The 57340-nt window shown below is 62.2% G+C and carries 51 protein-coding genes and 1 tRNA gene; 45 read left to right on the top strand and 7 right to left on the bottom strand.

All coding sequences use genetic code 11. The features are described from left to right. The first annotated feature begins 772 nt into the window (after nucleotides 1-772). The 13 genes from EN874_RS08885 (at nucleotide 773) to EN874_RS08825 (ending at nucleotide 16360) form a co-directional block, all read left to right on the top strand. A complete protein-coding gene (locus EN874_RS08885) occupies nucleotides 773-4294 on the top strand; it encodes a Ulp1 family isopeptidase (RefSeq protein ID WP_245454737.1) in 3522 nt (1173 codons plus the stop codon). A 206-nt stretch (nucleotides 4295-4500) separates the two neighbouring features. Then, complete coding sequence (locus tag EN874_RS08880) at nucleotides 4501-6525, top strand: conjugal transfer protein TraG (RefSeq protein ID WP_024502848.1); 2025 nt, start codon at nucleotides 4501-4503, stop codon at nucleotides 6523-6525. A gap of 116 nt (nucleotides 6526-6641) precedes the next feature. Beyond that, a complete protein-coding gene (locus tag EN874_RS08875; RefSeq protein WP_095488561.1) occupies nucleotides 6642-7055 on the top strand; it encodes a CopG family transcriptional regulator in 414 nt (137 codons plus the stop codon). Beyond that, nucleotides 7052-8020: a P-type conjugative transfer ATPase TrbB gene (gene trbB / locus EN874_RS08870; RefSeq protein ID WP_024502850.1), complete on the top strand. Its 969-nt coding sequence runs from the start codon at nucleotides 7052-7054 to the stop codon at nucleotides 8018-8020. The genes EN874_RS08875 and trbB overlap by 4 nt, the downstream gene beginning before the upstream one ends. Before the next feature lie 12 nt (nucleotides 8021-8032). Next, on the top strand, nucleotides 8033-8341 hold the full coding sequence (locus EN874_RS08865; RefSeq protein ID WP_126057781.1) for a TrbC/VirB2 family protein: 309 nt from the start codon (nucleotides 8033-8035) through the stop codon (nucleotides 8339-8341). Then, nucleotides 8341-8613, top strand: a complete 273-nt coding sequence (locus EN874_RS08860) for a VirB3 family type IV secretion system protein (RefSeq protein ID WP_024502852.1) — start codon at nucleotides 8341-8343, stop codon at nucleotides 8611-8613. Before EN874_RS08865 ends, EN874_RS08860 begins: the two co-directional genes overlap by 1 nt. Next, nucleotides 8607-11057, top strand: a complete 2451-nt coding sequence (gene trbE, locus EN874_RS08855; RefSeq protein WP_126057782.1) for a conjugal transfer protein TrbE — start codon at nucleotides 8607-8609, stop codon at nucleotides 11055-11057. The genes EN874_RS08860 and trbE overlap by 7 nt, the downstream gene beginning before the upstream one ends. Further along, nucleotides 11054-11779, top strand: coding sequence for a P-type conjugative transfer protein TrbJ (gene trbJ / locus EN874_RS08850; RefSeq protein ID WP_024502854.1), 726 nt, complete (start codon nucleotides 11054-11056; stop codon nucleotides 11777-11779). Before trbE ends, trbJ begins: the two co-directional genes overlap by 4 nt. 33 nt (nucleotides 11780-11812) lie before the next feature. Beyond that, on the top strand, nucleotides 11813-13135 hold the full coding sequence (trbL, locus tag EN874_RS08845; protein ID WP_126057783.1) for a P-type conjugative transfer protein TrbL: 1323 nt from the start codon (nucleotides 11813-11815) through the stop codon (nucleotides 13133-13135). Further along, a complete protein-coding gene (trbF, locus tag EN874_RS08840; protein WP_126063930.1) occupies nucleotides 13136-13867 on the top strand; it encodes a conjugal transfer protein TrbF in 732 nt (243 codons plus the stop codon). 1 nt (nucleotide 13868) lies between these two features. Next, nucleotides 13869-14894, top strand: coding sequence for a P-type conjugative transfer protein TrbG (trbG, locus tag EN874_RS08835; RefSeq protein WP_127232321.1), 1026 nt, complete (start codon nucleotides 13869-13871; stop codon nucleotides 14892-14894). Next, entirely contained in the window at nucleotides 14891-16105 is a 1215-nt protein-coding gene (locus tag EN874_RS08830) for a TrbI/VirB10 family protein (RefSeq protein WP_126057785.1), read from the top strand. Before trbG ends, EN874_RS08830 begins: the two co-directional genes overlap by 4 nt. Nucleotides 16106-16117: 12 nt before the next feature. Continuing rightward, nucleotides 16118-16360, top strand: coding sequence for a DUF2274 domain-containing protein (locus tag EN874_RS08825; RefSeq protein ID WP_126057786.1), 243 nt, complete (start codon nucleotides 16118-16120; stop codon nucleotides 16358-16360). A gap of 235 nt (nucleotides 16361-16595) precedes the next feature. Here the strand turns inward: EN874_RS08825 and hemN are convergent, their stop codons facing one another. Then, on the bottom strand, nucleotides 16596-17945 hold the full coding sequence (gene hemN / locus EN874_RS08820; protein WP_126059321.1) for an oxygen-independent coproporphyrinogen III oxidase: 1350 nt from the start codon (nucleotides 17943-17945) through the stop codon (nucleotides 16596-16598). Between the two features lie 152 nt (nucleotides 17946-18097). Between hemN and EN874_RS08815 the strand changes: the two genes are divergently transcribed. The 13 genes from EN874_RS08815 (at nucleotide 18098) to EN874_RS34300 (ending at nucleotide 31862) form a co-directional block, all read left to right on the top strand. After that, nucleotides 18098-18841: a Crp/Fnr family transcriptional regulator gene (locus tag EN874_RS08815; protein ID WP_126057787.1), complete on the top strand. Its 744-nt coding sequence runs from the start codon at nucleotides 18098-18100 to the stop codon at nucleotides 18839-18841. Nucleotides 18842-19337: 496 nt separating this feature from the next. Beyond that, the gene (ccoN, locus tag EN874_RS08810; protein WP_126057788.1) at nucleotides 19338-20957 is read left to right on the top strand and encodes a cytochrome-c oxidase, cbb3-type subunit I; all 1620 of its coding nucleotides are present in this window, start codon (nucleotides 19338-19340) and stop codon (nucleotides 20955-20957) included. After that, complete coding sequence (gene ccoO / locus EN874_RS08805) at nucleotides 20957-21688, top strand: cytochrome-c oxidase, cbb3-type subunit II (RefSeq protein ID WP_126057789.1); 732 nt, start codon at nucleotides 20957-20959, stop codon at nucleotides 21686-21688. Before ccoN ends, ccoO begins: the two co-directional genes overlap by 1 nt. Before the next feature lie 11 nt (nucleotides 21689-21699). Next, entirely contained in the window at nucleotides 21700-21849 is a 150-nt protein-coding gene (locus EN874_RS08800; RefSeq protein ID WP_024502864.1) for a cbb3-type cytochrome c oxidase subunit 3, read from the top strand. Between the two features lie 2 nt (nucleotides 21850-21851). Further along, nucleotides 21852-22715, top strand: coding sequence for a cytochrome-c oxidase, cbb3-type subunit III (gene ccoP / locus EN874_RS08795; protein WP_126057790.1), 864 nt, complete (start codon nucleotides 21852-21854; stop codon nucleotides 22713-22715). 166 nt (nucleotides 22716-22881) lie between these two features. Then, a complete protein-coding gene (gene ccoG / locus EN874_RS08790; RefSeq protein ID WP_127427543.1) occupies nucleotides 22882-24441 on the top strand; it encodes a cytochrome c oxidase accessory protein CcoG in 1560 nt (519 codons plus the stop codon). Then, a complete protein-coding gene (locus tag EN874_RS08785; RefSeq protein ID WP_126057792.1) occupies nucleotides 24438-24935 on the top strand; it encodes a FixH family protein in 498 nt (165 codons plus the stop codon). Before ccoG ends, EN874_RS08785 begins: the two co-directional genes overlap by 4 nt. Further along, nucleotides 24932-27205, top strand: a complete 2274-nt coding sequence (locus EN874_RS08780; protein WP_126059322.1) for a cation-translocating P-type ATPase — start codon at nucleotides 24932-24934, stop codon at nucleotides 27203-27205. Before EN874_RS08785 ends, EN874_RS08780 begins: the two co-directional genes overlap by 4 nt. Before the next feature lie 5 nt (nucleotides 27206-27210). Continuing rightward, the gene (ccoS, locus tag EN874_RS08775) at nucleotides 27211-27366 is read left to right on the top strand and encodes a cbb3-type cytochrome oxidase assembly protein CcoS (protein ID WP_081714250.1); all 156 of its coding nucleotides are present in this window, start codon (nucleotides 27211-27213) and stop codon (nucleotides 27364-27366) included. Between the two features lie 612 nt (nucleotides 27367-27978). Continuing rightward, entirely contained in the window at nucleotides 27979-28323 is a 345-nt protein-coding gene (locus tag EN874_RS08770; protein WP_126057793.1) for a hypothetical protein, read from the top strand. A 280-nt stretch (nucleotides 28324-28603) separates the two neighbouring features. Further along, a complete protein-coding gene (gene ubiM, locus EN874_RS08765; RefSeq protein WP_185928959.1) occupies nucleotides 28604-29785 on the top strand; it encodes a 5-demethoxyubiquinol-8 5-hydroxylase UbiM in 1182 nt (393 codons plus the stop codon). Nucleotides 29786-30039: 254 nt separating this feature from the next. Further along, nucleotides 30040-31203, top strand: coding sequence for a GGDEF domain-containing protein (locus tag EN874_RS34305; RefSeq protein WP_245455339.1), 1164 nt, complete (start codon nucleotides 30040-30042; stop codon nucleotides 31201-31203). Then, nucleotides 31197-31862, top strand: coding sequence for an EAL domain-containing protein (locus EN874_RS34300; protein ID WP_245454739.1), 666 nt, complete (start codon nucleotides 31197-31199; stop codon nucleotides 31860-31862). The genes EN874_RS34305 and EN874_RS34300 overlap by 7 nt, the downstream gene beginning before the upstream one ends. Before the next feature lie 1454 nt (nucleotides 31863-33316). Here the strand turns inward: EN874_RS34300 and EN874_RS08755 are convergent. Next, the gene (locus EN874_RS08755; protein ID WP_126057794.1) at nucleotides 33317-34639 is read right to left on the bottom strand and encodes an integrase; all 1323 of its coding nucleotides are present in this window, start codon (nucleotides 34637-34639) and stop codon (nucleotides 33317-33319) included. 114 nt (nucleotides 34640-34753) lie between these two features. Next, a tRNA-Ser gene (locus EN874_RS08750) sits at nucleotides 34754-34843 on the bottom strand. A 326-nt stretch (nucleotides 34844-35169) separates the two neighbouring features. On the opposite strand from EN874_RS08750, the gene EN874_RS08745 reads away from it, so the two are divergent. From EN874_RS08745 to EN874_RS08735, 3 genes are all read left to right on the top strand, one after another. Continuing rightward, the gene (locus EN874_RS08745; RefSeq protein ID WP_127427544.1) at nucleotides 35170-35868 is read left to right on the top strand and encodes a 50S ribosomal protein L21; all 699 of its coding nucleotides are present in this window, start codon (nucleotides 35170-35172) and stop codon (nucleotides 35866-35868) included. 100 nt (nucleotides 35869-35968) lie between these two features. Next, on the top strand, nucleotides 35969-36238 hold the full coding sequence (rpmA, locus tag EN874_RS08740) for a 50S ribosomal protein L27 (protein WP_059189273.1): 270 nt from the start codon (nucleotides 35969-35971) through the stop codon (nucleotides 36236-36238). A gap of 122 nt (nucleotides 36239-36360) precedes the next feature. Continuing rightward, a complete protein-coding gene (locus EN874_RS08735) occupies nucleotides 36361-36948 on the top strand; it encodes a GNAT family protein (protein WP_126087049.1) in 588 nt (195 codons plus the stop codon). Here EN874_RS08735 and EN874_RS08730 read toward each other — a convergent pair. Continuing rightward, nucleotides 36945-37808 carry an endonuclease/exonuclease/phosphatase family protein gene (locus tag EN874_RS08730; RefSeq protein ID WP_126087050.1) on the bottom strand — a complete coding sequence of 288 codons (864 nt, stop codon included), beginning with the start codon at nucleotides 37806-37808 and terminating at the stop codon, nucleotides 36945-36947. The genes EN874_RS08735 and EN874_RS08730 overlap by 4 nt on opposite strands. 203 nt (nucleotides 37809-38011) lie before the next feature. On the opposite strand from EN874_RS08730, the gene obgE reads away from it, so the two are divergent. From obgE to EN874_RS08705, 5 genes are all read left to right on the top strand, one after another. Then, on the top strand, nucleotides 38012-39040 hold the full coding sequence (gene obgE / locus EN874_RS08725; RefSeq protein ID WP_127427545.1) for a GTPase ObgE: 1029 nt from the start codon (nucleotides 38012-38014) through the stop codon (nucleotides 39038-39040). A 5-nt stretch (nucleotides 39041-39045) separates the two neighbouring features. After that, entirely contained in the window at nucleotides 39046-40185 is a 1140-nt protein-coding gene (gene proB / locus EN874_RS08720) for a glutamate 5-kinase (RefSeq protein ID WP_126087052.1), read from the top strand. 76 nt (nucleotides 40186-40261) lie between these two features. Next, nucleotides 40262-41548 carry a glutamate-5-semialdehyde dehydrogenase gene (locus EN874_RS08715; RefSeq protein ID WP_127427546.1) on the top strand — a complete coding sequence of 429 codons (1287 nt, stop codon included), beginning with the start codon at nucleotides 40262-40264 and terminating at the stop codon, nucleotides 41546-41548. Nucleotides 41549-41630: 82 nt separating this feature from the next. Then, nucleotides 41631-42218 (top strand): nicotinate-nucleotide adenylyltransferase, encoded by a 588-nt coding sequence (locus EN874_RS08710; protein WP_127427570.1) that lies wholly within the window; start codon nucleotides 41631-41633, stop codon nucleotides 42216-42218. 240 nt (nucleotides 42219-42458) lie between these two features. Next, the gene (locus EN874_RS08705) at nucleotides 42459-43739 is read left to right on the top strand and encodes an MFS transporter (protein WP_127427571.1); all 1281 of its coding nucleotides are present in this window, start codon (nucleotides 42459-42461) and stop codon (nucleotides 43737-43739) included. A gap of 4 nt (nucleotides 43740-43743) precedes the next feature. Here EN874_RS08705 and EN874_RS08700 read toward each other — a convergent pair whose 3' ends face one another. Further along, nucleotides 43744-44595 carry a mechanosensitive ion channel domain-containing protein gene (locus tag EN874_RS08700; RefSeq protein ID WP_127427547.1) on the bottom strand — a complete coding sequence of 284 codons (852 nt, stop codon included), beginning with the start codon at nucleotides 44593-44595 and terminating at the stop codon, nucleotides 43744-43746. A 242-nt stretch (nucleotides 44596-44837) separates the two neighbouring features. Here EN874_RS08700 and rsfS point away from each other — a divergent pair, with 242 nt between their 5' ends. The 8 genes from rsfS to EN874_RS08660 all read left to right on the top strand — a co-directional run bounded on the left by rsfS (nucleotide 44838) and on the right by EN874_RS08660 (nucleotide 53074). Beyond that, complete coding sequence (rsfS, locus tag EN874_RS08695; protein ID WP_126087056.1) at nucleotides 44838-45215, top strand: ribosome silencing factor; 378 nt, start codon at nucleotides 44838-44840, stop codon at nucleotides 45213-45215. 61 nt (nucleotides 45216-45276) lie between these two features. Next, a complete protein-coding gene (rlmH, locus tag EN874_RS08690; protein ID WP_127427548.1) occupies nucleotides 45277-45759 on the top strand; it encodes a 23S rRNA (pseudouridine(1915)-N(3))-methyltransferase RlmH in 483 nt (160 codons plus the stop codon). A gap of 149 nt (nucleotides 45760-45908) precedes the next feature. After that, nucleotides 45909-47243, top strand: coding sequence for a murein hydrolase activator EnvC (locus EN874_RS08685; protein WP_127427549.1), 1335 nt, complete (start codon nucleotides 45909-45911; stop codon nucleotides 47241-47243). A gap of 1 nt (nucleotide 47244) precedes the next feature. Next, the gene (locus tag EN874_RS08680) at nucleotides 47245-48576 is read left to right on the top strand and encodes a S41 family peptidase (RefSeq protein ID WP_168247415.1); all 1332 of its coding nucleotides are present in this window, start codon (nucleotides 47245-47247) and stop codon (nucleotides 48574-48576) included. 175 nt (nucleotides 48577-48751) lie between these two features. Beyond that, nucleotides 48752-49951, top strand: a complete 1200-nt coding sequence (locus tag EN874_RS08675; RefSeq protein ID WP_127427550.1) for a divergent polysaccharide deacetylase family protein — start codon at nucleotides 48752-48754, stop codon at nucleotides 49949-49951. Nucleotides 49952-49984: 33 nt separating this feature from the next. Beyond that, nucleotides 49985-50503, top strand: a complete 519-nt coding sequence (locus EN874_RS08670) for an RNA pyrophosphohydrolase (protein WP_127427551.1) — start codon at nucleotides 49985-49987, stop codon at nucleotides 50501-50503. A gap of 72 nt (nucleotides 50504-50575) precedes the next feature. After that, entirely contained in the window at nucleotides 50576-51721 is a 1146-nt protein-coding gene (alr, locus tag EN874_RS08665; RefSeq protein ID WP_127427552.1) for an alanine racemase, read from the top strand. Nucleotides 51722-51814: 93 nt separating this feature from the next. Beyond that, nucleotides 51815-53074: a D-amino acid dehydrogenase gene (locus EN874_RS08660; protein ID WP_127427553.1), complete on the top strand. Its 1260-nt coding sequence runs from the start codon at nucleotides 51815-51817 to the stop codon at nucleotides 53072-53074. A 2-nt stretch (nucleotides 53075-53076) separates the two neighbouring features. Here EN874_RS08660 and EN874_RS08655 read toward each other — a convergent pair whose 3' ends face one another. Then, on the bottom strand, nucleotides 53077-53436 hold the full coding sequence (locus EN874_RS08655; RefSeq protein WP_245513517.1) for a phospholipase D-like domain-containing protein: 360 nt from the start codon (nucleotides 53434-53436) through the stop codon (nucleotides 53077-53079). A 78-nt stretch (nucleotides 53437-53514) separates the two neighbouring features. On the opposite strand from EN874_RS08655, the gene EN874_RS08650 reads away from it, so the two are divergent. Further along, entirely contained in the window at nucleotides 53515-54081 is a 567-nt protein-coding gene (locus EN874_RS08650) for a hypothetical protein (protein WP_127427554.1), read from the top strand. A gap of 9 nt (nucleotides 54082-54090) precedes the next feature. Here the strand turns inward: EN874_RS08650 and EN874_RS08645 are convergent, their stop codons facing one another. Continuing rightward, entirely contained in the window at nucleotides 54091-54972 is an 882-nt protein-coding gene (locus EN874_RS08645; protein ID WP_127427555.1) for a LysR family transcriptional regulator, read from the bottom strand. Nucleotides 54973-55168: 196 nt separating this feature from the next. Between EN874_RS08645 and EN874_RS08640 the strand changes: the two genes are divergently transcribed. Both EN874_RS08640 and EN874_RS08635 read left to right on the top strand, forming a co-directional pair. Continuing rightward, a complete protein-coding gene (locus EN874_RS08640) occupies nucleotides 55169-56665 on the top strand; it encodes a CoA-acylating methylmalonate-semialdehyde dehydrogenase (RefSeq protein WP_127427556.1) in 1497 nt (498 codons plus the stop codon). A gap of 355 nt (nucleotides 56666-57020) precedes the next feature. After that, entirely contained in the window at nucleotides 57021-57323 is a 303-nt protein-coding gene (locus EN874_RS08635; RefSeq protein WP_127427557.1) for a hypothetical protein, read from the top strand. Nucleotides 57324-57340 lie beyond the last annotated feature (17 nt).

Genomic DNA, 57340 nt, shown 5'->3' with positions numbered 1-57340 from the left:
AATCTGCACCGAAGGACGATCGTGGAGTCTAGGACTTGCGCTGCGTATTGAGGATAGGCTCGCCGCGACGTTGGTCTGAGCAAACTGCTTGATAGGCACGCCTGCAGACCGCGTGTGTGCGATTGCAAGATCCCCTATCAGCCTGGTGTGAAGCGTTCAGGGGAAAAGCCGCACCCAACGCCGCTTCCGCTCGCCGTAACGCTACGGCGGTGCGGCCCACCCGATCCGCTCGACGAGCATAGGAACACATAGGTCCCCGAACGGACGATTACCTTGGCAATAGAAGACCCTCGTCGGTCATCGCCGCTGTGGGTGGCAGCCCGTCGGTCTGGAGCTGCCACGATTCTCATCCTCGCGTCACATATGAGCTGAAGCTTTCCGGATCGGGTATCCAATCGGCATCCAGTTGCTCGGCGATATGGTTGAATTCTACCTCAGGACAAGAGTGAGTAGAGCAGCCCCGCTACGAAAATCCTATCCTGGTTCGTTTGACGCATCGACTATTCAGATTGATTGGCGTGATACCCGGCGCGGCCGCAACACGCTAGGCCGTCAACCGCTGAGCAGAAAACCAGCCTTCGCCTTCCGCGGCGGCGGACCTCGTCAGCCTTTCGAAAGCTTGCCTGAGTAGGTTGCTCATGTGATCTGTGGAAGTGAGGCTAGCGTGCACCCGTACAAACTGGACATTCATCGTAGCAGCTTGGCTGCAGGTGCAGCACGCCGTACCGCACGAGCAAGCGGACAAGCCGGCCAAGCCGGTTTTGAGCAGCACTTGGGCGAATTGCAGGCGGCGGATGAGTTGATGAGTGCACCAGGCGAGGATGTCCTCGTCAATGGCTCGCATGGCAAAGGTGAGTTGAGACCAACGAAGAGGCAGAGGATCCAAAGCAATCTGCAGCATGCTGTCACTGAGCGGCAACCAGGTCAGGTTGGTGACTCAGGCGCTCGCGCGATGATGCAACTCCCTGCCCATCAGGTGGGTACATCGGAACGGGAGGCGCAGCTCGCGATGCAGGGGGATGAGCACGAATACACCCCAGCGCCGCATCTCGATGGGTCGATGCCCTCGACAGTGCAGCCGGATCGTCCAATTGTGGCCCCCGACGGTGCCGACAAGCGTCCTGTTTATTCCAACGATGCCACCGCCATCGAAGGGCTGAAGTCTGCACTCCTTGCGGGTAAAGCCAGGCCGGACACGGTCACTCGCAGCGCAAATTCTCTTTTCGGCTTTAGTCGTTGGCTCTTTCAAAACAAAAAGCCAGGGTTTGCTGCTCGGCTTTACCATCCGTCGCTGAGCCAGGATCTCGAGGAGTACGAGAGTAGGGGTGGTTCCTCCACAGTGGCTGGCGCACTGCGTCAACTGATGAAGCCGATAGGCGGAGCCGCCCCGATTGTGGGTCGCGCTGTCCTGAACCCCCATCCTGACGACGCCGCGCTCACTAGACATTTCAGATCCGCGAGCGGCTACGCAACTGCTCTTAACCATTTCAGTCATTACCTACGTCAAAATGACAAGCTCGGGATTGCGGGCCGGATTTACGATGAATCGCTGGATAAAGATGTTGAGAGCTACAAGGCCGCCTCCTCTACTCGTGGAGCTCCGATCGAATCTGCACTGGTTTATATCCGCAAGCACCCGCCGCGCGTTATACTCGGGAGTCATCTGGAAAACGCGGTCAGCATGGAGGCTCGTCCCCGTGGCGACGCTGCTCAGCATACCGCACCACAGCAGGGATTCGATTGGCCAGAGGAGCTCCTGCCGGTAGGTTATAAGGAGGGCACCGATCTACCATTGTCTCTCGCCCCAACCGCGCACCAACACCAAGCACCCGACTTTGGAGAGGCCGTCCCTCACTTGAACTGGCGCCACGGCGACCAGGGCGCCCCGGAGGGGCTGGTAGCTGCACGGGACAGGAGCAGCCCGCTGCCAAGCGAGGCGGTGCCACATAAATCTGGACGGGGACTCGCTACGCAGCCCAGATTGTGGGCGGAGAAATCCGCCTCGCCAGAGCTCTTTCGACGGCGGGCGGAGCAGGCTCTGCCGGCGTCCGCCAGAGGTGTGGAGACATCCTCCGCGGTTGATGAAGCCGCCGCTCGCCAAGCTTTGGCTTGGTTGCAGCAGGAGATGGAGGGGATCGAACCGATGCAGGATCCTCATAAGGTGGCTACACCGGAATCTGAGGCGCAGCTCGTCAGGCAGAGGGATGAACACGAATCCACCCCAGCACCGCATCCCGGAGGTGGTGGTTCGATGTCCTCGACAGTGCAGCCGGATCGTCCAATTGTAGTCCCCAACGGTTCCGACAAGCGTCCTGTCTATTCCAACGATGCGACCGCTATCGAAGGGCTGAGGGCAGCATTCCACGCGGGTAAGGCCAGCGCGAACACGGTCACTTTCAATGTAAATTCTCTTTTCGGCTTTAGTCGGTGGCTCCTTCAAAACAACAAGCCAGGGTTTGCTGCTCGGCTTTACCATTCGTCGCTGGATCAGGATCTCAAGGAGTACGAGAGTACGGGTGGTTCCTCCACCGTGGCTGGCGCACTGCGTTACCTCAAGAAGTCGACAAGCGGAGCCCCGATTATGGGTCGCCCTCTCGTGATCCCCTATCCTGACGATGCCGAGCTCATTAGAGATTACAGAGCCGCTTCGACCAAGGAGTACCTGGCAGCGCCTGCGACCGGACGGAATCCAGATACCGTGGGCGGCTATACAAATTTTCTTAGACATTTTAGCCAGTATCTGCGTCAAAATAACAAGCCTGGGATTGCCGCTCGGATTCACGACAAATCGCTGGATAAAGATGTTGAGAGCTTCAAGGCTGTCTCCTATGGTAATAGACTAAGTATCGGTTCTGCATTGGCTCACCTCCGGGATATCCTGCCGCGCATTGTGCTCGGGCGCGAAACTGTCCTTGCTGCTCATCCGGCAGACGCAGTCACCAGGCGCGTTGGGGCCGCTGCTGAAGCTGGGCCAGCGGCACCGGCAAGAGCTCCCCAACCCGCCTCGCCAGCAACCGCTAAGCTGCCAGGCACCTACCGCGGCCTTCCACTGGTTGATGTGACCACACTGACGACCAGTTCCTCTGGGGCTCAGATCGGGGCGCTCGATCCGACAGCCCCGTCCAACGTTGCAACGGGGCGGGTGCTCGGCGCCGCCGAATGGCTGAGCGACGCCCATGTCCAGAGAGATTACAATTTGCTGGAGCGGCAACTGCAGGGGATCAATCCGGCGCTCGCTGCCCGGACTCGGCTGGTGGATCCTTCCGTATCCCATCTACTGCGACACACGTCGCCGCAAGACGCTCGAGGCATATTGCAGTCCATCTATAATCAAAACAACGCCACAGCCGACTTCCTGTTCTTGCCAGTGAATAATGGCACGGCTACTAGCCCCGGCACCCATTGGTCGCTGCTGCTCGTTGATCGCCGCGACCCCGAAAGGCGGTTCGCCTATCACTACGACTCCCTCCAGCGAGAGGGATATAACGACGTGCCTGCAAAACAGCTCGCAGGACTGCTGAATGCTACCTTGGCGCCAGCCCCCATGGCCAGACAGACGAACCATTATGATTGCGGCGTATTTGTCCTGGAGGGCACGTGGGCGCTGGTTGAACGATTGGTGAAAGGGCAGCGGCCAGACCACGAGCCGCTGCCCCTCGACAACCTCGTTGCCGATCGGCAGGCGCTGCAAGACCGGCTAAGGAGGCGCTTGCCGCACGAGGAAGAGCCGCGGCAGCTGCTGGAGGATGAACCCGCCTCCCCACCGATGATGGCATTCGAGCCAGGGGAACTGCGGCAACTGTTGGAAGACGAGCCTGACTCCCCACCAATGATGGCGTTCGAGTCAGGGGAACTGCGGCAACTGTTGGAAGACGAGCCTGCCTCCCCACCAATGATGGCGTTCGAGTCAGGGGAACTGCGGCAACTGTTGGAGGACGAGCCTGCCTCCCCACCAATGATGGCGTTCGAGCCAGGGGAACTGCGGCAGCTGTTGGAGGATGAACCCGCTTCCCCACCGATGATGGCGTTCGAGCCAGGGGAACTGCGGCAGCTGTTGGAGGATGAACCCGCTTCCCCACCGATGATGGCGTTCGAGCCAGGGGAACTGCGGCAACTGTTGGAAGACGAGCCTGCCTCCCCACCAATGATGGCGTTCGAGCCAGGGGAACTGCGGCAACTGTTGAATGATGAGCCTGCCTCCACTTGGGCACAAATCAATTCGACCCCACATGCGCGAGCGGACGGTGTTCATCAGCCAGCCCAGGCGCCCTGGCTCCCTGAACGCAGAAGATAACTTTGCGGAGGAGCGGTCACGCAACTGTCGGCGGCGCCGGGCCTCAGGGTGAATGGAGAGGATGGTGTCGCGTGAAGGCGCAACACGCGTGCTGACCGACCTGCATAGTAGGAAGTCGTTCATTGCTCCCAAATCGTATGTGAGGAACATTCCTGTCCCGGCTGCACCGCGCGATGCTAGGTCGCGTTGTTCAGCGGGCCAAGCCGATGACACCTACGAAGCTACTGATCGGGCAGATCGCCGTTGTGTGCGCAATTGTCATTATCGGCGTATGGACGGCAACCCAATGGTGCGCTCAAATGCTGACCTACCAGACGCCTCTCGGCGCACCATGGTTTCTCTTCGCCGGCTGGCCAATCTACAAGCCGTGGAAGCTGTTTGAATGGTGGTTCCACTTCGATGCTTATGCGCCGGAGGTCTTCGACAAAGCCGGTACGCTTGCAGGCGCCAGCGGATTCCTGGGCTGTGCCGCCGCAATCGCAGGCTCGCTTTTGCGCGCGCGACAGCGCGGGTCGGTTACGACCTATGGGTCTTCACGGTGGGCCACGACTCATGAGGTCGAGACGGCAGGGTTGTTACGGCCGGCGGGCGTTTTCCTCGGTAGGCTGAACGATCGCTATCTGCGCCATGACGGCCCGGAGCACGTCATGGCATTTGCGCCGACGCGTTCGGGCAAGGGCGTGGGGCTGGTTGTTCCAACGCTACTTTCCTGGACCGGGTCTGCCATCATTCATGATATAAAAGGCGAAAATTGGCAGTTGACCTCCGGCTGGCGGTCGAAATTCTCGTACTGCCTTCTGTTCAATCCGACCGACCCGAGATCGGCACGCTACAACCCGCTGCTGGAGGTGCGCAAAGGCCCAGATGAGATCCGGGACGTTCAAAACATCGCCGACATCCTCGTCGATCCCGAGGGCGCGCTGGAGCGACGGAATCACTGGGAGAAGACCAGCCATTCACTCCTAGTTGGCGCCATTTTGCACGTGCTCTACGCTGAAGAGGACAAGACGCTAGCCCGCGTCGCCACCTTCCTGTCGGACCCGCAACGCTCGTTTGCCGCAACGCTACGGCGGATGATGACGACAAACCATCTCGGGACGGGGCATAACCCTCAGGTCCATCCCGTAGTGGCCTCGGCGGCTCGCGAACTCCTGAACAAGTCGGAAAACGAGCGCTCAGGCGTCCTCTCGACCGCCATGTCCTTTCTTGGGCTTTATCGTGATCCAACGGTCGCGGCGGCCACTTCGTCCTGCGACTGGCGCATCGCTGACCTAGTGGATGGAGAGCGACCGCTGTCGCTCTATCTGGTCGTGCCGCCTTCGGATATCTCGCGCACCAAGCCTTTGGTGCGACTGATCTTGAACCAGATCGGCAGGCGGTTGACGGAGCGTCTGGAGGGGGACCCGAAGAAGAGCCGTAAGCATCAGCTGCTCATGATGCTGGACGAGTTTCCGGCGCTCGGTCGCCTCGACTTCTTCGAAACGGCGCTCGCCTTCATGGCAGGTTATGGCATTCGCTCCTATCTGATCGCACAATCTTTGAACCAGGTTTCAAAGGCCTATGGCGAGAACAATGCTATTCTCGACAATTGCCACGTGCGAATTGCCTTTTCCTCCAATGACGAACGCACGGCCAAGCGCATCTCGGATGCCCTCGGCACCGCAACCGAACTTAGGTCGATGCGCAACTATGCGGGCCATCGGCTTGCGCCCTGGCTTTCACATGTCATGGTGAGCCGCCAGGAAACCGCGCGCCCGCTCCTGACGCCAGGCGAGGTGATGCAATTGCCGCCGTCAGACGAATTGGTCCTGGTTTCTGGGTTGCCGCCGATCCGCGCCAAGAAGCTGCGCTATTATCAGGATCAGAATTTCACAGATCGGGTGCTGCCTGCGCCGGTGCTGCACGACGGACCCTATGCGGACTGCCCTGCATCACGCCCGGACGGCTGGACTGGACAAGTGTGCAGCGTCGATAGCCGACTTGCTGCGGACGAGGAAAGCGCCGACGCGCCAGTTGAAGACGAGGGAGGCGTTCAGCAGCAACGCCATCCAAGCCTGCCCGAAGAAGACGTTGTTGTCTCTCAAGAGCCCGATCAGGCCGATCTGTACAAGCCCGCAGACGATGACAGCGAAGCGCTCGCGGACAAGCGTGTCATGGATCGGATTTCCACTGCGGCCCGCGCCTACGGTATCAACGAGGGCAGGGGCGACGATGTCATTCCCGGCTTCTGAAGTCCGCTGAGTTGCAGAGCGCACCTCAGCGTAGATAACGGCCATAAGCAATTTTGAGCGTCTGGCCGATGCTTCTCCCGTCGCCGGCGCAACGCCGGGCCGTCGGAACGAGCCGCATGAAGCCGCACCGCATTCGCCATCAGTTTCTGCTTGAGCCGGAGCTCAGCGAGAAACTGGACAACCTCAGTCGCGATCCGTCAACGACCAAATCAGCGATCGTGGCGAAGGCGATCGAGGCGTTCATCGAGCGGCGTGGCGAGAGCGAGTTCGATCGGCGCTACGGCGTAAGGCTTGACCGGCTCTCCCGCGATCTTGCCCACGTCAGGCGCGATTCCGAGGTGATCCTGGAGAGCCTGGCGCTCTTCATCCGCTTTTCGATCACCCTTCACGCCCACACGCCGGTCCCGGATCGGGCAACGCAGGCTATTGCCCAAGAGCGTTTCGAGAAATTCGTTGAGAAGGTCGGCCGCCAGATCGCTTCCGGCAAAAAGTCGCTTAGCAAAGACAATGGTGGGGGAGGGGAAGGATGAGCTCTCATCCCGAGGCCGACCACCGGCGGCGTGTCATGCTGCGCACCGCCATGGGTCCGGCAATCACCGAAGCCCTGGCCGATCCGTCCGTCATCGAGGTGATGGTCAATCCCGACGGCGCGCTGCGACTCGACCGGTTAGGCGAAGGTCGGGTCGATACCGACGTTCACATGCACCCGTCCGAGGCAGAACGTATCATCCGCCTGGTTGCTTCGCACGTGCGCGCCGAGGCGCACGCCGACAACCCGATCGTCAGTGCCGAATTGCCGTCTGGCGAACGCTTCGAAGGCCTGCTGCCACCTGTGGTGTTGGCGCCATGTTTTGCCATCCGCAAGCCCGCCGCGAAAGTCTACACCCTGGCCGACTATGTTGCCGAACGCATCATGCTGCCGCTGCAGGCCGATGCGCTGAAAAAGGCCGTCCGCGAGCGGCGCAACATGCTGATCGCCGGCGGCACTTCCTCGGGGAAGACAACACTCGCCAACGCTCTGCTGGCTGAAGTCGCCGAATGCGACGATCGGGTGATCCTGATCGAGGACACACGCGAACTGCAGTGCGCGGCCAGGGACTGCGTTGCCCTGAGAACAAGGCGGGGCTCGGTCACCCTTGCCGATCTCGTGCGCTCGACGCTGAGGCTCAGGCCGGACCGCATCATCGTGGGCGAGGTGAGGGGCGCGGAAGCGCTCGACATGCTGAAGGCATGGAACACCGGGCACCCAGGCGGCATCGCTACCGTACACGCCAATTCCGCGCGCTCGGCTCTCTATCGCATTGAGCAACTCGCCCAGGAAGCGGTGGTCACCGTTCCCCGCCGGCTCATCGCTGAGGCGATAGATCTGATCGTCTTCATAGCGGGACGCGGCTCGTCGCGCCACATCGACGCAATCGCCGAGGTCACCGGTCTCGACGGCAGCGGCGATTACGCCGTTGCCCCGCTCACGCTTTCGCAACTCCAGCAGCTTTGAAAGGCCTTCCTCATGCGCAAGAAGCTTCGCTTTCTTTCGTCCACAGCGCTCGCGTTTCTTAACACGGCCCCGGTTTATGCCGCCGGCTCCGGCATGCCGTGGGAGCAGCCGCTGCAGCAGATCCTGGAGTCCGTGCAGGGACCGGTCGCCAAGATCGTTGCGGTGATCATCATTATCACCACCGGCCTGACGCTTGCCTTCGGCGACACCGCCGGTGGTTTTCGGCGCCTGATTCAGATCGTCTTCGGTCTGTCAATCGCCTTCGCGGCATCGAGCTTCTTCCTCTCCTTCTTCTCCTTCGGTGGTGGGGCGCTCGTCTGATGGCCGCCGGGGAGCAGCATATCGAGGGCTTCGCAGTACCGGTCCACCGGGCGCTGACCGAGCCGATCCTGCTCGGCGGGGCTCCGCGCGCGGTGGCGATCCTCAACGGTACAGTGGCCGCGGCCATTGGCTTCGGCTTGCAGCAATGGATTGCTGGTCTGGTGCTTTGGATCGCAGGCCACTCGTTAGCGGTGTTTGCCGCAAGACGCGATCCGGACTTCGCCAGCGTGCTTGTGCGCCACCTACGTCTGAAGGGGTGGCTTGCATGCTGAACCTTTCGGAATATCGAAGCAAAGCCGACCGGCTTGCCGACCATCTACCCTGGGCTGCCTTGGTGGCGCCCGGCATCGTGCTCAACAAGGACGGCAGCTTTCAGCGGACGTTGCGGTTCCGCGGCCCGGATCTCGAAAGTGCGACGGAGGCTGAACTCGTCGGCATTTGCGCCCGGGCGAACAATGCTCTCAGACGCCTTGGCTCTGGCTGGGCATTGTTCTTTGAGGCCGAGCGCACAGAAGCGCTGGGCTATCCGAACTCGCATTTTCCTGACGCCGCGTCGTGGCTGGTCGACGAAGAACGCCGCGCTGCTTTCGAGGGGAAGGTAGCGCACTACGAGAGCCGCTATCATCTGACCTTGGTGTTTATGCCACCGCCGGACGCCCAGGCGCGCGCAGAAAGCGCGCTCGTCGACTCTCATTATTCCCGAGGAGAAAGAGACTGGCGCCAGGATCTGGCGAGGTTCCGTGACGAGACCAACCGCGTGCTCGATCTCTTCTCGGGTTTCATGTCCGAAGTACGCGTCCTCGATGATGCTCAGACGTTGACCTACCTCCACGGCACGATTTCGCCTCGTCGCCATCCTATCATGGCCCCGGAAACGCCGATATATCTGGATGCAATCCTGGTCGATGCGCCGCTTACCGGTGGCCTGGAGCCGATGCTGGGTGAGCAGCATCTTCGCACACTGACCATCCTCGGCTTTCCGAACCTCACCCGGCCCGGAATCCTCGATACCCTCAATCATCAGGATTTCGCCTATCGCTGGATGACGCGCTTCATTCCGCTCGAGAAAACGGAAGCCACGAAGACGCTGACGCGATTGCGCCGGCAGTGGTTTGCCAAGCGCAAATCGATCGTGGCAATCCTACGCGAGGTCATTACCAACGAGCCGGTCCCGCTTGTCGATAACGATGCCGACAACAAGGCGCTCGATGCCGACGAAGCCCTTCAGGCATTGGGCGGTGATCATGTGAGTTTCGGCTATCTCACCACCACCGTGACGGTGTGGGGCGAGGATCGCCAAGCCGCTGCAGAGAAGCTTCGCGCGGTCGAGCGCATCATCAATGGGCTCGGCTTCACCACGATCCGAGAAGGCGTCAATGCGGTCGAGGCTTGGCTCGGCTCATTGCCTGGCCATGTCTACGCTAACGTTCGCCAACCGCTCGTTCATACATTGAACCTTGCCCATCTCATGCCGCTGTCGTCGGTTTGGGCCGGTCCTGCGACAAACGAGCATCTCGCGAAAGTCACCCAAACCGAAGCGCCACCGCTTTTCGTTGCCGAGACCAGTGGGTCGACACCGTTTCGGCTTTCCACCCACGTCGAAGATGTCGGCCACATGCTGGTTGTTGGTCCGACCGGCGCCGGCAAGTCGGTTCTGCTTGCTCTGATTGCTCTGCAGTTCAGGCGCTATGCCGGCGCCCAGGTTTATGTCTTCGACAAAGGCAATTCGGCCCGTGCTGCAACACTTGCCATGGGTGGAGAACACCACGCGCTAGGAGCGGACGGTTCCCTTGCCTTTCAGCCACTGCGCAGCATCAACGACCAGGCTAGCCGAAGCTGGGCGGCCGAATGGATCGCCAGCCTTGTTGCCCACGAGAACGTCACCGTCACGCCGGAGGTGAAGGAGGCTATTTGGTCAGCGCTGGCCAGCCTTGCCACCGCGCCGGCGCAGGAACGCACACTGACCGGTCTTTCGGTCCTGCTTCAATCCAATGCGCTGAAGACCGCATTGATGCCCTACACGCTCGACGGTCCCTTCGGCCGCCTGCTCGATGCCGATCATGATGGGCTGGCCTTGTCGGATGTGCAGTGTTTCGAGACCGAGGAGTTAATGCACAGCCAAGGCGCTTTGCTGCCGGTGCTTACCTATCTGTTCCAGCGACTTGAGGAACGGTTCGACGGACGGCCCACGCTGATCATGCTCGACGAGGCGTGGGTCTATCTCGACAATCCGCTGTTCGCCGCCCGCATCCGCGAATGGCTGAAGGTGCTGCGAAAGAAGAACGTGTCGGTTGTCTTCGCTACGCAGTCGCTGGCTGATATCGCGGGCTCTGGCATAGCGCCGGCAATCATCGAAAGCTGCCCGCAGCGCATTTTCCTTCCCAATGATCGTGCCGTGGAACCCCAGGCGCGCACAGCCTACGAGCGCTTCGGTTTAAGCGAGCGGCAGATCGAATTGATCGCCCGCGCCACGCCGAAGCGTCAGTATTATCTGCAATCGCGCCGCGGCAACCGTCTGTTCGAGCTCGAGCTTGGCCCCATCGCTCTTGCGCTTTGCGGTGCTTCCGATCCGGCCACGCAGACTCTGATCGACAGGATCATGTCCGAAGACGGGCAAGGCAGCTTTGCCTCGCAGTTCCTGATCGCGCGCGGCCTCGATTGGGCCGGCGAACTTCTCAAGCAATTCCCTCAACCAGACAAGGAGCAATTCTCATGATGCGGCGACGCCTTCTCTCCGGCCTGATCACCGTTTCCCTGATCGCCAAGCCTATGGCCGACTATGTGCAGCCCGCGTACGCCCTTATCGTGTTCGATCCGTCCAATTATGCGCAGAACGTGCTGACGGCCGCGCGCGCATTGGAGCAGATCAACAACCAAATCCAGTCGCTGCAGAATCAGGCGACCATGCTGCAGAACATGGCGCGCAATCTTCAGCGTCTGGATTTCTCTTCCGTTGGCCAACTCACCGGTTCGCTCCATCGCATCGACGGCTTGATGGACCAGGCGAGTGGCCTCAGCTTTGATCTGGGCAAGCTTCAAGACCAGTGGCGCAGCCAATATCCGGAAAGCTACGACGCCACGATCAAAGTCAGCGATGTGGCGAGTGCTGCGCGGGAGCGTTGGCAAACCGCCATGCAGGCGTTCCGCCAGACCATGGGTGTCCAGTCGCAAATCGTCGAGAACGTCCGCGCCGACGGCGATCTGCTCGCCGATCTCGTCAACCGCAGCCAAGGGGCGGCCGGTGCGCTTCAGGCAAGCCAGGCCACCAACCAGCTGATGGCGCTTTCGACAAAACAGCAGATGCAGATCCAGACGCTGCTCGCAACGCAGTTTCGAGCTGAGGCCGAGGATGCCGCCCGCAAGGCCCAGTCAGACGAAGCCGCCCGCGAGATGACGAAGCGGTTCTTGGGTACCGGCTCGGCTTATCCCGGCAATTAATCACGAGTTCATCACGACGAGAAAGGCAGCGGCATGAACGACCTTGGCGTCATCGATCGCTTCATGGAGACCTTCATCCGCTACATCGACAGCGGGTTCGGTCTGCTATCGGGCGACCTCGCCTTCCTCACTACCATTCTGATCGGCATTGACATCACACTTGCCGGCCTGGCGTGGGCGCTCGGCGACGAAACCAGCGTTCTCGGCCGGCTTGTCCGCAAGGTGCTCTATGTTGGCGTCTTCGCCTTCATTCTGAACAATTTCAAGAACCTCGCCGATATCGTTTATCGTTCTTTTGCCGGTCTCGGGATTAAGGCGTCGGCCGGCAATCTGTCGGCAGACAATCTCTTGCGCCCGGGCCGCATTGCCGCGACCGGTTTCGAAGGTGCTTGGCCAATGCTTGACCAAGCCAGTCAGCTCCTGGGCTTCCCGGAAATCTTCGGCAACGCACTGACCATCTTCGTGCTGCTGATGGCCTGGTTCCTGGTTATCATCGCCTTCTTCATCCTTTCCATCCAGCTTTTCATCACCATCCTAGAGTTCAAGCTCACCACGCTGGCAGGTTTTGTTTTGGTTCCATTCGCACTTTGGAACCGTTCAGCGTTCCTGGCCGAACGCGTGCTCGGCCATGTTATCTCGTCAGGCATCAAGGTGATGGTGCTCGCCGTCATTGTCGGTATCGGCTCCACGCTCTTCGGGGAGTTCGCTTCCGCATTGCAAGGCAAGGAGCCGGATCTTGCCGGTGCCATGTCCCAGGTACTGGGCGCACTGGCACTGCTTGGCCTTGGCATTTTTGGGCCGGGGATCGCGTCGGGTCTTGTCTCAGGCGCACCGCAGCTTGGGGCGGGCGCCGCCCTCGGCACGACCGCGGCGGCAGCGGGTGTATCACTCGTTGCTGGAGGCACAGCATTTGCTGGCGCGCGTATGGCAACCAGCGGCGGTCTCGCCGCCATCCGAGCCGGCACAACAATGGGATCGGCTGCTTCCACGTCATGGCAGATCGGGCGCGCAACCTCGCCCGACGCTGGCCTCTCCGGTGTGGCTGCTGGAATGCATGGTGTAACCAGTGCAGCTGGCGGCGCCGCTATACGCATAGCGCGATCCGCCACTGCAAGTGTTGGGCGCAACGCCGATGCCGGGCGCGATGCCGCGTGGACCGCGACCGGCGGCGCGCCGACAGCGTCAATGACCGAACGCTCTGCCGGTTCGGCCACTGTTTCGGCGCCGACGTGGGCAAGGCGCCTACGTTCTGAACAGACCGCCCGGGCAAATCGCCACGCTGCCATGCAAGCTGTCCGAGACGGAGACCGGCCGGGAGGCAGCGCCAACCCCTCTCTCAACGACAAGGATGACTAGATGCTCTTCAAGCGACCCGTGCACCGTTACGGCAAAACACCCGAACCGGTCACGCCGTATCAAAAAGCCGCCCAACTGTGGGACGAGCGCATCGGCTCATCTCGACTGCAGGCCAGGAACTGGCGGATCATGGCCCTTGGCTGCCTGGCCTTGGCGACCGGGCTTTCCGGCGGACTCGTATGGCAGTCGATGCAAAGCCGTGTCGTGCCTTATGTCGTCGAGGTCGATGGCTTCGGCGAGACGCGCGCCGTCGCGCCGGCGGTCCGGAATTATGAGCCCTCGGATGCTCAGATCGCCTGGCATCTCGGCCGCTTCATCCAGAATGTCCGTTCCGTTTCCACCGATCCGGTTTTGGTTCGGCAGAACTGGTTGGCAGCGTACGACTTTGCTAGCGATCGCGCAGCGCTCTTCCTCAACGAATACGCCAAGGCGAACGACCCCTTCGGTCAGATCGGAACGCGCAGTGTTTCGGTACAGGTCACCAGCGTGGTCAGAGCCTCCGAAAGTTCATTCCAGGTCAAATGGACCGAGCAGGTGTTTGAGCGCGGAAGCCTTGCCAGCACGATGCGCTGGACTGCGATCCTCACGATCGTGATCCGCTCGCCAAGCAATACGGATCAGCTGCGCAAGAATCCGCTCGGCGTCTTCATCAATGCCATTGACTGGTCACGCGAGCTCGACAGCGCCGTCCCAGCCCCCCTTTCTCCGACGGAGTCCACCAATGAAAGGTAAAATGTCACCGATTCGTGCCGTGCTGATCCTATCGGTGTCGGCAGCGGTCGTTTCCGCTTGTGCATCGAAGAAGGTGCCGCCGCCTGAGATTTCCTATGACGCTGCCGACTTCAAACCGGCCGCGATCGAAAAAGCGCCGGAGAGGCCGATTAGAATTGTCGAGGTGCCAAAACCACTGCCGCTGCCTGGCCAAATGCAGCCCGAGCCCGGCAAGGCCGAGGACAAGCGCCCTCCTGAAGAACGCGTCGCTGATGCCAACAAAGCCGCGACCCAGCAACCCACCAAGTACGGGTATGTTAATGCAGTGCAAGTCTACCCCTTCACCGATGGCGCGCTTTATCAACTCTATGCCGCGCCGGAGCGCGTGACCGACATCGCTCTGCAGCCGGGCGAGAAACTAACCGCCGTGTCGGCTGGCGACACCGTGCGCTGGGTCATTGGCGATACCGCAAGCGGCACCGGTGACAATCAGCGCACCCATGTTCTGGTAAAACCCTTCGCGCCGGGTCTTGCCACCAATGTCGTCATTACGACGGACCGGCGGACCTATCATTTGCAGCTTCAAAGCACCGAGAAGACCGCAATGGCGGCAATCTCCTGGACCTACAGCCAAGACCAGATCATCGCGCTTCGCCAGCGCAATGCTCAAGCCGAGGCAGTTACACCGGTCGCGTCGAACATCGCGCTCGAAAACCTTCGCTTTCGCTACTCAATCAGTGGCGACACACCGCCCTGGAGACCGACGCGAGCCTTCGACGACGGCAGCAAGGTCTATATTGAGTTCCCTCGTCGCATAGATCAGGGCGAGGCGCCACCACTCTTCATCGTCGGCGCAGATGGGAGCAGCGAGCTCGTCAACTATCGCGTGCGCGGCAACTATTACATCGTCGATCGGCTCTTCGCCGCGGCCGAACTTCGCCTCGGCACCAAGCGGCAGCAGGTGATCCGCATCAGCAGGATTGACGGCAGGCAACCGCAACGGCGGATCTCGCTCTTTCGCGGCAGCCGGCGAGGTGAGGGCTCATGATCGAAAATTCCCGCTCTGGCATCCCGCCGAAACTGGATCCCGAGGAACTGCAGCTTCGGGCCTCTCCCCGCCGCGTGGTGCGGTTCAGGCGCGGTGTGATCATCGCTATCGCAGCGCTCGGATCCGGCGCTGTCTTCGGCGTTACCATGATCGCCCTCCAGGGGCCGGCCCTTCGCATCAGGGATCAGGCGGAAGATCTCTACAACACTGAGCGCAAACCAACCGCCGAGGGACTCGATACGCTTCCCCATGACTATTCCGGCATGAAGCCAAAGCCTCCCGTCCTTGGGCTACCTTTGCCGGGCGACCTCGGCCGCCCCATCCTCGAGCGGCAGCGCCAGCTCGGCATCGTGCCGGGCCAAGACATCTCGGCCGAGGAGCAGCGTCTAGCGCAGCAGGCGATCGAAGCGCGTGAATCGCGGGTGCTTTTCCGCGTCGAAAATCGAGCTCAACAGACAGATGTCGGAGAGAGCGTGCAAACTGCTCAGCATCCATTTGAGGCGCTTCCCCAATCCGAAGCAGGACGCGCGTCAGCCTCGGTGGCGGCGGCGGAAGGCGACCAGAACAATCAGCAGCGAAAGCTTGATTTTCTCAGCCAGCGGAGCACTGGCGGGATCTACAATCCGCATGCGCTTCAGACGCCGATCTCGCCATATCAACTGATGGCTGGCAGCGTGATTGCCGCCAGCCTGATCACCGGCATCAATTCCGATTTGCCGGGCCTTGTCGTCGCGCAAGTCACCGAAAATGTGCACGACACGGTCACGGGCAACATATTGCTGATTCCGCAGGGCTCACGTCTTATCGGCGTCTACGACAGCGTCGTCGCGTTCGGGCAAAAGCGAGCGCTGCTGGTCTGGCAGCGCATTCTGCTGCCCGACGGCTCGTCGGCCGAAATCGACAATCTGCCCGCGAGCGACACCGCCGGCTACGCAGGGCTGGAAGACAAAGTCGATTTCCACACTTGGCAGATGATCAAGGGAGTGGCGCTTGCCACATTGCTCGGTGTCGGCACAGAATTCAGCCTCGGCGAAAACGAGAGCGATCTGGTCAAGGCGATCCGGGAATCAGCCCAGCAGAACGCCAGTCGAGCCGGCCAGCGCATCACCGAAAAAAACCTCAATATCCAGCCCACCATCGTCGTCCGCCCAGGTTGGCCACTGCGCGTCATCGTGCACAAGGACATCGTGCTGCGGCCATACGCCAGTTGAGCAGGAGTTATCATGGCTGACCTGAAACTTGGAAAACTTCCGGACCGAACAGCTTCGAAGATCACCATTACCGTCAGCGCGGAGCTGAGCCAAACACTCAAGGAGTATGCTGCACTTTACCGTCAGACCTATGGTCAGTCTGAAACCGTGGCAGAACTCATCCCTTTCATGCTGGCGGCGTTTCTGGAAGGCGACCGAGCCTTTGCCAGGGCCAGAAAAGAACGTCTGCCGACGGAGCTTGCCGGAAAATCGTGACTCCTCCGCTAGGGCAGCTGGAACATTGCCTAGCTGTCGCGACCTACCTGCTCCTCGCGAAGCATAGGATCAAACCCCTTGGAATGTAGGTATGCGCAAGAGAGGATGTGGAAGGAGATACCGCGCAACAGCCTAAGTTTGCATTTTCGATTTGATGCGGTAGTCGCCTATGAGCGGTCAAAACGAACGCAGCTGGTTCGCCGATCGACCAAACGGCGAGCGCACTGTGCTTTGCTCAGACCGCCACCGAGTGCCTCGCCGTTCCCCCTTTGAAATATGTATCGAACTTGGCCGCGATGGTTCGAATGAAGGGGCGACTTTCAGTCCGTACGAGGAAACTGTCACCATCGAATTCAAGCGCTCGGGCAGGATCGTGGAGTGCGATGGACCTCGAGCGATGAAGGAGCTGCTCGCCGGCTTTGCCGAACCGCTCCACCAGATCGACTGCCGAGAAGGCAAAATCACACATCAGCCGCTCGATGATCCAGCCACGGACGCGATCGTCGTCGGAAAGGGCAACGCCGCGGACGGCAGCCAACCCGCCATCCGCAACCATGCGCCCGTACCCGGCAGTCGAAGCCATGTTTTGCACGTAGCCTTGGCGAAAACGACCGATGGACGAAGGGCCAAGTCCGATCAGTGTCGGGCAGCGATCCTCAGTGTAGCCCTGAAAATTGCGATGCAAAACCCCTGCGCGGGCCGCTATGGCCAGCGCATCGTCGGGCTTCGCGAAATGATCGAGTCCTATTGCCTCATATCCCTTGGCGACAATTGCCCGCGCCGCGAGTTGAGATTGGGCGAAACGCTCAGTGGGACTCGGCAGCCATGCCTCGTCGATCATCGTCTGATGCTTCTTGAACCAGGGCACATGTGCGTAGCCGAACAGGGCCATCCGGTCTGGCTCCAAGGTCAGTGCCTGCGCCACCGTGGAACAGATCGTCTCGCGTGTCTGATTCGGGAGCCCGTAGAGCAGGTCCAGATTGACCGATTCGACGCCCCGCGAACGAACCCCGTCGACGACTGCCTTGGTCTGCAAAAAACTCTGCTCACGATTAATTGCTTTTTGCACTTGCGGATCGAAATCCTGCACGCCGAGGCTCGCCCGGGTTACGCCGATTTGAGCAAGTGCATCAAGGCGCGCCTTGTCCATGTCGTTGGTTTCGATTTCGATGCTGACCGTAGCATCCGGGAGAAAGTCGAAGCTGTCCCGCAAGGCCGCTCCAAGAGCAACCATATCATCGGGCCTCAGAATAGTTGGCGAACCGCCACCGAAGTGGATTGCACGGACATGTGCCTTGCCGCTCAGCAGACCGGCAATCGTGACGATTTCGGCATTCAGCGAGCGCAGATAAGCGGCCACCGGCTCATATTGGTGCGTCTGCTTGGTGTGGCAGGCGCAGAACCAGCAGAGCTTGTCGCAGTAAGGAATGTGCAGGTACAGCGAGATTTCGTCGCCGCTTTCCAGCGTCTCCAACCAGCCACGGTAAATGGCAGCATCGATCCCCGAATGGAAATGCGGCGCCGTCGGATAGCTGGTGTAGCGTGGGACGTTCTCGCTGAGTTTGACAGCTATTTCCGATTGCATCTCGCGTTCACCGTGTTGCCCGCCGGAACACTGCACGCATCGCTGAAGCAGACCCTGATCTCGATCAGCCGCGCTCATGGACAAACCGCCGCAGGATTTCTCTACCCTGGATGGGTATCCTGCCGGCAGTTAGGATCGGGTAAGGCGAACGCATGACCTTTCGGCAAGACATTCATAGTTCCGGCATTCCTGTTCTTTGCTTCCCTTGCGAGGCACGGCGTCGCGGTGTCTGCGGTGCGCTCGATCCAGACAATTTGGTTGGGCTCGCCAAGACTTGCTCGCGTCGCCGGATCGAGTCAGGAATGGAGTTGACCGGCGAGGCACAGAACGTCGACAGCTACTCCAACGTGCTTTCAGGCGTTGTAAAGCTATCAAAGAGCCTGTCGGATGGGCGCCAGCAGATCGTCGGTCTCCAGTTTGCACCGGATTTTCTGGGACGTCCTTTCAAGGTGGAAAGCTCGATCAATGCGGAAGCGGCAACAGCAGTCACGCTGTGTTCGTTTCCGCGAGCGGCCGTCGAACGGATGATGAAGGCGTCACGGGAATTCGAGCATCGCCTGCTCAAACAGACGCTGAATGAACTCGATGAGGCGCGCGAGTGGATGGTGACGCTGGGGCGCAAGACAGCTCCGGAAAAGGTAGCGACTTTTCTCCTCATGATGGCCCGGAATATCGATTCCAGTCTCGATGCGGCTTCCGGGTCGGCGTCCTTCGATCTGCCGCTGACGCGTGTCGAAATGTCTGATTTCCTTGGAATCACCAACGAGACCGTGAGCCGCCAACTGACGCGATTGCGGGCTGACGGGGTGATTCGGATTGAGAACGCACGCCATGTGACGGTGGACAGCATAAGCCGTCTGGAGAAGCGCTGTGGCGGCGGACGCGAGCGGCCCTAAGCGGCGAGGCCATGTCGCATGACTCCGGGGCGGGCCGTGTTTGCCTTTTAATGCGATGTTGCCGCGCCTTCGACGAAGCGGCGTCACGGTCGAGACAAACAGCTTTCGGGCTTTGATAGGAACGTGACCAATCGCCAGGTGTGTTTCGGCACATACCGGCGAAGCATGGTCCTTAATCTGCCACGGCTCGGCGGAACGATCGCGTTCGTTTCCAATGGGATCCGAACAACGTTTGGCAGGGCATCGGCAATAGCATCCAACGCGCGCAGGGCCTCAGCTTTCGCCTCAGCGATCGCGTCTGCGCCCGCCCAACCCAGGGAACGCCTTCCATGAGGGGGGTGAGCCCGCGCTGCGTTCCTCGTTCATTCGCCACCTGCTGATTGCGCCGCCGACACAAAATCTTGCGGCCTGACATAGATCAGGGCGAGGGGGCGGCGGCTGCGCGATTAGTGCGCTGCGGATTTGGCATCCACCAGATTCGAGATCGGGATCTGCAATGAAATTCGGCACAGAGATCGTCCTTCTAAGCGTGTTCGCTTTTGCGGCCCTGGTGGCCGCCGGCTTCGGCGTGGATGAACCTTTCCGCCGACACATGTGGGTGTTGTTCTTCGCAGTGGCTGGTTTCACTGCGATCCTGTTGCGCAACACGGAGTTCAAGCCAGCAGCTCCGATTGACCCATCCGCTTACATGGATGGTCCGATCCGCTACGGCGCGATCGCCACCGTGTTCTGGGGTGTCGTCGGCATGCTGGTCGGCGTGGTGATCGCGCTGCAGCTCGCCTACCCCGATCTCAACATCCAGCCCTGGTTCAATTTCGGTCGTTTGCGGCCGTTGCACACATCCGGTGTCGTCTTCGCCTTCGGCGGCAACGCGCTGCTTTGCACGTCTCTGTATGTCGTGCAGCGCACCTGCCGCGCCCGCCTCTTCGGCCGTGATCTGGCCTGGTTCGTCTTCTGGGGCTACCAGCTGTTCATCGTCATGGCCGCGACCGGCTACCTGCTCGGCATCACCGAGGGCCGCGAGTACGCCGAACCCGAATGGTATGTGGATGTCTGGCTGACCATCGTCTGGGTCGCCTACCTCATTCTGTTCCTTGGCACGATCCTGAAGCGCAAGGAACCGCATATCTACGTGGCCAACTGGTTCTACCTGTCGTTCATCGTCACCATCGCGATGCTGCATGTGGTCAACAACCTGTCCATACCAGTCTCGTTCCTGGGCTCCAAGAGCTACTCCGCCTTTTCAGGGGTCCAGGACGCCTTGACGCAATGGTGGTACGGCCACAACGCGGTCGGCTTCTTTCTCACCGCCGGCTTCCTCGGCATGATGTATTATTTCGTGCCCAAGCAGGCGAACCGGCCAGTCTATTCGTACCGGCTGTCGATCGTCCATTTCTGGGCGATCATCTTTCTCTACATCTGGGCCGGGCCGCATCACCTGCACTACACCGCCTTGCCCGATTGGGCGCAGACGCTCGGCATGGTGTTCTCGATCATGCTGTGGATGCCGTCCTGGGGCGGCATGATCAACGGCCTGATGACGCTGTCCGGCGCCTGGGACAAGCTGCGCACCGATCCGATCATACGCATGATGGTGATGGCCGTCGCCTTCTATGGCATGTCGACCTTCGAAGGCCCCATCATGGCGATCCGGGCGGTCAATTCGCTGTCGCATTATACCGACTGGACGATCGGCCACGTCCATTCGGGCGCGCTCGGCTGGGTTGGCATGATCTCGTTCGGCGCAATCTACTACATGGTGCCGAAGCTCTGGAACCGGCAACGGCTCTACTCGTTGCGGCTGGTCACCTGGCATTTCTGGCTGGCGACACTTGGTATCGTTGTCTACGCCGCGGTGATGTGGGTATCCGGCGTCATGCAGGGCCTGATGTGGCGCGAATACGACGAGCAGGGCTTCCTGGTCTACTCCTTCGCCGAGACCGTCGCCGCCATGCACCCCTACTATGTCATGCGCGCCATCGGTGGGGCCATGTACCTCTCCGGCGCGCTGATCATGGCCTGGAACATCACCAGGACCATCCTCGGCCACCAGCGCGAGGAGGAGCCGATGCCGAGCCCCGTCGCCATCCGACCTGCGCGATCAGGAGCCAGGTAATGGGCTTGATGGACAAACACGCAATCATCGAGAAGAACGCCACGCTTCTTCTCGTTGGCTCGCTGCTCGTGGTGACGGTCGGCGGCATCGTCGAGATCGCGCCTCTCTTCTATCTCGACAATACGATCGAGAAGGTGGAAGGCATGCGCCCCTATTCGCCGCTCGAACTTGTCGGGCGCAACATCTATATGCGCGAGGGCTGCTACCTCTGTCATAGCCAGATGATCAGGCCGTTCCGCGACGAAGTTGAGCGCTATGGCCACTACAGCCTAGCTGCCGAGTCCATGTACGATCACCCCTTCCAGTGGGGATCGAAGCGCACCGGGCCGGATCTCGCCAGAGTTGGCGACCGCTACTCGAATGCATGGCATGTCGCGCATCTTACCGACCCGCGCTCGGTGGTGCCGGAATCGATCATGCCGAGCTATGGGTTCCTGAAAGACACGCCGATCGACGTGAAGGATTTCTCAACGCATCTGGTCGCCAACAGGCTTGTAGCCGTCCCTTACACCGATGACATGATCGTCCACGCCAATGCGGATCTGGCGGCGCAGGCCGATCCCAATGCCGACACATCAGGCCTTGAGGCGCGTTACCCAAAAGCCAAGATCGGCGACTTCGACGGCAACCCGCAACAGGTCACCGAAATGGATGCCCTGCTCGCCTACCTGCAGATGCTTGGCACACTGGTCGACTTCAAAAATTACGACGAAGCCGCCGGCTACCGCTGAGGAGAACGCTGATGACCTACAATTTGATGCGGGCGTTTGCCGACAGCTGGGGCCTGGTTGCGATGGCGCTGTTCTTCGTGGGGTGCATCGCCTTTGCCCTACGCCCCGGCAGCCGAAGGCTGGCCGACGAAGCGGCCCGCATTCCGCTCGAGGACGAGTGATCATGAGCGACGAGCATATCGATGAAATCTCTGGCGTCTCGACCACCGGCCACGAATGGGATGGCATCCGGGAGCTGAACAACCCGCTTCCCAGATGGTGGGTTATCACCTTTTACGTCACCATTGTCTGGGCGATAGGCTACACCATCGCCTATCCAGCATGGCCTCTGTTGCACTCGGCGACGAAGGGTGTGCTCGGCTATTCCAGCCGCAACGAGGTCAGGAACGAGCTGACTGCGGCTGAGGCCGCCAAGGGCAAATATATCTCGGCGGTGGAGTCCAAGAGCGTCTCGGAGATCTCCGCGGACGACGGCCTGCGCGAATTCGCAATCGCCGCCGGTGGCGCCGCTTTCAAGGTCAATTGCGTACAATGTCACGGCTCCGGCGCCCAAGGTTCCAAGGGCTTTCCCAATCTCAACGACGACGACTGGCTATGGGGCGGCAAGGCCGAGCAGATCCAGCAGACGATTACGCACGGCATCCGCTTCGCATCCGATCCGGACACGCGCCTGTCGGAAATGCCGGCCTTCGGCGACATCATTACCGCCGACCAGATCGCACAAGTCAGCGCCTACGTGGCCAGCCTTTCCGGCAAGGTCCGCGATGCAAGTCTGATCCAACCCGGCGCCAAGGTCTTTGCCGAGAACTGCGTCGCCTGTCACGGCGACAATGCAAAAGGCAACAGGGAATTCGGCGCCCCCGACCTGACCGATGCGATCTGGCTCTATGGATCCGGTGAGACAGCCATCGCCGCACAGGTCCGTGCGCCAAAACAGGGCGTCATGCCGGCCTGGGTTGGCCGTCTCGGCGAGATCAAGGTCAAGGAACTTGCAGTTTATGTCCATTCGCTTGGCGGCGGAGAATAGGAATGGAAGTCCTATTCTTCGGTCCCCCCTGCCAAGCGGACGAGGCCCGGCGTGAGCCGGGCCTCGACACCATCCCTAATGCGATCTGCACAACCCGGCAAGGCTATCCTACCGCGAGGCTTTACGACAGGTGCCCCTGACATTGGCTGGGAAAGTGGAGTTGCACATGCGTGATAAGACGCAGTTGACACGGCTCGAAACAGAAACTGTCAATTCCGCCAAAACCCGCAAGCCGCTTTATGCCGCGCGTCAAAAGATCTTTCCGAAGCGCGCCTCGGGCAACTTTCGTCGCTTCAAATGGCTGGTGATGACGATCACACTTGGCATCTACTACCTGGCTGCGTGGCTGCCTTGGGCTCGCGGTCCATTTGCCCCGGACCAGGCAGTCCTGCTCGATCTCGCGAACCAGCGCTTCTACTTCTTCTTCATCGAGATATGGCCCCAGGAATTCTTCTATGTGGCCGGCCTCCTGGTCATGGCGGGCGTCGGTCTTTTCCTGATCACCTCGACTGTCGGCCGTGCCTGGTGCGGCTATGCATGCCCTCAGACGGTGTGGGTCGATCTGTTCCTCGTCGTCGAACGTGCGATCGAGGGGGACCGCAACGCCCGCATGAAACTTGACGCAGGTCCCTGGACCGCGCGCAAGCTCATGCTGCGTGTGTCCAAGCACACCATCTGGCTGGTCATAGGGGCGGCGACTGGCGGCGCCTGGATCTTCTACTTTGCCGATGCACCGACGCTGCTCGGCGAGCTCTTCACCGGCACTGCGGCGCCCGTCGCCTACATCACTGTCGCCGTCCTGACGGCTACCACCTACACGTTCGGCGGTCTGATGCGCGAACAGGTCTGCACCTATATGTGCCCGTGGCCCCGCATCCAGGCGGCCATGCTCGATGAAAATTCCCTCACTGTCACCTACAATGACTGGCGCGGCGAACCGCGTTCGCGCCACGCCAAGAAGGTGCTGGCCGCAGGCCAGCCCGTGGGCGACTGCGTCGACTGCAATGCCTGTGTCGCGGTCTGCCCGATGGGGATAGACATTCGCGACGGCCAGCAGCTCGAATGCATCACTTGCGCGCTCTGCATCGACGCCTGTGACGGCGTCATGGACAAGCTCGGCAAGGAGCGTGGGCTGATCGCCTATGCGACGCTCTCCGACTACAACGCCAACATGATGCTGGCGACTGCAGGCGGGTCCAGCTCAGTCAATCCATCGCTGATCAGGACCGCTGATGGCCTGTTCTCCGACAAGGTGGCGCATTTTCACATCCGCAAGATCTTTCGGCCGCGCACCTACGTCTACATGGGCTTGTGGTCGCTGATCGGCCTCGGCCTGCTCTATTCGCTGCTGACGCGCGATCGGCTCGAACTGAACGTATTGCATGATCGCAATCCCCAGTTCGTCACGCTGACCGACGGATCCATCCGCAATGGCTATACCGTCAAGCTGCTCAACATGATCCCCGAGCCGAGGACGATCGTCGTAACCATGCAGGGCCTTGAAGGCGCTGACATGGTCGTCGTCGGCGACGACATCCCCGCAGGCCGTTCCTTCGCCATTCCGGTCGAACCCGACCGCCTGAAAATGCTGAGGGTCTTCGTTCGCCAGCCGGCGGACCAGATCCGCGCTCCGGCACAGACCTTCAAGTTCCGCGTCGAGGACAGAGCCAGCTTTGAGTCGAACGAGTACACCGCCACCTTCAACGCGCCGGAGCCCCTCAGATGACTGCCAATGTACAAAAGCCTCGTGAATTCACCGGCAGGCACATGCTGGTCATCATCCTGGCCTTTTTCGGCGTGGTCATCGCAGTCAATCTGACCATGGCAACGCTCGCCAGCACAAGCTGGACTGGCCTCGTCGTCGAAAACACCTATGTGGCGAGCCAGCAATTCAACAAGAAGGCCGAGGAAGGACGGGCGCAGGCAGCACTTGGCTGGACCGGCAAGCTGACCATCGCATGGGGCGAAGTTCGCTATGGCCTCGCCGACGTCGCCGGCAAGCCGGTTCCCTTGCACGGCGTCAAGGTGCTGTTTCGCCATCCCGCGTACGAGAAGGAGGACAAGTCGGTCACCCTCGCACCCGCCTCGGGCCAGGAATTCGCAGCCCAGCACATGCCGAAGGACGGCGTCTGGATTGTCGAAGTCGACGCCGACGCCGGTCTGGACAAACCGTATCGCGACGTCCGCCGGATCATGATTTCCAATGGAGCGCTGCAATGAGTTGTTGTGCACCGGGCGCCGAAATGGCGCTTGATCTGGTCAACACCGGATCGGTCCTGCCGTCCAGCCAGGAGATCAGGCTGGCGAGCCGATCGCTTGGCGATGATCTTCACCAGACCGATCTTTCAGTACCGACGGTTCATTGCGCAGGCTGCATCCAGACGATCGAGACGGCGCTGGGAAAGCTCGATCGCGTCGAGAGCGCCCGCGTCAACCTGTCGACGAAACGGGTCTCTGTCCGGTGGCGTGGTGACGAGGTCCCACCGTTCGTCGTCGCGCTTGGGCGGCTAGGCTACCAGGCGCATCTCTTCCCTTCCGAGGTCGGCGACAAGGACAGGACGTTATCGGATTTGATCCGCGCGGTCGCGGTTGCCGGCTTTGCGGCGGGCAACATCATGCTGCTTTCGGTCTCGGTCTGGTCCGGCGCCGAAGGTGCTACCCGCGACCTGTTTCACTGGGTCTCGGCGCTGATCGCCATTCCTGCCCTCGCCTTCGCCGGCGGCATCTTCTTCCGTTCGGCCTGGAATGCTTTGCGCCATGGCCGCATGAATATGGACGTGCCGATCGCGGTCGGTGTTTCGCTCGCCTACGCCATGAGCCTCTACGAGACGATCAACCATGGCGATCACGCCTATTTTGACGCGTCGGTATCGCTGCTGTTCTTCCTGTTGATCGGCCGCACGTTGGATCACGTGATGCGCGAACGTGCCCGGACCGCTGTGAAAGGCCTGTCCCAGTTGGCCGCACATGGCGCCATGGTGCTGCGCAGCGACGGCGCGCGCGACTATTTGCCGGTCGGCGAGATCGAACCAGGCATGCGGTTGTTGATCGCAGCCGGTGAGAGGATCCCCGTCGACGGCAAGATCATCCAGGGAACGTCGGATCTCGACTGCTCGCTGGCCTCAGGCGAAAGCACGCCGAAAAACGTGGCGCCGGGCGAAGCAGTTCAGGCCGGCGTGCTCAATCTTACCGGCCCGCTGACGATTGAGGCGACAGCCGCCGCGAAGGATTCGTTTCTGGCGGAAATGGTTCGTCTTATGGAAGCCGCAGAGGGCGGCCGCGCGCATTATCGCCGGATCGCCGATCGCGTTTCAGCGCTCTATGCCCCGGTGGTTCATCTCACAGCCTTCGCGACGTTCCTTGGCTGGATGGCGGTGACCGGCGACTGGCACCGGGCGATAACCATCGCCATTGCCGTTCTGATCATCACCTGCCCGTGCGCGCTCGGCCTCGCCGTACCGATCGTTCAGGTGGTCGCCGCGCGGCGCCTGTTTGAGAACGGCATCATGGTAAAGGACGGTTCTGCCATGGAGCGCCTGGCGACGATTGATACAGCGGTGTTCGACAAGACCGGAACGCTCACGCTCGGCCAGCCCCGGCTGGTCAATGCATCGTCGATCGATCCGGCCATGCTGGCAGTCGCGGGAGACATGGCTACGCATTCCCGCCATCCTTTTTCAAAGGCCATAGCCGGTTTTGCCCATCCCGGCGGGCAGTACAAATTTGATGCCGTCACCGAGCATCCAGGGTTTGGAATCGAAGCCACTGGAGCCGGAAGCACCTGGCGGCTAGGCCGACGCGGATGGGCTGGATGGAGAGCCCGGACCGGTGGTGAAGGCAAACATGGCGGAACCGTGCTGACAAAAGACGGGTTCATTGTCGCGACCTTCGATTTTGAGGACGCGCTGCGCGCAGACGCCAAGGCGGCGATCGGGCAATTGAGCCATGCCGGGGTGTCAGTGGAAATGCTGTCGGGCGATACTGCGGGTGCCTGCGGTGAAGTCGCAGAAATGCTGGGTGTCAAGGACTTCGTTCCGTGCCTGCTGCCATCCGGCAAGGTCGAGCGCATCGAGACCCTGGCGAAAGACGGACACAAGGTTCTGATGGTTGGCGACGGCCTCAACGACACGCCGGCGCTCAGCGCGGCGCATGTCTCGATCGCTCCAGCTACCGCCGCCGACATTGGCCGCAATGCCGCCGACTTCGTATTCCTGCGCGAAAGCCTTCTGGCAGTGCCTCTCGCGCTGGACGTCTCGCGCAAGGCGGGACACCTGATCCGCCAGAACATCGCGATTGCGATCGTCTACAATGCGGTGGCAGTACCAATCGCCATCCTCGGGCACGCCACGCCTTTGTTAGCGGCGATTGCCATGTCTGCCTCATCGGTGCTTGTTATTGGAAACGCATTGCGCTTGCACGGCTTCGGGGCGAATGCGACGCTGCAAGTTATTCAAAAAGTCGGACGCTCCGCAGTCAGCTATTCGGCATAATCCTCGTGACGACGTTGCTCTATCTCATACCAGTGGCCCTTTTTCTGGGTGCACTGGGTGTGTCCGGCTTCGTCTGGGCATTGCGAAGCGGTCAATACGAAGATCTCGACGGAGCCGCCGAGCGGATACTAATTGATCGGGACGACAAACCGGAACGCTGATTTCAATCCGCTGTGCATAAGATGCGCGGATCGCGCTCGTCAGTCGAGCCGGCTCGGTCGGGAACAAGCTGTCCATGCTCCATGCTCCATGCTCCATGACCATCTTGACCTAAGCTGCACACTACATTTGTGAAAAGCCTCTGTCGTGCGAAGGACTGCCTCCCATTGCACCCAGTATGAGGCGGCTGATGCCACGAGAGTACCTCGCGTGGCCGGACGAGAGCTTGGCCATGTGCGCACGGGTTCCAAAGTGGAACGTCACGGTCGATCACCTGACCGTGAACCGCCAGTGCCGATTGGTCATGTCTGGCTGATCCAGATCAGGGTCATACTCATCGGTGTGTTCTATTGACCAGTCTTCGACGGAGAAATGCATGACTTACGGAAAGATTGGTCGTCATTATCAGCACCTTCACGGTTCTGGGTTTTCTGTCGTGTGGTCGGCCATGCCTTGTGCTTACGGCGCAGCCATTAGCTGACCGGCGTCGTGTGTATCTCGCTTGCTGGCTGACCATCCGCGTGGCTGCGCGGACACGGGGGCCGATCAACAGCTTTCGCCTTTGATGGGTTGTGTGCGTCGAAAGTGGCCTTCTTTGGGCTGACTTCGTAGAAATGTTCCAGGGCTCGCATCCAGCGCCGAAGATCCTCGTGATGTCAACGTGCTGCGGAGCATCATCGGGGTTGGGACGTGCGTTTTCGAGATCGATCAACCGTCCGAAGTTGATCATTGGTTCGAGTGACGCGCGCTATTTCGACGACTATGTCGCCGCGTGGGCTTTGCTCTATCGGCGACTGAATTGCAAGGACATCGACATCGAAGCCATGCAGCAGGTTCTTGATGAGATATGCGCGGTCGTGGATAAAAGTTTCCGCTACCTTGGCTGGGATGACGAGAGAGAGCGCTACGTTCGATACCCTCGCAAGAGAGCCCGCTTCGACGTCGTGGAGCGTGAGTAGTATGCGCAAGGGTTCCAGGTGGAATGTGGCGATCGATGCGGCGCGGCCGTGGCTGACCAGCGTCGCGAGTGTCTCGCTTGCTGGCGGCGATCTGCGCGGCTGCGCGGCCAAAGGGCGGGATCGGTTAGCCGCATCCACCTCTGAGCGCTTTGAGTGCTTCGTTGCCGATCGATGCGAATCTCCCGGCCCAGCGCCTTTAGGCAATGCGGCGGCCACGGAGCTCATGTCACTCGGCTCAGTTCCACCGTTACACGAGGATAGGCGACCGGATGGCGGCACGCTGATGGGCTCTGACGATAATTTTGACATCGTTGTCGTTGGAGCCGGCCCGGTCGGCCTTTCGTTCGCTGCGTCGCTTGCCCAAAGCGAACTCAAGGTGGCAGTTGTTGAACAGAACACATTCGATAGTCTGGCGAATCCGGCTTTCGATGGTCGCGAAATCGCGCTGACCAACGCTTCGATCAGAACCCTTCGCGAGCTCGGCGCCTGGGATGTCATCCCGGCTTCGGACAAATCAGCACTTCAAGGCGCGCGCGTGCTCAACGGCTCGAGCGCATTCGCTCTTCGTTTCGATCCTCCCAGCAACTCTGGAGAACCGCTGGGGGTTTTGGTTCCAAATTGCCGGATCCGCGAGGCGCTGTTCAAAATCGTCCGCTTGCAGGATCGCGCCCGGCTGTTGTGCGGCCACTCGGTCGTCGATGCAACAAACAGCCAAGAAGGAGCAGTCGTAACGCTCTCTAATGGCGCGCGTTTAACTGCTCGGCTGGTTGTTGCCGCGGATTCGCGTTTGTCCGCCACGCGTGATCTGCTAGGCATCGGCGCCGATATCAACCGGCTTGGCCACTCGATGCTGATTTGCCGAGTGAGGCACGAGCGCGCCCACCACCAGATCGCCATCGAATGGTTCGATCACCATCAGACGATAGCGATGTTGCCCCTCGCGGAGGGCATGTCGTCGCTGCTGCTCACATTGCGCTCAAACGAGGCCTATAGACTGCTTGCCTTCGATGATGATTTGTTCCTGTCGGAGTTGACGAAACGGTGTCGAGGGCGCCTTGGAAAAATGACCTTGGCAAGCAAGCGCCACACCTATCCGCTGGTCACGACCTGGGCGCACAAATTCCGGGCGCCGAGCGCCGCACTCATCGGCGACGCTGCCATCGGCATGCACCCGGTGACCGCTCACGGATTCAACATCGGTCTCAGCAGCCAGAAGCAACTCGCCCGTGGAATCATGACTGCGTGCCGCGACGGCCGCAATGTTGGCGACCCCGACATGCTGCATATATACGAAAGGCGGCTGCGCCTGTCGGCGGCGCCGCTCTACCATGCAACGAACATATTGATTGGACTCTACTCCAGAGACCACCTGGCGGCACGGCTTGCAAGGCATCTGGGGCTTCGCTTTGCCCAACATGTTCCCCTTGTCCGGCATGGGATATCGGCGGAGCTCCAGCGGTGATACTGCACCAGCAGTCGCATTTTTGCGCGTGCTGGGCGAGCGATGGGAGAGAGTGCATGATGCACCGGAGTAATCCTGCTCCCCGACGCTGATCTCCGATTGAAGAATTAACCCGTCCTTCAGGGGGGCTGCATAGGCTGCGGACAAGCAGGAGTAAGCAAGCTGACCCGTCCAGCCTTGGAAAAGAAGATCCGCTGGAGGCGAGAATCCTTCAGGACCAGCTCGCTGATCTGAGGGCAGGCCTTTTCGTCTCAATGCCGATAAGCATTGTGCTGTCCGGGCTGATTTTGACCGTGCAGGCCCTTTCCGGGAACGGTCTTGCTGGCGCGGCCTGGTTTTCGGTCGTTAATGCGATAAATGCCGCCCGCCTTGCACTCGCCCGTCATCAGCTGAAGGAACCCGGAGTCCAGGATGATCTGACACGGGTTTGGCTGCGGCTTCGCTGGTTTGGCAGGCTTGCTCTTCTGGCGGGATTCACCTGGTCATTCCTTGCCATCCTAACGGCTGGATACACGACGTCTCAAGCATCGCTGCATCTAATAATTCTGGCGGGCATTTCAGCTGGCGCGGTCACGTACGGCAGCTCATATGCTGCGGCAGCGATATGCTTCATCACACCGCCACTCCTCATTGCCGCCGCATGTTTGCTGACGAAGGGAGCCCCGGAAAACTACATTCTGGCTTTTGCCGTCCTGCTTTTCGAGGGCGGCCTGGTTCGATCCTCGTTCGTTGGACAAGCGCGCTTCCGTGACGCGAGCCGCCTGAGACATCAAGCCGAGCGGCTTGCCGCGGAAATGGAGCGCAATTCCAGGGAGGACCATCTTACCGCGCTCCTCAACAGGCGGGGCCTCGAACATGCAATCGATCAGTTTGAGAACACCGATGGACCCTTTGTGGCCATGCTGATTGATCTGGACGGGTTCAAATCTGTCAACGGTACCTACGGTCACAGAACGGGTGACGAGCTGCTTGCCAGGATCGCCCGCCGAATAGAGGAAGAAGCACCGGAGGGCTCAACGCTCGCCCGCATCGGTGGGGATGAATTCGTGCTGGTTTTTTCTTCGCGAAAGAATTCTCCTTCTCCCACCAATCTCGCGTCCAATCTCATAGCCAAGCTTGCTCGCCCCTATCCTGGGATCGCATCCGTCCGCATTGGAGCGTCTATAGGAATCTACTTGGCTGAAAACCCCGGACTGACGGAAATGTTGTTGCGGGCCGACATCGCCCTTTACACAGCTAAGCGCCGCGGCAGGAATGAATTTTGTCTGTTCGGTGCCGAGCTAGCCCGGGAACTGCAACGCCGCCAGTCAATCGAACGCGATCTTCATTCGGCGATAACGATGAGAAGCTTGGTCGCTTGGTTTCAGCCAATCGTAAGACTCGAAACTGAAGCGTCGTCGGTTTTGAAGCCTTGCTAAGATGGTCTCACCCGCTTCACGGTCCCATTTCTCCGCCCGAGATCATGACAGCGGCACGCGAAACTGGAATGCTTCAGCTGCTAACTCAAACGGTATTCGCCGACTGTTGCGCTCTTATCGAGGGCTTGGTCAAAGCTGACCGTCGTGATGTTCGTGTGGCGATGAATGTTTCACCGCGCGAGTTGGAAGCTGGCGATATTGACGAGATGATTCTTAATGGTCTGGCGGCAAAAGACCTCCCTGCAACGATGTTCGACATCGAGATTACCGAAGAAGCCCCAGTGGATCCGGACAGAGTGGATGAAAAGCTCGGCCAGCTTTCACATGCTGGCATTTCTATCGCGCTCGAGGACTTCGGCACCGGTTTTTCGACGTTGGCATCGCTCAAGGACAGTCGGATCAGGAAAGTGAAAATAGATCAGGGCTTCATTCGCGGCTTAGCCAAGTCCCGGGAGAATCGGCTGCTTGTCAAAGCGGTGATTGACCTTGGTAGGACGCTCGGGATCGAGGTCATGGCCGAGGGCGTTGAAACAGAGGCAGATCGGCAAACTCTGTACAAGCTTGGCTGCAGAACCGCGCAGGGCTTCCTGTTCTCTAAGGCAGTGCCTCTCCATTTGGCACTTGATTCGGTAGTAAAAGAGCACGCGAAGGAGTTGTGACCGGCCTCTCCGTCCGTGCTGCTCGCGGAACTTTCATGTGGGGTGGACCTGACGCGCGAAAGCCGTTTCGGACGGTAGAGTTATTACGGGGGCGAAACTGAGCACGTGGTTTGGATAGCAGCAATCCGGTCCACCGGCGCACATGCAGCGGCTTCATACAAGCGTTCAAGTTGCGAGATGAGCTTGAGTGAACGACGTCGGAGAATTGCGTCCCTTGGACGCTGGTTTCGCGGTTCCCGTAGGATTCGATTACGGGAAGCGTTCTTGGCTGCTTCTCGGCTCAGCGCTCATCTGGATGAACAACGTACCCGCGGTCAAGGTTTTCGCGACCTCAACCCAGTCACCATCCCGCAACAGCAGCGGTCGGGTCCTGATCAAGCGCTCAGCCTCAGCACAGGTGCTGGAGCAACGGTAGAGCGCGGAAAACGTGTATCGGAATGCGCTGGCTCACCATAGGAAGCTGCCACGGCATGTCGAATGTCCCCAGGGGGCGGGACCGTTCCCTTGCATTTGTCTCGATGACGGGCTCTCAAAGCTAAAGCCAAGAGAGCTTTATAAAAATCGCACCCGATCGGCTGCGCAACGACGACCAGCTGAGGCCCGATCGGGTGCTAAGGTCGTGCCAAAAAAGGCGCGTCACTGTCGCATTTCTAGCCGGCTTGCGATCGGACGTCATCTCTTGGCGATCGTTGCCCCTTCTCTCAAATGCGCTTAGCGGCGCCGACGGCGAATAGCGCAAGCTTTTCCACCCGTTTCTACTCCACTACCGAGACTCGTCACCAACCTCCTTTTATTCGCTTCCATATGGCCCATCCTGTCTCCAATCGAGGAGGAGCGCGAACATGGGCCAAGCCGTAGAACGTCTCAGTCTCGGGAATTCTTCTGCTCGCCAAACTGCCGTTGTCACCGGCACCATATTTGGCAGGGTGACAGTGAACGACAAGATATCAGGCGTTCTTGTCTGGGCTGAACTATGCTTGCAAGCCATAACCCAAAAATCGCCGATCCCTTTGAATTCGAGCCGGATGAATGGGTGTTTCAAAATTTTTGGCGGTTTTAGGCAGAACCCTCCGATGGCCCGCGTACCGGTCAAGCTTCGTGAGCACTTTAGGTTCGTCGATCAGGCATAGGTTTGTATCCCATGCCACATGCTGGCCGTTTGCCTAGTTCGGAAGCCCTCGAGAGGCGTTGCTCGTCTTGGTATGGCGTCGCCCCTTTTTCCGATCCATCGGCCACGGAGCTAGAATGCTGTCTAGCTGTTGCCGCCTACTTGGTCATCCGGCATGGAGATGCCTATATACCGACCTTCGAAAGGCTGGAATACGAGGTCGAACAAATGCGGCGGAAGCTCGGAAATCGCGAGCGAGCGCAGCGCGTGCTGGCCACGCTCAACCTAAATGGCTCGGACAGCTGGAGCCGTGAGGTTGGTTCTCAAGGCCTGGATGGCGCCGCAATCACATTCGCCCGGGCGGGGTAAAAGCGATTTTTTGAAGCCACTCGCGCTTTTGCGCTAACGAAGGTCCCGCGCCGTATTTGGGCCGGATCCATTTGTGGCCCATCAGAGAAGCAATTACCTTCTCCGGCGCCTCAACTGCCGTCAGCCGGTCCTCGAAAGTGTGTCGCAGGCTATAAAGACTATGCTCGGAAGTCGGCAGAAGTTCCTTGCTGGCGAGCACCTTGTTGACGAGCGCTGAAAGTGACGCGGCCTTGTCGCGATAACGAGGAAAGCCGTCCGGATGGAGCTTGATGGCTGCAAGTGCGCCGCCAACCAAGGGAATGTCACGGGCTGAATGACCGGTCTTCAAGCGACGGCCATTGGGGCGCACCCGCACATGCGGGATTTCTTGATCGAGGTGGATTGTTTCGGTGGTGAGGTTTGCCGCTTCAGAAAGCCTGAGTCCGGTATCGGCAATCACATAGATTAGATGGCGGGCTTCGTCATTGAGTCCGTCGAGCGCGCCTTCAGCGAGTATCTTCTCCTGAATGAACTCCGCTGTGAACGCAGCGCGTTGCCCGGGGACGGCGCCGGAAAGACGCAGGTTTCGAAAAACCGGCTCCAGCTTGAGCTGGTGAGTCAGATCGACGACGCGCAGCATTTTCGAAACATGGCCGATGTCCTTGTTGGCCGTACCGATATCAAGTCCATCCTCAACGATCCGCTTTTGCCACCACTCGCGGAACGCGATTGCGTCGTCCCGAGTGAGGCTTGCGATCTCCTTGTCGCCAATGACTCCAACCAGATTGGCAACTGCGCGCTTTTTGGGGTTACGCCATTTCTTGATTTGGTTAGGCGACATGGTCAGCAAGTTCTGTTGCTCGATCGTCTCGAATTCCTTGATAAGACCGCTCAGGCGGACCGCTGGCCGCTTCTCCCCACCCATGACGGCCGAGACGTCCTGCGCGTCCTCGATCGATTTTTTGTCGAGGAGCAGCTTGATACGGGCCATGAGTTCGTCGAGCGGCCCCGCTGCTAGTTCCTCGTTAGAGCGATAGGCCAATCCAAATGACCGCGCGCGCTTCCTCGCGGCTTCGAAACGCAGCCCCGCCTCGGCGGATTGGCCTTCCCGCAGTCTACGCCAATACGCCTCCAGCCCCGCGCCGAGGCTTTGCACTGCATCTCGCGCCCGTACACCGCGGGGATCGTCAGCCACGGCGACGCCCGTGGAAATGCGTACTAGGCAGCGGCGATCAAACGCCGCGAATTCCTTCGGCACCCTGCGGACGAGATACCAGATGCCTTCACGTTTATGCGGCTTTGGCGCTGCGGAACGTCGCATTATCTTTCTCTAATGTTACACAGTTTGTTACACAGTCTAAGATAAGTTTCGCTTCGCGCTGGTCAAGCGCAACAAGGAAGCTTTTGAAAGGAAACGATTATTATGGAAGCTAAATGGCGGAGAGGGAGGGATTCGAACCCCCGATACCCTTGCGAGTATGCCGCATTTCGAGTGCGGTGCATTCGACCACTCTGCCACCTCTCCGCGAGGTCATGGTCGGCCGTTGCCGGCGCGGCGCACTAGATAACGGCTGACCGCCGCAGTTACAAGGCCCTATTCGACCGATTTCCCGCTTCTTGAAAAAGCCTCGGCGGGGCGAGCGCGACCTTTGCCGGCAACGCGGGTCGCGGCCTCCTCCAGCAGCGCGGTCGGCTTGCCTTGACTTCCGCGCAACCTTCGGTTAGGGACAGCCCGCATTCGGCGTGGGGCTTTTCCGCGCCGCTTGTTTTTTGAACCCGCAGACTGACAAAAAGACGGCCGAACTGCTTGAGGCGGTTCATTGAGGCCGACCGAACAGCGAAAGGCAAAAAATGTTCGCAGTCATCAAAACGGGCGGCAAGCAGTATCGCGTCGCCGCCAACGATCTCCTGAAGATCGAGAAAGTCGAAGCCAAGGTCGGCGACCTTGTCGAGATCGGCAATGTGCTCGCGCATGGCGAGGGCGAGAATGTCACCTTCGGCGCGCCGTTCGTCGATGGCGCCATGGTCACGGCGGAAGTCGTCGAGCAGGGCAAGAACCGCACGGTCATCGCTTTCAAGAAGCGCCGCCGCCAGAATTCGCGCCGCAAGATCGGCCACCGCCAGCTTCTGACCACCGTCAGGATCTCCGAGATCCTGCTGGGTGGCGCCAAGCCGTCGAAGAAGGCCGCTGCCAAGCCGGAAGCCAAGGTGGAAGTCGCTGCCGAGGCGAAGGCGGAGGCCGCCCCGAAGGAGCCCAAGGCCAAGAAGGAAGCCAAGGCGGAAGTTCCTGCGAAGGAAGAGGCCAAGGCCGAAACCGCCGCCGCGCCGCTGTTCAAGGCGCCGAAGGGCGAGCCGGATGACCTCACCGTGATCAAGGGCATCGGCCCGGTCGCGGCGAAGGATCTCGCCGAACAGGGCATCGTCACCTTCGCCCAGCTCGCCAAGCTCACCGACAAGGATGTCGCCAAGATCGACGAGCACATGCCGTTCAGCACCGACCAGATCAAGGACTGGCGCGAGCAGGCCAAGGAACTGGCGAAGAAGAAGTAAGACGGGCCGGCGAGAATCGTCGCCGGTGCGGACTTGAAACGGAACGCGAACGCGTTCATAAGACAATTCAAGCGCCCTCGGGCGCATCGGAGTTAGTTAGATGGCACACAAGAAAGCTGGCGGTTCGTCGCGCAACGGTCGCGATTCGCACTCCAAGCGTCTCGGCGTGAAGAAGTTCGGCGGCGAAGCCGTCGTCGCCGGCAACATCATCATTCGTCAGCGCGGCACGCAATGGCATCCGGGCACCAACGTTGGCATGGGCACGGACCACACCCTTTTTGCGCTCGAAGCCGGCGCAGTCGCCTTCAACAAAAAAGCCAACGGCCGAACCTACGTCTCGGTAAACCCGATCACCAAAGCAGCGGAGTAGCCGGTTCCGCACCATAACACCGGCGCCCATCTCGGGAACCGGTGTCTGGCCAGGCCAGGAAAGGATCAGGAGAGATGGGCTTCCATCTCTCCTTTTCATTTTCCTATGCCCTGGAGGACTAAATGGTTGCCGAAGCGGAAGACACCGAAGACGAAAGTTACGCGATCGATTGCCCGGTGCTCGCCACCGAGCGTCTGGTCATGCGCGCCCCGCGCGAGAGCGATCTCGAGCAACTCGTTGCCTTGGCCGACAATCGCCACGTCGCCGAAATGCTGGCCCGCATGCCGCATCCCTATGGCGAAGCCGAGGCCAGAGCCTTCCTCGCCATGGCCTCGTCGCGCCGCGCCGGCATCGTCTATGCGCTGACGCTTGCCGGCACCGGCACCTTCGTCGGCTGCGCGGGGTTGAACACCACCGATCGCGGACTGGAGCTCGGTTACTGGATCGGCGAACCTTACTGGAAGCGCGGCTATGCGACGGAAGCCGCGCACGCGCTGGTCGACCTCGCCTTCCAGAAGACCTCGATCCAGGTGCTGCATGCCTCGACCAGGGTCATCAATCCGGCTTCGCGCCGCGTCATCCACAAATGCGGCTTCCAGTATGCCGGCCAGGGCATGCTGAATTCGATCGTCGCCGGCCAGGTGCCGGTCGAGCGCTACCGGCTGGATCGCAAGACCTGGACCAGCCTGCGCAACTGGGTGCATTTCTAGCCCAGCTCAACCCAGACCGGCAGGTGATCCGAGCCGCGAGCCTGCCGGTCGATCCAAAGGCGCTTCAGCGAGCCGGCGAGCGACGCGCTGGTGAAGACATAGTCGATGCATTTGTGGCGGCTTGCTTCTTCGGGGCGCTCGGGATCGACCCAGGTGACCAGGTCGGCAACGTCGAGGCGCTGGGCGACGTCGACGGCGAGATCGGCGGTCAGCGGCATGCCGAACTCATGGTCCGGGCGTCCGGCGAGTTCGACATATTCGGGCGATCCGGGCAGCATGTTGAAGTCGCCCATGACGATGAAGGCTTCCGGGTAGGGCAGGTCCGGCAGGCCGATCTCGGGAATGCCGGAAAGGCCTCCGCCTTCCAGCGCGTAATTCAGCAGACGCTGGCGCAGGAAACGGATCTGGCTTTGGCGCTCGACGGGGCTGCGATGATCGAGATGGGTGGAATAGAAGCGGATGAAACCGAGCGGTGTCTCGATCAGGGCCTCGAGCGCGCCGCGCTGAAAATTCATCCGCTCCAGGCTGCGGCTGCGCGGCAGAAGGAGATTGCGCGACAGATGAATGGGCGTCTTCGACAGTACCATGTTGCCGAGCTGGAAGGTCCTGGTGACGGCGCGGCCGGCATCCAGGCGCGAGCCGATATTGACCTCGAAATTGCTGCCAAAGGCGATGAAATAGTCCGGCAGCGCCTCGCCGATCTCGGCCACCATGTCGTGGTCGCCGTTGCGCGGGTTGTTGCGGGTCACTTCCTGAAGGGCAATGACATCGGCGCCGCGCACGGCGTCGGCGATGCGGCCGACATCGTATTTGCCGTCGAGGCCGATGCCGTACTGGATGTTGTAGGTGGCGAGCTGCATTCCGGTACTCCAACACCAACGCAGAACCGCGAAAACCGGCAACGATCGTCGCGCGGGATCATTCGCAATCGGCCGGCGCTAGCGTGTTCCCGGCGTGCGCAAAAGCATGTACCAGCGCTTTCGTCACAAAACAGCCTCGCCCTTGACCCCGCCTTGGTTTAGAGCAATCGCGCAAGGCAATCAGCAGAAACCTCGAAAATCAGATGAAATTCCTCGATCAAGCCAGGGTTTACATCCGTTCCGGTGACGGCGGCGCCGGATCGGTCTCGTTCCGCCGCGAAAAATTCATCGAGTTCGGCGGGCCGGACGGAGGCGACGGCGGCCGCGGCGGCGATGTCTGGGCGGAAGCGGTCGACGGGCTGAACACGCTGATCGACTACCGCTACCAGCAGCATTTCAAGGCCAAGACCGGCATGCACGGCATGGGCCGCAACATGACCGGCGCCAAGGGCGCCGACATCACGCTGAAGGTGCCGGCCGGCACCCAGGTCTTCGCCGAGGACAATGAGACGCTGATCTGCGACCTGACCGAGGTCGGCCAGCGCTTCCTGCTCGCCAAGGGCGGCAATGGCGGCTTCGGCAACCAGCATTTCAAGACCTCGACCAACCAGGCGCCGCGCCGCGCCAATCCCGGCCTGCCCGGAGAGGAGCTGAGCATCTGGCTCAGGCTCAAGCTGATCGCCGACGCCGGCCTTGTCGGCATGCCCAATGCCGGCAAATCGACCTTTTTGGCCGCCGTCACCGCGGCCAAGCCGAAGATCGCCGACTATCCGTTCACCACGCTCCATCCCGGCCTCGGCGTCGCCCGCATCGACGGCCGCGAATTCGTGCTGGCCGACATTCCCGGCCTGATCGAAGGCGCGCATGAGGGGGTCGGCATCGGCGACCGCTTCCTCGGCCATGTCGAGCGCACGCGCGTGCTGCTCCACCTGGTCTCGGCCCAGGAGGAAAATCCCGGCAAGGCCTATAAGGTCGTGCGGGCCGAGCTCGATGCCTATGGCCATGGGCTGGCCGAAAAGCCCGAGATCGTCGCGCTCAGCCAAGTCGACATCCTCGATGCGGACGCCCGCAAGAAGAAGGCGGCCTCGCTGAAGCGCGCCGCCGGCCGCGCGCCGATGCTGTTATCGGCCGTCACCGGCGAAGGCGTCGAGGCGGTTCTGCGCGCGCTGATGTCGGTGGTCGCCGAGGCGCGCGATGCGGTTCCCGCTCCCGTCGATATGCGCTGGCGGTAAGATCCATGAAATCGCTGACAAAATACCGGCGCATCACCGTCAAGATCGGCTCGGCGCTGCTCGTCGACCGTGCGACGGGGTTGAAGCGCGACTGGTTGGCCTCTTTGGCCGACGACATCGCGATGCTGGCCCATGCCGGCGCGGAAGTGCTCGTCGTCTCGTCGGGCGCGATCGCGCTCGGCCGCACCATCCTGGGTCTTGGCAAGCGTGCGCTGAAGCTCGAGGAGAGCCAGGCCGCGGCTGCTGTCGGCCAGATCGCGCTCGCCGGCGCCTGGTCGGACGCGCTCGGCAAGGACGGGCTGAAATCCGGCCAGATCCTGCTCACGCTTGGCGATACCGAGGAACGCCGCCGCTATCTCAATGCGCGGGCCACCATCTCGACCTTGCTCAAGATGAAGGCGGTGCCGGTCATCAACGAGAACGACACGGTGGCCACTTCCGAAATCCGCTATGGCGACAATGACCGCCTGGCCGCGCGCGTCGCCACCATGATGGGCGCCGATCTTCTGGTGCTGCTCTCCGACATCGATGGCCTTTACACGGCCCCGCCGGCGAAGGATCCGAAAGCGAAATTCATCCCGGTGGTCGACCGCATCACGCCCGACATCGAGGCGATGGCGGGTGCGGCTGCGTCCGAATTGTCGCGTGGCGGCATGCGCACGAAGCTCGATGCCGGCAAGATCGCCAACGCCGCCGGCACCGCCATGATCATCACCGCCGGCACCAGGCTTTCGCCGCTGATGGCGATCGAGCGCGGCGAACGCGCGACTTTCTTCCGTCCGAGCGCCAACCCGGTGAAGGGTTACAAGACCTGGATCGCCGGCCAGCTCGAGCCAGCCGGCCGTCTCACCGTCGATGCTGGCGCCGTCGGCGCGCTGAAGTCGGGCAAGTCGCTGCTGCCTGCGGGTGTGAAGCTGGTCAGCGGCAATTTTTCGCGCGGCGACACGGTGGCGATCCTGTCGCCCGAGGGCCGCGAGATCGCGCGCGGGCTGGTTGCCTATGATGCCGCCGATGCCGTAAGGATCGCGGGTCTGAAGACGGCCGAGATCGAAACTGTGCTCGGCTACGAGGCGCGCTCGGCGATGATCCATCGCGACGACCTTGTGGTAAGCGTCGCCGGCGACCACGTATTGGCCGACGACTAGAGCAATTCCAGGAAAAGTGTGACGCGGTTTTCCGTCCGGAATTGCGAAAAAACGAAGAGAGAGCGGAGGATGAACCATGCTGAAGCAGCATGAAAAATCCGGGGAAGACACGGTGGCGCTGATGGCCGATATCGGCCGCCGCGCCCGCGCCGCCGCCCGACCGTTGGCCGTCGCTTCCACCAAGGCCAAGAATGACGCGCTGCTCGCCATGGCCGATGCCATCCTGCGCAACGAGCAGGCGATCCTCGAGGCCAATGCCATCGACATGTCGAATGGCGGGGAAGCCGGGCTCTCCGCGTCCTTCATGGACCGGCTGAAGCTTAACCCGTCGCGCATCAAGGCAATGGCCGAGGGCACCCGCGAGATCGCAGCGCTCAAGGATCCCGTCGGCGACGTGATTGCCGAGTGGGACCGGCCGAACGGGCTGCATATCGAGCGCGTGCGCACGCCGCTCGGCGTCATCGGCGTCATCTATGAAAGCCGGCCGAACGTGACGGCCGATGCCGGCGCGCTCTGCCTGAAGGCGGGAAATCCGGTGATCCTGCGCGGCGGCTCGGATTCGCTCAATTCGTCGTCGGCTATCCATGCCTGCATGGTCGAAGGGCTGAAGGCCGCCGGCCTGCCCGAGGACGCCATCCAGCTGGTGCCGACCACCGACCGCGCCGCGGTCGGCGAGATGCTCAAAGGTCTCGACGGCAATCTCGATGTCATCATCCCGCGCGGCGGCAAAAGCCTGGTCGGGCGGGTGCAGAGCGAGGCGCGGGTGCCGGTCTTCGCCCATCTCGAAGGCATCTGCCATCTCTATGTCGACCGCTCGGCCAAGCTCGACATGGCGGTGAAGATCGCGGTCAACGCCAAGATGCGGCGCACCGGCGTCTGCGGCGCGGCCGAGACGCTGCTGGTCGACCGCGCGGTTGCCTCCACGCATCTGGTGCCGATCCTCGAGGCGCTGCGCGCCGCCGGCTGCGAGATCCATGCCGACGCCGAGGTGATGCAAGCTTTCTCGGATGCCAGCGCGGCGACCGATGCCGACTGGGTGACGGAATATCTCGACGCCATCATCGCGGTGAAGCTGGTCGACGGCGTCGCCGGCGCGATCGAGCATATCGAGACCTTCTCGTCGCACCACACCGAGGCGATCATCGCCGAGGATGCGCGCGCGGTCGAAAAATTCTTCAACGAGATCGATTCGGCGATCCTCCTGCACAACGCCTCGACGCAGTTCGCCGATGGCGGCGAGTTCGGCATGGGAGCCGAGATCGGCATCGCCACCGGCAAGATGCATGCCCGCGGACCGGTCGGCGTCGAGCAGCTGACCTCGTTCAAATACCGCGTGCGCGGGTCGGGGCAGGTGAGGCCTTGACCTTTTTCGCCACCAAGGCCTGAGGGAGGCCTGGCGAATGCTTTCCCAGCTTGAGCAGCCCGTTCCCACCCCCTACCTCCGCATGCCGCATGCCGGCAGGGGGCTGACCGTCGGCCTGTTCGGCGGTTCGTTCAACCCGCCGCATGCCGGTCATGCGCTGGTGGCCGAGATTGCGCTCCGGCGCCTGGCGCTCGACCAGCTGTGGTGGATCGTGACGCCCGGCAATCCGCTGAAAAGCGCGCGCGAACTGGCGCCGCTCGCCGAGCGCATCGTGCTGTCCGAAAAGATCGCCAGGAATCCGAAGATCAAGGTCACTGCCTTCGAGGCGACGCAGCATGTCCGCTATACCGCCGACACACTGGCCTTGGTCAAGGCGCGCAACCCGGGCGTCGACTTCGTCTGGATCATGGGCGCGGACAGCTTGCGCGATTTCCATCGCTGGCAGCGCTGGCGCGAGATCGTGCTGACCTTCCCGATCGCGGTCATCGACCGGCCGGGCGCCACGCTCTCCTTCCTGTCGTCGGTCGTCGCCAAGACCTTCGACTATGCCCGCATCGACGAGGGCGATGCGCCGCTGCTTGCCCGCATGCGGGCGCCGGCCTGGACCTTCATCCACGGCCCGCGCTCGTCACTCTCCTCCACAGCGATCCGCAACGCGGCCAGGGGTTGAACACCCCTTCTCCCCTTGCTTGCGGGAGAAGGTGGCCGAGCGAGGCTCGGTCGGATGAGGGGTGTTCCAGCTTGGCGATATCGTTTGTCCAGCGATGAGGTCACCAGCATCTCACTCTGCTGCAGCACCCGTAGTGCCATTTCGCGGCAATCCATCTTCCCCCACAAGGGGGGGAAGGGAAGTCGTGCCATGTCGCTTTTACGGCGGCTTTTTGCCTTCCGGCGAGCGATGTTGGCAGGCATGCTGGAGAAGAGCCGCACCACCACCGATCCGGGCGCGCAATCGGCGCCGCTGATCGCCATTGCCAGCGTCATCGTGTCGATGGCGCTGATCGCGATCGGCAACGGGCTGATGTTCGCCTTCATTCCGGTGCGGCTCGGCGCCGACGGCTTCGATCCGACCTGGGCCGGGCTGATCGTCACAGGACTTTCGGCCGGCGGACTCGCCGGCTGCATCCTGACCGGGCCTCTGGTCCGGCGCGTTGGCCATGCTCGCGCGTTCATGGTGCTTTCGGCGCTGATCGCGCTCTCCAACGTGGCGATCGGCGCCGGACCGATCCCGTTGCTGTGGATCGCGGCGCGGGCGCTCTACGGCTTTGCCATTTGCGGGTTGTTCATCGTTGCGCAGAGCTGGCTCAACGATGCCTTGCCGAACGCCATACGCGGCCGGGTCATGGCGGTGTTCTACGTCGCCTATATCGGCGGATTGGGCGTCGGCTATGCGACGCTTGCCGCGATCGACATTCAGACGGCGGCGGCGCCGCTGATCGGCATCGCCTTCACCGCGCTGTCCATCCTGCCGGTGGGCATGACGCGGCTTGCCCAGCCGCCCGCGCCGCAGGCGGCTTCGGTGGCGCTCGGGCAAGCCTGGAAGATCTCGCCGGTCGGCGTCGTCGGCATGCTCGCCGTCGGCGGCCTGTCGATGATAATTTCCGGTTTCGCGCCGATCCACGCCACCGCCAAGGGCTACAGCCAGGCGGATGTGGCGCTGCTTTTGTCGGCGATGCCGGTCGGCACGCTGATACTGCAGATCCCGCTCGGCTGGCTTTCGGACCGCACCGACCGGCGCTACGTGCTGGCGGGCGCGGCGGCGCTGGCGGTGGTGGCGAGCCTGCTCGCCATCGCCTTCGACGGCGGCGCGCTGATGGCGCTGGTGGTGATCTATCTGATCTGGGACGGCGCGTCGGAATCGATCTATTCGCTTTCCAGCGCCCACGCCGCCGACCGCGCCAGGAAGGACGAGATGCTGGCGCTCTCGAGCTCGCTGCTTTTTGCCTGGTCGCTGTCCGGCTTCATCGTGCCCGGCATCGTGACGGCGCTTTCGGCCGTCTTCGGCACCGCGACCTTCATCTATGTAGGCATCTTCATCGCTTCGGCGTTCTGCCTGTTCGTGCTGTGGCGCGTGTTTGCGGCGCGGCCGACACCCGCGGCCGCCACCGGCAACTTCGCGCCGATGTCGGCGCAGACGCCTCTGCCGGTGGAGCTGGCCTTCGCGCCGGACGAGCCGACGACCAGGAACTGAGAGGCTATTGCTTGCGAGCCTCCGCGGCCGGGGCCCCGGGCGGCGGCAAGGGGATCGAAATGCCCTCGTTGTCGAAGGCCTGCTTGGCGCGCTTGGTCATGTCGATCTGGGTGGCGAAGTAATCGGCCGCCGACGTCCAGTAGCGCAGCGTCAGCGAAACCGTGGTTTCGCCCAGGCCCGCCACGAAGGCGATCGGCGCCGGCTCGCGCCGGATGCGCTTCTCGGTGCCGGCGATGGCAAGCAGCGTCTTCTGCCCGCGGTCGATGTCGTTCCACGAGCCGATGCTCAAGCTGATATCGGTGCGCCTGACACCGTTGCGGGTGAAGTTGCGCACCGGCTGGTTCCACAGTGTCGAGTTGGGCGCCAATATGTAAACGCCTTCGACGGTGCGCAGCTTGGTCGCGAACAGGCCGATCTCCTCGACCGTGCCGGCAATCGAGCCGACCTCGATGGATTCGCCGATACGGAAAGGCCGCAGCGCCAAGAGCATGATGCCGGCGGCAATGTTCTGCAGCGTGCCCTGCAGCGCCAGTCCGATGGCCAGGCCAACGGCGCCGATGGCGGCAATGATGGAAGCGGTCTGCACGCCGAACTGGCCGAGCACCATGATGACGACAAGGATCAGGATGGCGTAGCGGACGATCTTCGAGAAGAAATGACGCAAGGTGGCGTCGAAGCCGTGGATGTGGCCGAGGCCGGCGAAGATCGAGCGCTCGGCAAGGCCGGCGACGAAATAGCCGACAACCAGAAGGATGACGGCGCCGATCGCCGAGAAGGAATAGGAAACGATGAGCGTGGAGAGCTGCGCAAGCCCGGCCTGAACGACGAGAAGTGCCTCTTGCGGATCTGTCGGCATGATAAGTCCCCTTTGATCGTTGAGCCGATAACCCGTGCCAGGCGCAAAGGGTTCCGACTTTTTTCGGGCGCTGCGGAACCTGCCGAAGAGGGGCGCGTTGGCCCCGTCAGGGCCCCCCGTCTTGAAACTGCAATGGAACTCTGCCTATCTAAGTGGTGTCACCTGATTTGGCGGGTGATTTGGTTGTTCTTGTTGGGAAAGGAAACACACTGAGAACAGCACTGCGGAAGAAGGCCGATATCGTGCCTTCGCCGGCCGGGATCAGCGGAAACGATGCTGCGTCCCTCGCCATCACGACAGTCCTTGCCAGTCTGGAAGACTCCAAGGCCGAAAACATCGTCTCAATCGACATCCAGGGTAAATCGAGCCTCGGCGACTACATGGTCATCGCCTCGGGCCGATCGCACCGTCATGTCTCGGCTGTCGCCGATCATCTCCTCAAGGCGCTCAAGGATGCCGGTCTCGGCATGGCGCGCGTCGAGGGGCTGGCGAGCGCCGACTGGGTCCTGATCGATTCGGGCGACATCATCGTCCACGTCTTCCGTCCCGAAGTCCGCGAATTCTACAATCTCGAAAAGATGTGGCAGGCGCCGGACCTCGAGGAAGAGACCTTGCACTGAGCCACATCGCATGCCGTGACCGTTCCGGTCCGGCGCCGATAGGGTGCTCGCCGAGGCGAGGATGAAGATCACCGTTCATGCCGTGGGCCGAATGAAGACCGGCCCCGAGAGAGAACTCGCCGACCGCTATTTCGAGCGCTTCGCCAAGAGCGGGCCTGCGGTCGGGCTGGAATTTGCCGGCATCGTCGAGATCCCCGAGAGCCGCGGCCAGAGCGCCGACGAGCGCCGCCGCGAGGAGGGCCAGAAGCTGCAGGCCCAGTTGCAGCAAGGCACGGTGCTCATCCTGCTCGACGAACGCGGCAAGGCGCTCTCCTCAGAGGATCTCGCCGGGCGCATCGGCCAGTTGCGCGACAGCGGCCGCAAGGCGCTGGTCATCGCGATCGGCGGCGCCGACGGGCACGACAGATCCTTGCGCGACGAGGCCGATCTGGTGCTGTCTTTCGGGGCGCTGACCTGGCCGCACCAGCTGGTGCGCGTCATGCTCGGCGAGCAACTCTATCGGATCGCCACCATCCTGTCCGGGCATCCCTATCATCGCTCTTGAGTCGTGGTTCGCTATATGGGCCCCGAAAGCTGGGGATCACCTCGGCCTGCACGGATTTCCGCCTCAATGACCCGACATCACGGTTGATGCGGGTGCTTCCAACATGGTTGATGGTTCGTTAACGAAGCGGCGGATAGAGTCGAGGCCTGATGTCTGAAGGCTGGAATTCGAGAACGCGCGCCTGGCGCAGCCGCAGCGGCTTGACACTTGTCGCCGCGCTGATTGCGCTCGGGCCGGCCATGGCGGCGGAAAACACGCTCGATGTCGCGCCGGACCCCGACCGGAGCCGGGCCGAATACGAGCAGGTCTCCAAGGAAATCACCCTGTCCTCCGAGCGGCTGGCCAAGCTCTCCGCCGACGTCGCGACGGTCAAGAAGGACCATGCCTCGATCAGCGCGGCGCTGATCCAGTCGGCCATGACCGAGCAGAAGCTCGGCCAGGACATCGAGGATATCGGCGCCAAGCTGGAGGGGCTGAAGGCTGAGGAAGAGAAGCTGCACGCCTCGCTGGTGGCACGGCGCGACGTGCTGGCCGAGGTGCTGGGCGCCCTGCAGCGCATGGGGCTCAACCCGCCGCCGGCGATCCTGGTCAAGCCGGAGGATGCGCTGTCGTCGGTGCGCAGCGCCATCCTGCTCGGCGCCGTGGTGCCGGAATTGCGCCAGCAGACCGACAGGCTGATGGCCGATCTCAAGGAACAGACCCGGGTGACGGCCTCGATCGAGGCCGAGCGGGGACGGCTCGCCGCTGCCGTCACCGAGCAGACGGCGGAAAAGAAGCGGCTGACCATGCTGCTCGAAGCCAAGCAGAAGCTGCAGGCCGATACCGAGGCGGCGCTGACCGCCGAGCAGCAGCGTTCGCAGCAACTGGCGGCCAAGGCCAGCAGCCTCAAGGACCTCATCGCCTCGCTCGAGGCCGACAAGGCACGCAAGGCGGCCGATCAGGCCAGGGCGGCCGATCGGAAATCGGCGGATGGCGATACGACGGCATCGACGACGGAACCCGCCGCGCCGCCGGTGCCGGAGGGCAACCGTTTGACCGCTTCCGCCCCGTTCGCGGCGCTGCAGGGCCAGGTCGCGCTGCCGGTCATCGGCAAGATCAAACGGCGCTTCGGGACCGACGACGGCAACGGCGCGATGATGCAGGGCGACATGGTTGCGACACAATCGGGGGCCATCGTCACCGCGCCGGCGGATGGAAATGTGCTTTATGCGGGGCCGTTTCGTTCCTATGGTCAACTCTTGATCCTCAATGCCGGCGATGGGTATCATGTCGTCCTGGCTGGGATGAGCAGAATCAGCGTCGCGACCGGACAGTCGGTGCTCGCAGGAGAGCCGGTCGGCGCGATGGGAGAGGCCCGGGTGGCAAGCACCTCGGCCTCGCAGAATGGAAATGCCACGCCGGAGCTCTATGTGGAGTTCCGCAAGGATGGAAAACCCGTCGATCCTGCCCCCTGGTGGGCGGACCGATTTTCTGGAAGGACGTGAAATGATGCGGAAATTGTCGCTTCTGTTTGCCGGCGCGCTGATGGGCGCATCGGCAATGAGCCTGGTCTACGGCGCACCCGGCTCGGCGGCGAACGCTGCGGGTTCCGAGACCTACAAGCAACTGGCGATCTTCGGCGACATCTTCGAGCGCGTGCGCGCGCAGTATGTGACGCCGCCGGACGACAAGTCGCTGGTCGAGAACGCCATCAACGGCATGCTCGCCTCCCTCGACCCGCACTCCTCCTACATGAATGCCGAACAGGCGCAGGACATGCGCGTGCAGACCAAGGGCGAGTTCGGCGGCCTCGGCATCGAGGTCACCATGGAAAACGACCTCGTCAAGGTGATCACGCCGATCGATGACACGCCGGCCGCCAAGGCGGGCGTGCTTGCCGGCGACTACATCGCCAAGATCGACGGCGAGGAGGTGCGCGGCCTCACCCTCAACGACGCCGTCGAGAAGATGCGCGGCCCGGTCAACACGCCGATCAAGCTCACCATCCTGCGCCAGGGCGCCGACAAGCCGATCGAGCTGACGGTCGTGCGCGACATCATCAAGGTCAAGGCGGTGAAGTACCGGGTCGAGAACGACGTCGGTTATATGAAGATCACCTCCTTCACCGAAAAGACCTATGACGATCTCGAGAACGCCATCGAGAACATCAAGAAGCAGGTGCCGAACGACAAGCTGAAGGGCTATGTGCTCGATCTGCGCCTCAACCCGGGCGGCCTGCTCGACCAGGCGGTGAGCGTGTCGGACGCCTTCCTGAAGCGCGGCGAGATCGTTTCGACCCGCGGCCGCGACCCGAAGGACGTCACCCGTTTCGACGCCAAGCCGAAGCAGAACGACGACATCGGCGGCAAGCCCCTGATCGTGCTGGTCAATGGCGGCTCGGCGAGCGCGTCCGAGATCGTCGCCGGCGCGCTGCAAGATCTGCGCCGCGCCACCGTGGTCGGCACGCAGTCCTTCGGCAAGGGCTCGGTGCAGACCATCATCCCGCTCGGCGAGAATGGCGCGCTCAGGCTCACCACGGCGCTCTATTACACGCCGTCGGGCAAGTCGATCCAGGGCAAGGGCATCACACCCGACATCAAGGTCGACCAGCCGCTGCCGCCGGACCTGCAGGGCAGAGACCTGACCCGTGGCGAATCCGACCTCAAGGGCCATATCAAGGGCGCCGATGAGAGCTCGACCGGCTCGGGCTCGGCCGCCTATGTGCCGCCGGAGCCGAAGGACGACCTGCAGCTGATCTATGCCGAACAGCTGCTGCGCGGCCAAAAGACCGATCCGGCCTTCCCGCCGAACCCGGACAAGGCTGTGCTGAACCAGTAAAGGCGGATGGCCGGAGCAAATCGCTCTGGCCGACCGAGCGAAGCGATGCAATGCTGCCGGGACCGCGAGGTTCCGGCAGTTTGATTCGGGGATGGGCGCGCCGGGCGCCGAGGGTTGAATTCGCTCGTGAGCGCTGACAATGCGATCAGCAGCGTCACGGGCTTGGGGATGCGGCTTGGCTGACATCGGCAAGGACATCGAACGCCCGCTCGGACAGACGCTCCGGCTTCAGCGCCCTGCCGCGCGCGGCATCAGCGCCGGCGCGCTTGGCGCGGCGGTTGCCGTCCTTGCCGTGGTCGGCATTTCCGGTGCGATCGCGTTGCGGGAAAAGCCTTTCCGCAAGCCGGAAGGGATGGCCGTTTCGACGCCGAAGGTGACCGTGGCGCCCACCCCAGCGCCGGCATCGGCGGCAACGCCGGCACCGGCCGAGGTGGCGACGGCGAGCCCCAAGGTGAGCACACCGATGAAGAGCGGCGGCCCGCAGATCATCCATGTCCAGACCGAAGAAGGCGACGGCCCGCCCAAGGCGGGTATCGTGATCCGCGATCCTTCGGCGCTCGGGCAGAACCTGAAGGTCGCGCATATCCCGGACAGGGCGCTGATCGAGGCCGGCGATAGCGGTCCGCTGCCGGTCCGCTCCGCCGACGGCAGGCGGCCGTTCGACGTCTACGCGCGGCCGTGGTCCGGCGCGCGCGGCGCGCGCGTGGCGATCGTCATCGGCGGGCTCGCCGTCTCGCAGACCGGCACGCAGGCGGCGATCGCCAAATTGCCGGCCGAGGTGACGCTGGCTTTCGCGCCGCAAGGCAACAGCATCGACCGCTGGATGAAGGCGGCCCGGCAGGGCGGCCACGAGATCGTCATGCAGATACCGCTCGAGCCGTTCGACTATCCGAACGTCAATCCGGGCCGCAACACGCTGACGGTCTCGGCGAGCCCGGAGGAGAACCTGAAGAGCCTGCACTGGGCGCTGTCCAGGACGACCAACTATACCGGCGTCATGAATTATATGGGCGCGCGCTTTTCGGCGGATGCCAACGCGATGGGATCGTTCATGGCCGAACTCGGCAAGCGAGGGCTTGCCTATGTCGACGACGGCTCGTCCGCGCGGAGCCTGGCGCCCGACCTCGCGCTCAAGGACGGCGTGCCGTTCGTGGCCGGCGACATGGCGATCGACGCGGTGCAGGACCGCGGTGAGATCCTCAAGAAGCTGGACAGCCTGGAAGCGACGGCACGGGCCAAAGGCACCGCCGTCGGCATCGGCTCGGCTTTCGATATCACCGTCGACACGGTCGCGTCCTGGGCGGCGGAAGCGAAGAAGCGCGGCATCGAGATTGTGCCCATCTCGGCTGTCGCCATAGATCCCCAAAAAGGCTAGTCATCGGCTTCCCGCCGATACCGGAATCCGGAAATGTCCAAGAAATTGATCGATCCCGAGACACTGCCTTATCGTCCCTGCGTCGGGCTGATGATCCTCAACCGCGCCGGGCTGGTCTGGGTCGGGCATCGCATCGCCGAGCCGGACAGCGAGTTTTCCGGCACGACGAAACTCTGGCAGATGCCGCAGGGCGGCATCGACAAGGGCGAGGAACCGCTGACGGCCGCCGGGCGCGAGCTTTACGAGGAAACCGGCATGCGCAACGTGTCGCTGCTCGCCGAGGCGCCGCACTGGATCAACTACGATCTGCCACCGCATCTGGTCGGCGTCGCCTTCAAGGGTCGCTATCGCGGCCAGACGCAAAAGTGGTTCGCCTACCGCTTCGAGGGCGACGAGAGCGAGATCGAAATCAATCCGCCGCCGGGCGGCCACACGGCCGAATTCGACCAATGGGCATGGCGGCCGATGCAGGAGCTGCCCGACCTCATCGTGCCGTTCAAGCGCCAGGTCTACGAGCAGGTGGTGGCGGCGTTCCGGCACCTGGTCCGCTAGAAGTCGAGGCCACGGTTGCCGCGCTGGCACTGGCGTCCTAATGATTTGCCTTGATGCAATGAGGGGGTCGCCATGAATGACGACACCGGACGCGGTTTCCCGGCTCCAGACGGCGCCGGCGGTTCGACGGTCAGCGAAGCGGCGGCCGGCGCGATCCTGACCATCGATCTCGGCGCCATCCGCGAGAACTACCGGCGGCTGAAGGCGCGGCTGGCGGGTGTGCGCTGCGCCGGCGTGCTCAAGGCCGACGGCTATGGCCTCGGCGCCGCGCAGGTGGCCTCGGCGCTGATCAAGGACGGTTGCGACATCTTTTTTGTCGCTCTGCTCGGCGAGGGCATCGCGCTGCGCAAGGCCCTTGGGCCAGGACATGACATCTTTGTCCTCAACGGCCTGCCGCCGGGCTCCGAACCGGAAGCTCTTGCTGCCGAACTTCATCCCGTCATCAACAGCACCGCTCAGCTGAAGGCGTGGCGCGAAGCGGCGCGGGCAGCCGGCCGAAAGCTGCCGGCCGCAGTCCAGGTCGACAGCGGCATGTCGCGTCTCGGCATGCCGCCGGCCGACGTCGAGGCGCTCGCGACGGATGCGTTCGACGGCATCGATATCCGCTTCGTGATGAGCCATCTTGCCTGCGCCGACGAGCCGCGCAATCCCGCGAATGAAGCGCAGCGGCTGGCCTTCGAGCGGTTGCGCAAAATGCTGCCCGCGGCGCCGGCTTCGCTGGCCAATTCGTCCGGCATCTTTCTCGGGCCAGCTTATCACTACGATCTCGCTCGTCCCGGTGCGGCGCTTTACGGCGTCAACCCGACGCCGGGCGAGGCCAACCCGATGCTGCCGGTGGTGCGGCTGCAGGCGAAGGTGGCGCAGACGCGCAGTGTCGAAGGCGGCGCGGGCATCGGCTACGGCCACACCCATCATGCGCGCGGACCGCTCCGGCTGGCGACGATCTCGCTCGGCTATGCCGACGGCTGGCACCGGCGCGCCGCTTCGGCCGCCTGGTTCGAGGGCGCGCGGCTGCCCTTCGTCGGGCGGGTGTCGATGGATTCGATCATCCTCGACATCTCGGCGCTTCCAGCCGGCACACCGGGCGAGGGCGACCTCGTCGAGCTCATCGGCCCGTCGCAAAGCGTCGACGACGCGGCCGCGCATGCCGGCACCATCGGCTACGAGGTGCTGACCAGCCTGGGCGCGCGTTTTCACCGCCGCTACATCGGCGGATGACCGGCAACCCCTTGGCGGGCGCTGCAAAATCCGGCAGACAGATTGAACGACCGGGACGCGGCTGTGCCGCGATCGGCTTTGAGGGAGCATTGAATGAAAGTCCTGGTGCTGGGCGGCGGCGTGATCGGAATCACCACCGCCTATTTCCTTGCCGAGGCCGGCCATGAAGTCACGGTTATCGACCGGCAGCAGGGGCCCGCGCTGGAAACCAGCTTCGCCAATGCCGGCGAAGTGTCCCCCGGCTATGCCTCGCCATGGGCCGGGCCCGGCATCCCCGTGAAAGCCGTCAAATGGCTCTTGATGAAATACGGCCCGCTGGTGGTGCGGCCGGCCTTCGATCCGCATATGTGGACGTGGCTCTTGAAGATGCTGCGCAACTGCACCGCCGAGCGCTATGCGCTGAACAAGTCGCGCATGGTGCCTCTGGCCGAGTACAGCCGCGACACGCTGAAGGCGCTGCGCGCGGCAGCCGGCATCACCTATGACGAGCGGTCAAAGGGCACGCTGCAGCTCTTCCGCAAGCAGAAGCAGCTCGATGGCACCGGCGGCGATGTCGAGGTGCTGAAGAAATACGGCGTTCCTTATGAGCTCCTCGACCCGGATGGCTGTATCGCGGCCGAGCCGGCGCTGGCCGGTGTGCGGGAAAAATTTGTCGGCGGGCTGAGATTGCCCGGCGACGAGACCGGCGACTGCAAGATGTTCACCGACAGGCTGGCCGAGCTTTGCGTGGCGCGCGGCGTCGCGTTCGAATACGGCACGACCATCCGGCGCGTCGTCAGGAACCGCAACCGTGTCGTCCAGGTCGGCACCGACAAGGGCTGGCGGACGGCGGACGCCTATGTGATGGCGCTGGGCAGCTATTCGGCACCCTTCATGCGCAAGATGAAGCGGCCGATTCCGGTCTATCCGGTCAAGGGGTATTCGATCACCGTGCCGATCACGGATGCGGCGGCAGCGCCGGTTTCGACGATCATGGACGAGACCTATAAGGTGGCGATCACCAGGCTTGGCGACCGTATCCGCGTCGGCGGCACGGCGGAGATTTCGGGCTTCGACCTTCGCCTGCATGAGTCGCGCCGCCGCACGCTCGAGCATTCGGTCGGCGACCTGTTTCCGGGCGGCGGCGACCTCAAGGCGGCGAGTTTCTGGTGCGGCCTCAGGCCGATGACGCCGGATGGGCCGCCGCTGATCGGCCAGAGCGAGCTGTCCAACCTCTATCTCAACACCGGCCACGGCACGCTGGGCTGGACCATGGCATGCGGTTCGGCCCGGGTGCTTGCCGACATCATGTCGAACCGCGTGCCTGAGATCAACGCGCTCGACCTCAGCCCGGACCGGTACCTAAGGGCTTAATCTCAGAACGCCTGCCTGACCCAGGCGTCGCTGAACAGCATCCGGTAGGCCCAGCCGATCGTGACATTGTTGGCGACCGGCTGCGAATGGGCGAGATAGTCGTCATAGATCGGCTTCATGCGGCGGTAGAACGCCGGGTCGAGCACGACCATGCCGTTCTCGGAGTCGTGGAAGAAGCTGCGGTTGTTGAGGGTGACCGAGGAGATGGTGACCAGGCGCTGATCGATCATCATGATCTTCGAATGCAGCACCACGTCGGGCGCCTTGACCTCGCGGATGTCGATGCGGTCGCCGTATTTCTCGACGAACAGCTTGTTGAGCGCGGTCGCCTGCCATGGCATGGCGAAGCGCTGGTGCCACACCCGCCGACTTTGTGGCAAGCGCAAGGCGGCAGGGCGCGCCGGTTGTGCTATAGTCGGCGCGGCGGGAAGGGTGGTGCGATGCGCGCTTTTGTCTTGGCTGTGACGACCGGATGTCTGACCTGCGCCCCGGCACTTGCCGCGGACAAGACCGTTCACGACAAGGAGCATGGTTTTTCGCTGACCTATCCCGAGGAATGGACGAGCGAAACCCCGTCAGGCGACGCCATGCGGCTCAAGGTCAAATCCGGCGAAAAGGGCCTGACCTGCAGGGTATCGGAAAATCTCTACGATCCGACCGCCCCGGACAACCCGCCCGATCCCAGGGCGTTCATCGAGAAGGACTGGTCGCTGGAGAGCTGGCAGACATTGATCGGCGCCGCCTTCGGTTCGGCCAGTTTCAGCAACGACAGGCTGGCGCGATTCCCGGACGGCTATCCGGTGCGGATAGCCGACATGGATTTCCGGCTCGGCGACGGCGGCCTCCATGGCCACGCCAGGATCGCGATTTCGATCCGCAGCGAACGCTACGGCTTCGTCACCTGCGGGCTCATGGGCAACAGCGCCGACGAAGCCGCCCGGATGTGGGCGCCGCTCGCCGATGACGCCGAGAAGATGGTGAGCTCGTTCGTGCTGGATCCGCCTTGAAAGGCGGATCTACACGAACAGCCCCTTTTCCCGCTCCACTGCCTTGGTGATGAAATTGGCAACGAGCTGGACGCGGCGCAGCGGCCGCACCGATTCGTGATAGACCAGCCAATAGGCGCGGCGGATCGGCGCCACGATGTCGACCGGCACCAGCTCCGGCATCGAGCGGGCGACGAAGGTGTGCAGGATGCCGATGCCGGCGCCGGAACGCACGGCTTCCGCCTGGCCGAGCGCCGAGGAGATGGCGAAGCTCGAGCGCCAGTCCGGGCTGAACTCGGCGGCATAGTCGAGCGAGGGGCTGACGATGAGATCCGGCACGTAGCCGATCAGCGTATGCCGGCCGAGATCGGCCGCCGTTTTCGGCAGCCCGTTCGCCTCGACATAGGCGCGGGAAGCGAACAGCCCGAGCGTATAGTCGACCAGCTTGCCCGCCACCAATCGTCCCTCGGTCGGCCGCTCGACGGTGATGGCGATATCGGCCTCGCGCCGCGACAGCGAGAAGGAGCGCGGCACCGGCACCAACTGGATGGTGAGCTCGCGGTGAAGCGCGGTCAATTCGCCGAGCCGCTTGGCGAGGAAGGCGACGCCAAATCCGTCGGGCGCGCCGATTCGCACGGTGCCCGACACGTCGTCGCCCTCGCCGGCGATGGCCGAGCGCGCGGCGATCATGTCGCCTTCCATGCGCTCGGCGATGTCGAGGAAACGCTCGCCGGCGGGCGTCAGCTCGCTGCCGGTGGTCAGGCGGCGGAAGAGTTTTGTGCGCAGCGCGTCCTCGAGCGCCGCGATGCGGCGCGAGACGGTGGCGTGGTTGAGCTCCAGGCGTTTCGCCGCGCCGAGGATCTGGCCGGCGCGCGCCACGGCGAGAAAGATGCGCACGTCATCCCAGTTCATGGGGTGGTCCGGCAGAACAGAGGGGTGTGCGAAGGAACGCAAGCGTCGGCCCTTTCAGCAATCCATCATTTGCGGCAATTGATGCGCGGTCAATGGCCGTTGTCTATTTTCCGCACAACGGTTGCGATTCCGCTCGCGTTGCCTTCGCCGTCGCAAAGGCGGACAATGCGCCATCACCAAAACAGGGAGAGAAACCATGATCGAGTACGGTCATTTCATCGGCGGCAAGCGTGTCGCCGGCACCAGCGGGCGCAAGCAGGACGTGATGCAGCCGATGGACGGCTCCGTGCGCGGTACGGTGGCGCTGGCTTCGCAGGCCGAACTGCGCGCCGCGGTCGAAAACGCCAAGGCGGCGCAGCCGAAGTGGGCGGCCACCAACCCGCAGCGCCGCGTGCGCGTGCTGATGAAGTTTCTTGAGCTGGTCCAGCGCGACTATGAAGAGCTGGCCGATATCCTGGCGCGCGAGCACGGCAAGACGCTCGCGGACGCGCGCGGCGACATCCAGCGCGGCCTCGAGGTCGTCGAGGTCTGCATCGGCGCGCCGCACATGATGAAGGGCGAGTTCACCGACGGCGCCGGCCCCGGCATCGACGTCTACTCGATGCGCCAGCCGCTCGGCGTCGTCGCCGGCATCACGCCGTTCAACTTCCCGGCGATGATCCCGCTGTGGAAGATCGCGCCGGCGATCGCCTGCGGCAACGCCTTCATCCTGAAGCCGTCGGAGCGCGACCCGGGCGTGCCGATCCGCATTGCGGAGCTGTTTATCGAGGCCGGCCTGCCGGAAGGCGTGCTGAACGTCGTCAACGGCGACAAGGAAGTGGTCGACGCCATCCTCGACGATCCGGACATCAAGGCCATCGGCTTTGTCGGCTCGACGCCGATCGCCCACTACATCTACTCGCGCGGCACCGCCTCGGGTAAGCGCGTTCAGTGCTTCGGCGGCGCCAAGAACCACATGATCATCATGCCCGATGCCGACATGGACCAGACGGTCGATGCGCTGATCGGCGCCGGCTACGGCTCGGCCGGCGAGCGCTGCATGGCGATCTCGGTGGCGGTCCCGGTCGGCAACGACACCGCCAACCGGCTGATGGAAAAGCTGGTGCCGCGCGTCGAAAGCCTGAAGGTCGGTCCCTCGACCGACTCCTCGGCCGATTTCGGCCCGCTGGTGACGGCGCAGGCACTGGAGCGCGTCAAGGGCTATGTCGACATCGGCGTCCAGGAAGGCGCCAAGCTGGTCGTCGACGGCCGCGGCTTCAAGATGCAGGGCTACGAGAACGGCTACTATATGGGCGGCTGCCTGTTCGACAATGTGACGGCCGACATGCGCATCTACAAGGAAGAGATCTTCGGGCCGGTGCTGTCGGTGGTGCGCGCGCCGCGCTACGACGATGCGATCAAGCTCGCCAACGACCATGAGATGGGCAATGGCGTCGCCATCTTCACCCGCGACGGCGACGCCGCGCGCGACTTCGCCTCGCGCGTCCAGGTCGGCATGGTCGGCGTCAACGTGCCGATCCCGGTGCCGATCGCCTACTACACCTTCGGCGGCTGGAAGGCGTCGTCCTTCGGCGATCTCAACCAGCACGGCCCGGACGCGTTCCGCTTCTATACCAAGACCAAGACGGTCACCTCGCGCTGGCCGTCCGGCATCAAGGACGGCGCCGAATTCGTCATCCCGACGATGAACTGACCGGACGGTTTCTCGGTTGCGCGTCCCCGCCTGCGGCTGCGGGCGCGCGGCAGGCATCAAACGGTGCCGAGTTCGTCATCCCGACGATGAGCTGACCGGACGACGATCTGAGAGCTAGCACTGAGGGAGCGCGGCGCGAGCCGCGCTTTCTTTTTTGGTCGCATTGCAACGTCAGGTACATGATTTTCGACACGGCGCGTTGGGAGAGCATCCGCACATTCTAATAATTCAACTGCTCTGTGATGGAACCAACAGACCATCATCCGCCTTAGGCTGTATTCCTGCCATCATGTGCAGGCCAATCAAACAGCGCCGGTGGCAGCCGGGGTTCTCGTCTGGCGCGAGGAGGTGTCGGATGACACGATTTCTTATGGCGGCGATTACCCTTGCGGCGGCTGCGATTTACGGCATAGCGCAGGCCAACGCGGCCGCGCAATGCGCGCCACGCTCCGACGTCGTCAAGGCGCTCGGCGACAAGTTCCATGAAAGCGTAGCCGGGCGCGGGCTGATCAATCCCAATGTCGTGCTCGAGATTTTCGTCTCCGACCAGGGCAGCTGGACCGTCCTTGCCTCCGACACCAAAGGGCAAAGCTGCATCCTGTCCGTCGGCGAGGGCTGGGACAGTCCTACGATCGCGGCCGCCATGCCAGGTGCCTGAACGCTCGCTGCCGGGTG

This window comes from Mesorhizobium sp. M1D.F.Ca.ET.231.01.1.1 (genome assembly GCF_003999155.2).
Taxonomy (GTDB): Bacteria; Pseudomonadota; Alphaproteobacteria; order Rhizobiales; family Rhizobiaceae; genus Mesorhizobium.
This window is presented reverse-complemented; position numbering and strand designations above follow the sequence as displayed.

Excerpts from the sequence above, each read along its gene's own strand:
- EN874_RS08645 (WP_127427555.1), bottom strand. The coding sequence starts at position 54,972 with ATGAACTGGGATGACGTGCGCATCTTTCTCGCCGTGGCGCGCGCCGGC.
- EN874_RS08730 (WP_126087050.1), bottom strand. The coding sequence starts at position 37,808 with ATGCAGCTCGCCACCTACAACATCCAGTACGGCATCGGCCTCGACGGC.
- ccoN (WP_126057788.1), top strand. The coding sequence starts at position 19,338 with ATGAAATTCGGCACAGAGATCGTCCTTCTAAGCGTGTTCGCTTTTGCG.
- ccoO (WP_126057789.1), top strand. The coding sequence starts at position 20,957 with ATGGGCTTGATGGACAAACACGCAATCATCGAGAAGAACGCCACGCTT.
- rlmH (WP_127427548.1), top strand. The coding sequence starts at position 45,277 with ATGAAGATCACCGTTCATGCCGTGGGCCGAATGAAGACCGGCCCCGAG.
- EN874_RS08735 (WP_126087049.1), top strand. The coding sequence starts at position 36,361 with ATGGTTGCCGAAGCGGAAGACACCGAAGACGAAAGTTACGCGATCGAT.
- EN874_RS08800 (WP_024502864.1), top strand. The coding sequence starts at position 21,700 with ATGACCTACAATTTGATGCGGGCGTTTGCCGACAGCTGGGGCCTGGTT.
- EN874_RS08830 (WP_126057785.1), top strand. The coding sequence starts at position 14,891 with ATGATCGAAAATTCCCGCTCTGGCATCCCGCCGAAACTGGATCCCGAG.
- EN874_RS08860 (WP_024502852.1), top strand. The coding sequence starts at position 8,341 with ATGGCCGCCGGGGAGCAGCATATCGAGGGCTTCGCAGTACCGGTCCAC.
- proB (WP_126087052.1), top strand. The coding sequence starts at position 39,046 with ATGAAATCGCTGACAAAATACCGGCGCATCACCGTCAAGATCGGCTCG.
- EN874_RS08865 (WP_126057781.1), top strand. The coding sequence starts at position 8,033 with ATGCGCAAGAAGCTTCGCTTTCTTTCGTCCACAGCGCTCGCGTTTCTT.
- EN874_RS08785 (WP_126057792.1), top strand. The coding sequence starts at position 24,438 with ATGACTGCCAATGTACAAAAGCCTCGTGAATTCACCGGCAGGCACATG.
- EN874_RS08670 (WP_127427551.1), top strand. The coding sequence starts at position 49,985 with ATGTCCAAGAAATTGATCGATCCCGAGACACTGCCTTATCGTCCCTGC.
- trbJ (WP_024502854.1), top strand. The coding sequence starts at position 11,054 with ATGATGCGGCGACGCCTTCTCTCCGGCCTGATCACCGTTTCCCTGATC.
- EN874_RS08635 (WP_127427557.1), top strand. The coding sequence starts at position 57,021 with ATGACACGATTTCTTATGGCGGCGATTACCCTTGCGGCGGCTGCGATT.
- rpmA (WP_059189273.1), top strand. The coding sequence starts at position 35,969 with ATGGCACACAAGAAAGCTGGCGGTTCGTCGCGCAACGGTCGCGATTCG.
- trbL (WP_126057783.1), top strand. The coding sequence starts at position 11,813 with ATGAACGACCTTGGCGTCATCGATCGCTTCATGGAGACCTTCATCCGC.
- EN874_RS08780 (WP_126059322.1), top strand. The coding sequence starts at position 24,932 with ATGAGTTGTTGTGCACCGGGCGCCGAAATGGCGCTTGATCTGGTCAAC.
- EN874_RS08715 (WP_127427546.1), top strand. The coding sequence starts at position 40,262 with ATGCTGAAGCAGCATGAAAAATCCGGGGAAGACACGGTGGCGCTGATG.
- EN874_RS08825 (WP_126057786.1), top strand. The coding sequence starts at position 16,118 with ATGGCTGACCTGAAACTTGGAAAACTTCCGGACCGAACAGCTTCGAAG.
- EN874_RS08680 (WP_168247415.1), top strand. The coding sequence starts at position 47,245 with ATGATGCGGAAATTGTCGCTTCTGTTTGCCGGCGCGCTGATGGGCGCA.
- EN874_RS08875 (WP_095488561.1), top strand. The coding sequence starts at position 6,642 with ATGAAGCCGCACCGCATTCGCCATCAGTTTCTGCTTGAGCCGGAGCTC.
- EN874_RS08640 (WP_127427556.1), top strand. The coding sequence starts at position 55,169 with ATGATCGAGTACGGTCATTTCATCGGCGGCAAGCGTGTCGCCGGCACC.
- ccoG (WP_127427543.1), top strand. The coding sequence starts at position 22,882 with ATGCGTGATAAGACGCAGTTGACACGGCTCGAAACAGAAACTGTCAAT.
- trbG (WP_127232321.1), top strand. The coding sequence starts at position 13,869 with ATGTCACCGATTCGTGCCGTGCTGATCCTATCGGTGTCGGCAGCGGTC.
- trbF (WP_126063930.1), top strand. The coding sequence starts at position 13,136 with ATGCTCTTCAAGCGACCCGTGCACCGTTACGGCAAAACACCCGAACCG.
- EN874_RS08880 (WP_024502848.1), top strand. The coding sequence starts at position 4,501 with ATGACACCTACGAAGCTACTGATCGGGCAGATCGCCGTTGTGTGCGCA.
- trbE (WP_126057782.1), top strand. The coding sequence starts at position 8,607 with ATGCTGAACCTTTCGGAATATCGAAGCAAAGCCGACCGGCTTGCCGAC.
- EN874_RS08685 (WP_127427549.1), top strand. The coding sequence starts at position 45,909 with ATGTCTGAAGGCTGGAATTCGAGAACGCGCGCCTGGCGCAGCCGCAGC.
- obgE (WP_127427545.1), top strand. The coding sequence starts at position 38,012 with ATGAAATTCCTCGATCAAGCCAGGGTTTACATCCGTTCCGGTGACGGC.
- EN874_RS08755 (WP_126057794.1), bottom strand. The coding sequence starts at position 34,639 with ATGCGACGTTCCGCAGCGCCAAAGCCGCATAAACGTGAAGGCATCTGG.
- alr (WP_127427552.1), top strand. The coding sequence starts at position 50,576 with ATGAATGACGACACCGGACGCGGTTTCCCGGCTCCAGACGGCGCCGGC.
- EN874_RS08650 (WP_127427554.1), top strand. The coding sequence starts at position 53,515 with ATGCGCGCTTTTGTCTTGGCTGTGACGACCGGATGTCTGACCTGCGCC.
- hemN (WP_126059321.1), bottom strand. The coding sequence starts at position 17,945 with ATGCAATCGGAAATAGCTGTCAAACTCAGCGAGAACGTCCCACGCTAC.
- EN874_RS08660 (WP_127427553.1), top strand. The coding sequence starts at position 51,815 with ATGAAAGTCCTGGTGCTGGGCGGCGGCGTGATCGGAATCACCACCGCC.
- EN874_RS34305 (WP_245455339.1), top strand. The coding sequence starts at position 30,040 with ATGCCGATAAGCATTGTGCTGTCCGGGCTGATTTTGACCGTGCAGGCC.
- EN874_RS08710 (WP_127427570.1), top strand. The coding sequence starts at position 41,631 with ATGCCGCATGCCGGCAGGGGGCTGACCGTCGGCCTGTTCGGCGGTTCG.
- EN874_RS08705 (WP_127427571.1), top strand. The coding sequence starts at position 42,459 with ATGCTGGAGAAGAGCCGCACCACCACCGATCCGGGCGCGCAATCGGCG.
- trbB (WP_024502850.1), top strand. The coding sequence starts at position 7,052 with ATGAGCTCTCATCCCGAGGCCGACCACCGGCGGCGTGTCATGCTGCGC.
- EN874_RS08815 (WP_126057787.1), top strand. The coding sequence starts at position 18,098 with ATGACCTTTCGGCAAGACATTCATAGTTCCGGCATTCCTGTTCTTTGC.
- ccoP (WP_126057790.1), top strand. The coding sequence starts at position 21,852 with ATGAGCGACGAGCATATCGATGAAATCTCTGGCGTCTCGACCACCGGC.
- EN874_RS08745 (WP_127427544.1), top strand. The coding sequence starts at position 35,170 with ATGTTCGCAGTCATCAAAACGGGCGGCAAGCAGTATCGCGTCGCCGCC.
- EN874_RS08700 (WP_127427547.1), bottom strand. The coding sequence starts at position 44,595 with ATGCCGACAGATCCGCAAGAGGCACTTCTCGTCGTTCAGGCCGGGCTT.
- EN874_RS08770 (WP_126057793.1), top strand. The coding sequence starts at position 27,979 with ATGTTCCAGGGCTCGCATCCAGCGCCGAAGATCCTCGTGATGTCAACG.